63 protein-coding genes and 1 tRNA gene (2 of these 64 only partly in view) are annotated in these 57,201 nt (G+C 42.4%); 43 read left to right on the forward strand and 21 right to left on the reverse strand.

Features of this window, described 5'->3' with window-relative positions; genetic code table 11:
* The 4 genes from CLV51_RS09430 to CLV51_RS09445 all read right to left on the reverse strand — a co-directional run.
* Positions 1-212, reverse strand: partial view of a phosphoribosyltransferase family protein gene (locus CLV51_RS09430; protein ID WP_211301976.1) — the 5' end (the start) only. It extends 634 nt beyond the left edge of the window; 212 of the gene's 846 nt are visible here — the first part of the coding sequence; its start codon is at positions 210-212; its stop codon lies off the left edge, out of view.
* Positions 212-910 (reverse strand): HAD family hydrolase, encoded by a 699-nt coding sequence (locus CLV51_RS09435; RefSeq protein WP_106527801.1) that lies wholly within the window; start codon positions 908-910, stop codon positions 212-214. The genes CLV51_RS09430 and CLV51_RS09435 overlap by 1 nt, the downstream gene beginning before the upstream one ends.
* Before the next feature lie 321 nt (positions 911-1,231).
* Complete coding sequence (locus tag CLV51_RS09440; RefSeq protein ID WP_106527802.1) at positions 1,232-2,359, reverse strand: epoxide hydrolase family protein; 1,128 nt, start codon at positions 2,357-2,359, stop codon at positions 1,232-1,234.
* A gap of 94 nt (positions 2,360-2,453) precedes the next feature.
* Positions 2,454-5,558, reverse strand: a complete 3,105-nt coding sequence (locus CLV51_RS09445; protein ID WP_106527803.1) for an efflux RND transporter permease subunit — start codon at positions 5,556-5,558, stop codon at positions 2,454-2,456.
* A gap of 192 nt (positions 5,559-5,750) precedes the next feature.
* Between CLV51_RS09445 and CLV51_RS09450 the strand changes: the two genes are divergently transcribed.
* The gene (locus CLV51_RS09450; RefSeq protein WP_106527804.1) at positions 5,751-6,125 is read left to right on the forward strand and encodes a winged helix-turn-helix transcriptional regulator; all 375 of its coding nucleotides are present in this window, start codon (positions 5,751-5,753) and stop codon (positions 6,123-6,125) included.
* A 109-nt stretch (positions 6,126-6,234) separates the two neighbouring features.
* Here the strand turns inward: CLV51_RS09450 and pdxR are convergent, their stop codons facing one another.
* Positions 6,235-7,704 (reverse strand): MocR-like pyridoxine biosynthesis transcription factor PdxR, encoded by a 1,470-nt coding sequence (gene pdxR / locus CLV51_RS09455; protein ID WP_106527805.1) that lies wholly within the window; start codon positions 7,702-7,704, stop codon positions 6,235-6,237.
* Positions 7,705-7,814: 110 nt separating this feature from the next.
* Between pdxR and CLV51_RS09460 the strand changes: the two genes are divergently transcribed.
* From CLV51_RS09460 to CLV51_RS09480, 5 genes are all read left to right on the forward strand, one after another.
* Positions 7,815-8,288, forward strand: a complete 474-nt coding sequence (locus CLV51_RS09460) for a cupin domain-containing protein (RefSeq protein ID WP_211301977.1) — start codon at positions 7,815-7,817, stop codon at positions 8,286-8,288.
* A 41-nt stretch (positions 8,289-8,329) separates the two neighbouring features.
* Positions 8,330-9,211, forward strand: coding sequence for a dihydrodipicolinate synthase family protein (locus CLV51_RS09465; RefSeq protein WP_106527807.1), 882 nt, complete (start codon positions 8,330-8,332; stop codon positions 9,209-9,211).
* 55 nt (positions 9,212-9,266) lie between these two features.
* Entirely contained in the window at positions 9,267-9,500 is a 234-nt protein-coding gene (locus CLV51_RS09470) for a thioredoxin family protein (RefSeq protein WP_106527808.1), read from the forward strand.
* Between the two features lie 444 nt (positions 9,501-9,944).
* Positions 9,945-10,715 carry a hypothetical protein gene (locus tag CLV51_RS09475; RefSeq protein WP_106527809.1) on the forward strand — a complete coding sequence of 257 codons (771 nt, stop codon included), beginning with the start codon at positions 9,945-9,947 and terminating at the stop codon, positions 10,713-10,715.
* A gap of 37 nt (positions 10,716-10,752) precedes the next feature.
* Positions 10,753-11,781 (forward strand): glycosyltransferase, encoded by a 1,029-nt coding sequence (locus CLV51_RS09480; RefSeq protein WP_158266967.1) that lies wholly within the window; start codon positions 10,753-10,755, stop codon positions 11,779-11,781.
* Here CLV51_RS09480 and CLV51_RS09485 read toward each other — a convergent pair whose 3' ends face one another.
* A complete protein-coding gene (locus tag CLV51_RS09485; RefSeq protein ID WP_106527811.1) occupies positions 11,782-13,206 on the reverse strand; it encodes a lipopolysaccharide biosynthesis protein in 1,425 nt (474 codons plus the stop codon). It abuts the gene before it with no gap.
* A gap of 285 nt (positions 13,207-13,491) precedes the next feature.
* Here CLV51_RS09485 and CLV51_RS09490 point away from each other — a divergent pair, with 285 nt between their 5' ends.
* The 7 genes from CLV51_RS09490 to CLV51_RS09520 all read left to right on the forward strand — a co-directional run bounded on the left by CLV51_RS09490 (position 13,492) and on the right by CLV51_RS09520 (position 18,791).
* On the forward strand, positions 13,492-14,076 hold the full coding sequence (locus CLV51_RS09490) for a Crp/Fnr family transcriptional regulator (protein WP_106527812.1): 585 nt from the start codon (positions 13,492-13,494) through the stop codon (positions 14,074-14,076).
* Between the two features lie 38 nt (positions 14,077-14,114).
* The gene (locus tag CLV51_RS09495) at positions 14,115-14,900 is read left to right on the forward strand and encodes a hypothetical protein (protein WP_211301978.1); all 786 of its coding nucleotides are present in this window, start codon (positions 14,115-14,117) and stop codon (positions 14,898-14,900) included.
* A 106-nt stretch (positions 14,901-15,006) separates the two neighbouring features.
* Complete coding sequence (locus CLV51_RS09500; protein ID WP_106527813.1) at positions 15,007-15,567, forward strand: hypothetical protein; 561 nt, start codon at positions 15,007-15,009, stop codon at positions 15,565-15,567.
* Between the two features lie 63 nt (positions 15,568-15,630).
* Complete coding sequence (locus CLV51_RS09505) at positions 15,631-15,915, forward strand: hypothetical protein (protein WP_106527814.1); 285 nt, start codon at positions 15,631-15,633, stop codon at positions 15,913-15,915.
* 20 nt (positions 15,916-15,935) lie between these two features.
* A complete protein-coding gene (locus CLV51_RS09510; protein ID WP_106527815.1) occupies positions 15,936-16,796 on the forward strand; it encodes a hypothetical protein in 861 nt (286 codons plus the stop codon).
* Between the two features lie 4 nt (positions 16,797-16,800).
* Positions 16,801-17,475 (forward strand): response regulator transcription factor, encoded by a 675-nt coding sequence (locus CLV51_RS09515; protein WP_106528788.1) that lies wholly within the window; start codon positions 16,801-16,803, stop codon positions 17,473-17,475.
* Between the two features lie 2 nt (positions 17,476-17,477).
* Positions 17,478-18,791, forward strand: a complete 1,314-nt coding sequence (locus CLV51_RS09520) for a sensor histidine kinase (RefSeq protein ID WP_106527816.1) — start codon at positions 17,478-17,480, stop codon at positions 18,789-18,791.
* On the opposite strand, the gene CLV51_RS09525 is transcribed toward CLV51_RS09520, so the two are convergent.
* From CLV51_RS09525 to CLV51_RS09545, 4 genes are all read right to left on the reverse strand, one after another.
* Positions 18,775-19,377 carry a hypothetical protein gene (locus CLV51_RS09525; protein WP_106527817.1) on the reverse strand — a complete coding sequence of 201 codons (603 nt, stop codon included), beginning with the start codon at positions 19,375-19,377 and terminating at the stop codon, positions 18,775-18,777. The two genes, CLV51_RS09520 and CLV51_RS09525, sit on opposite strands and share 17 nt — an antisense overlap.
* Positions 19,377-19,910: an RNA polymerase sigma factor gene (locus CLV51_RS09530; RefSeq protein ID WP_106527818.1), complete on the reverse strand. Its 534-nt coding sequence runs from the start codon at positions 19,908-19,910 to the stop codon at positions 19,377-19,379. Before CLV51_RS09530 ends, CLV51_RS09525 begins: the two co-directional genes overlap by 1 nt.
* A gap of 95 nt (positions 19,911-20,005) precedes the next feature.
* Positions 20,006-20,836, reverse strand: a complete 831-nt coding sequence (locus tag CLV51_RS28890) for a hypothetical protein (protein WP_146151258.1) — start codon at positions 20,834-20,836, stop codon at positions 20,006-20,008.
* Between the two features lie 19 nt (positions 20,837-20,855).
* On the reverse strand, positions 20,856-21,257 hold the full coding sequence (locus CLV51_RS09545; RefSeq protein ID WP_106527821.1) for a hypothetical protein: 402 nt from the start codon (positions 21,255-21,257) through the stop codon (positions 20,856-20,858).
* A gap of 198 nt (positions 21,258-21,455) precedes the next feature.
* Here CLV51_RS09545 and CLV51_RS09550 point away from each other — a divergent pair, with 198 nt between their 5' ends.
* From CLV51_RS09550 to CLV51_RS09560, 3 genes are all read left to right on the forward strand, one after another.
* On the forward strand, positions 21,456-21,899 hold the full coding sequence (locus CLV51_RS09550) for a lipocalin-like domain-containing protein (protein ID WP_106527822.1): 444 nt from the start codon (positions 21,456-21,458) through the stop codon (positions 21,897-21,899).
* 195 nt (positions 21,900-22,094) lie between these two features.
* Positions 22,095-22,661: a Crp/Fnr family transcriptional regulator gene (locus tag CLV51_RS09555; RefSeq protein WP_106527823.1), complete on the forward strand. Its 567-nt coding sequence runs from the start codon at positions 22,095-22,097 to the stop codon at positions 22,659-22,661.
* Between the two features lie 69 nt (positions 22,662-22,730).
* Positions 22,731-23,525 (forward strand): alpha/beta fold hydrolase, encoded by a 795-nt coding sequence (locus tag CLV51_RS09560; RefSeq protein WP_106527824.1) that lies wholly within the window; start codon positions 22,731-22,733, stop codon positions 23,523-23,525.
* A gap of 689 nt (positions 23,526-24,214) precedes the next feature.
* Here CLV51_RS09560 and CLV51_RS09565 read toward each other — a convergent pair.
* The 3 genes from CLV51_RS09565 to CLV51_RS09575 form a co-directional block, all read right to left on the reverse strand.
* Positions 24,215-24,970 (reverse strand): hypothetical protein, encoded by a 756-nt coding sequence (locus CLV51_RS09565; protein ID WP_146151259.1) that lies wholly within the window; start codon positions 24,968-24,970, stop codon positions 24,215-24,217.
* Positions 24,971-25,062: 92 nt separating this feature from the next.
* Positions 25,063-25,136, reverse strand: a tRNA-Met gene (locus tag CLV51_RS09570).
* Between the two features lie 112 nt (positions 25,137-25,248).
* Positions 25,249-27,795 carry a mechanosensitive ion channel family protein gene (locus CLV51_RS09575; RefSeq protein ID WP_146151260.1) on the reverse strand — a complete coding sequence of 849 codons (2,547 nt, stop codon included), beginning with the start codon at positions 27,793-27,795 and terminating at the stop codon, positions 25,249-25,251.
* A gap of 201 nt (positions 27,796-27,996) precedes the next feature.
* On the opposite strand from CLV51_RS09575, the gene CLV51_RS09580 reads away from it, so the two are divergent.
* A complete protein-coding gene (locus CLV51_RS09580) occupies positions 27,997-29,565 on the forward strand; it encodes a glycerol-3-phosphate dehydrogenase/oxidase (protein ID WP_106527827.1) in 1,569 nt (522 codons plus the stop codon).
* A 50-nt stretch (positions 29,566-29,615) separates the two neighbouring features.
* Here CLV51_RS09580 and CLV51_RS09585 read toward each other — a convergent pair whose 3' ends face one another.
* The 4 genes from CLV51_RS09585 to CLV51_RS09600 form a co-directional block, all read right to left on the reverse strand.
* Positions 29,616-30,206, reverse strand: a complete 591-nt coding sequence (locus CLV51_RS09585; protein ID WP_106527828.1) for a nitroreductase family protein — start codon at positions 30,204-30,206, stop codon at positions 29,616-29,618.
* Positions 30,207-30,223: 17 nt separating this feature from the next.
* Positions 30,224-30,658, reverse strand: coding sequence for an acyl-CoA thioesterase (locus tag CLV51_RS09590; RefSeq protein ID WP_106527829.1), 435 nt, complete (start codon positions 30,656-30,658; stop codon positions 30,224-30,226).
* Positions 30,659-30,678: 20 nt separating this feature from the next.
* Positions 30,679-31,263: an RdgB/HAM1 family non-canonical purine NTP pyrophosphatase gene (gene rdgB, locus CLV51_RS09595; RefSeq protein ID WP_106528789.1), complete on the reverse strand. Its 585-nt coding sequence runs from the start codon at positions 31,261-31,263 to the stop codon at positions 30,679-30,681.
* A gap of 107 nt (positions 31,264-31,370) precedes the next feature.
* Complete coding sequence (locus CLV51_RS09600; RefSeq protein WP_106527830.1) at positions 31,371-31,874, reverse strand: hypothetical protein; 504 nt, start codon at positions 31,872-31,874, stop codon at positions 31,371-31,373.
* Positions 31,875-32,004: 130 nt separating this feature from the next.
* Here CLV51_RS09600 and CLV51_RS09605 point away from each other — a divergent pair, with 130 nt between their 5' ends.
* The 3 genes from CLV51_RS09605 to rpsG all read left to right on the forward strand — a co-directional run bounded on the left by CLV51_RS09605 (position 32,005) and on the right by rpsG (position 34,269).
* On the forward strand, positions 32,005-33,105 hold the full coding sequence (locus CLV51_RS09605) for a branched-chain amino acid aminotransferase (protein ID WP_106527831.1): 1,101 nt from the start codon (positions 32,005-32,007) through the stop codon (positions 33,103-33,105).
* A gap of 286 nt (positions 33,106-33,391) precedes the next feature.
* Positions 33,392-33,772, forward strand: coding sequence for a 30S ribosomal protein S12 (rpsL, locus tag CLV51_RS09610; protein ID WP_012789278.1), 381 nt, complete (start codon positions 33,392-33,394; stop codon positions 33,770-33,772).
* Positions 33,773-33,801: 29 nt separating this feature from the next.
* The gene (gene rpsG / locus CLV51_RS09615) at positions 33,802-34,269 is read left to right on the forward strand and encodes a 30S ribosomal protein S7 (RefSeq protein ID WP_106527832.1); all 468 of its coding nucleotides are present in this window, start codon (positions 33,802-33,804) and stop codon (positions 34,267-34,269) included.
* Between the two features lie 156 nt (positions 34,270-34,425).
* Here rpsG and CLV51_RS29775 read toward each other — a convergent pair whose 3' ends face one another.
* The 4 genes from CLV51_RS29775 to CLV51_RS09635 form a co-directional block, all read right to left on the reverse strand.
* Complete coding sequence (locus tag CLV51_RS29775) at positions 34,426-37,989, reverse strand: collagen-like domain-containing protein (protein ID WP_106527833.1); 3,564 nt, start codon at positions 37,987-37,989, stop codon at positions 34,426-34,428.
* A gap of 13 nt (positions 37,990-38,002) precedes the next feature.
* Positions 38,003-38,407 (reverse strand): hypothetical protein, encoded by a 405-nt coding sequence (locus CLV51_RS09625; protein ID WP_106527834.1) that lies wholly within the window; start codon positions 38,405-38,407, stop codon positions 38,003-38,005.
* 112 nt (positions 38,408-38,519) lie between these two features.
* Positions 38,520-39,695: a type IX secretion system outer membrane channel protein PorV gene (porV, locus tag CLV51_RS09630; RefSeq protein ID WP_106527835.1), complete on the reverse strand. Its 1,176-nt coding sequence runs from the start codon at positions 39,693-39,695 to the stop codon at positions 38,520-38,522.
* Between the two features lie 44 nt (positions 39,696-39,739).
* A complete protein-coding gene (locus CLV51_RS09635) occupies positions 39,740-40,246 on the reverse strand; it encodes a T9SS type A sorting domain-containing protein (RefSeq protein ID WP_106527836.1) in 507 nt (168 codons plus the stop codon).
* A gap of 526 nt (positions 40,247-40,772) precedes the next feature.
* On the opposite strand from CLV51_RS09635, the gene fusA reads away from it, so the two are divergent.
* The 23 genes from fusA to rpsE form a co-directional block, all read left to right on the forward strand.
* Positions 40,773-42,917: an elongation factor G gene (gene fusA, locus CLV51_RS09640; RefSeq protein WP_211301979.1), complete on the forward strand. Its 2,145-nt coding sequence runs from the start codon at positions 40,773-40,775 to the stop codon at positions 42,915-42,917.
* Between the two features lie 289 nt (positions 42,918-43,206).
* Positions 43,207-43,989, forward strand: a complete 783-nt coding sequence (locus CLV51_RS09645) for a glycosyltransferase (RefSeq protein ID WP_106527837.1) — start codon at positions 43,207-43,209, stop codon at positions 43,987-43,989.
* Positions 43,990-43,995: 6 nt separating this feature from the next.
* Positions 43,996-44,763 (forward strand): polysaccharide deacetylase family protein, encoded by a 768-nt coding sequence (locus CLV51_RS09650; protein WP_106527838.1) that lies wholly within the window; start codon positions 43,996-43,998, stop codon positions 44,761-44,763.
* Positions 44,764-45,298: 535 nt separating this feature from the next.
* Positions 45,299-45,895 carry a transporter family protein gene (locus CLV51_RS09655; protein ID WP_106527839.1) on the forward strand — a complete coding sequence of 199 codons (597 nt, stop codon included), beginning with the start codon at positions 45,299-45,301 and terminating at the stop codon, positions 45,893-45,895.
* Between the two features lie 1,516 nt (positions 45,896-47,411).
* Complete coding sequence (gene rpsJ, locus CLV51_RS09660; RefSeq protein WP_012789286.1) at positions 47,412-47,717, forward strand: 30S ribosomal protein S10; 306 nt, start codon at positions 47,412-47,414, stop codon at positions 47,715-47,717.
* Positions 47,718-47,910: 193 nt separating this feature from the next.
* Positions 47,911-48,528, forward strand: coding sequence for a 50S ribosomal protein L3 (gene rplC / locus CLV51_RS09665; protein ID WP_106527840.1), 618 nt, complete (start codon positions 47,911-47,913; stop codon positions 48,526-48,528).
* A gap of 1 nt (position 48,529) precedes the next feature.
* Positions 48,530-49,168: a 50S ribosomal protein L4 gene (gene rplD / locus CLV51_RS09670; RefSeq protein ID WP_106527841.1), complete on the forward strand. Its 639-nt coding sequence runs from the start codon at positions 48,530-48,532 to the stop codon at positions 49,166-49,168.
* Positions 49,169-49,232: 64 nt separating this feature from the next.
* Positions 49,233-49,532, forward strand: coding sequence for a 50S ribosomal protein L23 (gene rplW / locus CLV51_RS09675; protein WP_106527842.1), 300 nt, complete (start codon positions 49,233-49,235; stop codon positions 49,530-49,532).
* 85 nt (positions 49,533-49,617) lie between these two features.
* Entirely contained in the window at positions 49,618-50,451 is an 834-nt protein-coding gene (gene rplB, locus CLV51_RS09680; protein WP_106527843.1) for a 50S ribosomal protein L2, read from the forward strand.
* 68 nt (positions 50,452-50,519) lie between these two features.
* Complete coding sequence (gene rpsS / locus CLV51_RS09685; protein WP_106527844.1) at positions 50,520-50,786, forward strand: 30S ribosomal protein S19; 267 nt, start codon at positions 50,520-50,522, stop codon at positions 50,784-50,786.
* 97 nt (positions 50,787-50,883) lie between these two features.
* Positions 50,884-51,231 carry a 50S ribosomal protein L22 gene (gene rplV, locus CLV51_RS09690; RefSeq protein WP_106527845.1) on the forward strand — a complete coding sequence of 116 codons (348 nt, stop codon included), beginning with the start codon at positions 50,884-50,886 and terminating at the stop codon, positions 51,229-51,231.
* Between the two features lie 63 nt (positions 51,232-51,294).
* Positions 51,295-52,089: a 30S ribosomal protein S3 gene (gene rpsC, locus CLV51_RS09695; protein ID WP_106527846.1), complete on the forward strand. Its 795-nt coding sequence runs from the start codon at positions 51,295-51,297 to the stop codon at positions 52,087-52,089.
* Positions 52,090-52,144: 55 nt separating this feature from the next.
* On the forward strand, positions 52,145-52,564 hold the full coding sequence (gene rplP, locus CLV51_RS09700; RefSeq protein WP_106527847.1) for a 50S ribosomal protein L16: 420 nt from the start codon (positions 52,145-52,147) through the stop codon (positions 52,562-52,564).
* Between the two features lie 68 nt (positions 52,565-52,632).
* A complete protein-coding gene (gene rpmC, locus CLV51_RS09705) occupies positions 52,633-52,833 on the forward strand; it encodes a 50S ribosomal protein L29 (RefSeq protein ID WP_106527848.1) in 201 nt (66 codons plus the stop codon).
* An 89-nt stretch (positions 52,834-52,922) separates the two neighbouring features.
* Positions 52,923-53,183 (forward strand): 30S ribosomal protein S17, encoded by a 261-nt coding sequence (gene rpsQ, locus CLV51_RS09710; protein WP_106527849.1) that lies wholly within the window; start codon positions 52,923-52,925, stop codon positions 53,181-53,183.
* Positions 53,184-53,258: 75 nt separating this feature from the next.
* Positions 53,259-53,627 carry a 50S ribosomal protein L14 gene (rplN, locus tag CLV51_RS09715; protein WP_079470765.1) on the forward strand — a complete coding sequence of 123 codons (369 nt, stop codon included), beginning with the start codon at positions 53,259-53,261 and terminating at the stop codon, positions 53,625-53,627.
* 178 nt (positions 53,628-53,805) lie between these two features.
* Positions 53,806-54,144, forward strand: coding sequence for a 50S ribosomal protein L24 (rplX, locus tag CLV51_RS09720; RefSeq protein WP_106527850.1), 339 nt, complete (start codon positions 53,806-53,808; stop codon positions 54,142-54,144).
* Positions 54,144-54,719 carry a 50S ribosomal protein L5 gene (rplE, locus tag CLV51_RS09725; protein ID WP_106527851.1) on the forward strand — a complete coding sequence of 192 codons (576 nt, stop codon included), beginning with the start codon at positions 54,144-54,146 and terminating at the stop codon, positions 54,717-54,719. The genes rplX and rplE overlap by 1 nt, the downstream gene beginning before the upstream one ends.
* Before the next feature lie 20 nt (positions 54,720-54,739).
* Positions 54,740-55,009 carry a 30S ribosomal protein S14 gene (gene rpsN / locus CLV51_RS09730; RefSeq protein ID WP_106527852.1) on the forward strand — a complete coding sequence of 90 codons (270 nt, stop codon included), beginning with the start codon at positions 54,740-54,742 and terminating at the stop codon, positions 55,007-55,009.
* Between the two features lie 104 nt (positions 55,010-55,113).
* A complete protein-coding gene (gene rpsH / locus CLV51_RS09735) occupies positions 55,114-55,512 on the forward strand; it encodes a 30S ribosomal protein S8 (RefSeq protein ID WP_106527853.1) in 399 nt (132 codons plus the stop codon).
* 129 nt (positions 55,513-55,641) lie between these two features.
* Positions 55,642-56,196: a 50S ribosomal protein L6 gene (rplF, locus tag CLV51_RS09740; RefSeq protein ID WP_106527854.1), complete on the forward strand. Its 555-nt coding sequence runs from the start codon at positions 55,642-55,644 to the stop codon at positions 56,194-56,196.
* A gap of 90 nt (positions 56,197-56,286) precedes the next feature.
* Positions 56,287-56,640, forward strand: coding sequence for a 50S ribosomal protein L18 (rplR, locus tag CLV51_RS09745; RefSeq protein WP_106527855.1), 354 nt, complete (start codon positions 56,287-56,289; stop codon positions 56,638-56,640).
* A 51-nt stretch (positions 56,641-56,691) separates the two neighbouring features.
* On the forward strand, positions 56,692-57,201 hold the 5' portion of the coding sequence (gene rpsE, locus CLV51_RS09750) for a 30S ribosomal protein S5 (protein ID WP_106527856.1). Its footprint extends 9 nt past the window's final position; the window shows 510 of its 519 coding nt (coding positions 1-510); it begins with the start codon at positions 56,692-56,694; the stop codon falls past the right edge of the window.

Raw genomic sequence — 57,201 nt, forward strand, 5'->3', positions numbered from 1 at the left:
GTGGGTATAAATGAGTACGGACTTGATACCACAACAATTTGTTGCTGTATCGGGTTTTCCGTTAAATGCTGTTGAATAAAACCTTCGGCTAAACTGATACCAAATGTTTTGGCTACAACTTCATCTCCAAATTTAAAACGGCTATAATCATCCGGGGAAAATCCGAAATGAGTAGCGTTATTTATTTTATGTAATGAGTAGGTAATGGTCATCAGTTCAGTAAACTTAAAATGCTCTGGTTATTGGAATTGATCAATAAAGTATTGATGCCGATCATTTTTGCGCCTTCAATATCTGCTTTTATATTATCTCCAATATGTATAATTTCTGTTAAATTAATTTTTTCATCATTTCTGCTGGCGGTAATGTTATCTAACATGAGCCTGAACAGCCTTTCATTGGGTTTGGACATACCCGTTTCATCCGAGTACAGCTGAAAATCAAAGAAACGGTTTAATCCCAGCTTTTCCAATACTACCCTTAATGTGCGGCCTTTTATAAAGGCGGTATTGCTCAACAAACTAATCGTACTGCCGGATGATTGTTTTATTTTGCTGAGCACATCCACTGTTCCGGCATCGTATATTACGGGCAAATGCTTGAATACAAGCGCTTCCATGTCCTGATACAATTTTTCCAGGTCAATGTCCCGGAAGGAATGGTGATCATCATTAATGGCGCTGATCACCATTAAATACATTTCTTCTGCGTCAATATTATTCCCTGTTTTTTCATTAATAGCATTGCACATAACATCCACCTGACGGAATATGAGCGCTATCGCTTCTATTGATTTATGGTGTTGATTAAAATGATCGAAAAAAAATTTTGTCCTTTCCTGCTTAAAAGAAGGATTTGATTTTATGAGTGTGAGCCATAAGTCAAATGAATAGTGCTTATAAGTGTTCATGTGGTAATTCTCCGCTTGTCGATCTATAATTGCTTATTATCCTGCATAGTGTATCGATTGGTATTCCTTAAAAATGATCTGCTTTGGCCCATCACCGGGGATTTCCAAACAACGATCGCACTAAATTGAGTGGGCATAATAACAAATTTCAGGCCTGTTTAAATGTTAAATGTTATCGCTGTGTTTAAAAATAACGAGTTTTTGGGTCACATCAAAAGTTTAGGTGTAACAATCCGGACGGGCAATTTACAAAAGATAAAGGTTACCAGCGAAAGCAGGTAACCTTTATATATATTAATTAATATAATTAGTGTATTGTTGTCAGGCCTTTTCCCAGAAAAAAGTACGTATATCATTGGCCCACAGTGCTGGTTCTTCCATTGCCGCAAAACGTCCGCCCTTAGGCATTTTGGTAAACTGTTGCACATTTACTTTACGTTCTGCCCATTCTATCGGGAAATCTGCATCACCAGGGAAAACAGCTACCCCTGTAGGCACTTCTACACGTTTCTCCGGCTGTGGGCCACCATGCGAATAGGCTGCCCGCGCATCTTCCAGGTATGTTCTGATAGAAGTATTGATCGTTTGGGAAACCCAGTAGATCATGATATAGGTAAGTAATTCATCTTTTGAGAAGCTGTTTTCAATATTCCCTTTGTTATCGCTCCACGCATTGAACTTTTCAAGTAACCAGGAGGCCAGCCCTACAGGGGAATCATTTAATCCATAACCCAGTGTTTGCGGTTTGGTGGACTGGATCATGTTAAAAGCACCTTCTGTGAAAAACCAGCGTTGGATGGCTTGTCCAAATTCCTGCTCTGCCGGCGACATTTTAGACCAGTCTTCCATGCCATTAGGGTAGCCAACATCTGTAAGATGGATAGCCTTTACGGTATCAGGATATTGTAATGCCAGCGTTTTGGTGGTGAAAGACGCACCTGCAGCAAAGAACGTTTTATAACCAAGTACAACTGTCATCAGCTTTGCCCATAGCTCCGCAGTTTTAACGGATGAAACGGCCACCTGGCCGGAGAAACCAAAGCCAGGAATAGAAGGAATAATTACATCAAAAGATTGATTGGCATCTCCGCCATGACTGGCAGGATCTGTCAGCATAGGAATAACTTTATAAAAACGATAAAAGCTATCGGGCCATTCATGCGTGAGGATAAGCGGTTTGGCATTGGCGCCTTTGCCTTTAACATAAATAAAATGAATGGTGATACCGTCAATATCTGCTTTAAATTGGGGAAAACTATTCAGCATTTCTTCCTGTTTGCGCCAGTCGTATTTATTTTGCCAATAATCCACCAGCTCCCTTAAATAGGTTGGATTGGTACCATAGTTCCAACCGGCATTTTCGGGTTCATCTGTCCAGCGGGTCAGTGTCAGCCTTGTTTTCAGATCATTTAATACATCCTGGGCGATTTCAATTTTAAACGGTTTCATATGCTGTTTGGATTTAGTGGTGGATTGTTTTCTTATTTAAAACAAAGCTAGATACGGTAGGTGACAACAGTGTGTCAGTTGGGAAATGGTTTTTTTAAATTTTTTTTATCCCAAAAAGTCTTTCATGCAATGCCTGGAACACTACAAACAAAACAGGTATAATGAATACACCCAGTATCACCCCAAACAACATACCGCCAACAGCACCTGATGCAATGGCGCGGTTTCCTTGTTCAGATGCTCCTTTGGCAAACAACAAAGGCAGCAATCCTGCAATGAATGCCAGTGACGTCATCAGGATGGGCCGTAACCGGAGCGCTGCCGCTTCCAGCGCTGCATCTACCAATGATTTTCCTGCTCTCCGTCGCTGTACTGCAAACTCCACAATTAGTATCGCATTCTTTGCGAGTAAACCGATCAACATAATTAATCCAATCTGTACATAAATATTATTGGTCACATCCATCAGCCTGATAAATACAAACACCCCGAAGATGCCGGTTGGTAGTGATAATATAACTGCCAGTGGTAAAATATAGCTTTCATATTGTGCTGCCAGCAGGAAATATACAAACACCACACACAATCCGAATATAAACACTGTTTGAGATCCCGCTGCCTGCTCTTCTCTGGCCATCCCGATATATTCGTGCGAGAAATCAACCGGTAAAGCAGCAGCCACCTCATTTACAGCTTTCATCGCATCGCCGGAAGAAAACCCTTTTTTAGCCTGTACACTGATAGTGATAGCGTTTGCCTGGTTCAGGTGATTGATCACTTCTGGTCCAAATACACGTTGCAGGCGTGCAACGGATTTTATCGGTACCATTTCGCCATATGCATTTTTAACATGGATATAGTCCATACTGCTTTCATCCACACGATAAGGAATATCAGCCTGTACAACCACACGGTAATATTTGCCAAACCGGTTAAAATCGGAGGCATATACACTGCCATAATATGCCTGCATGGTATTCAATACGTCACTTACTTCCAGTCCAAATTGTTTTGCTTTAATGTCATCTATTTCCAGTTGAAATTGAGGGAAGTTGGCATTGAAGGAAGTATAGGCTGTACCAATTTCTTTCCGGTGCAGGAGGTCCGCAATAAAATGATCGGCTTGCCCTGCCAGCTTATTGATATCCCCGCTGGTGTTATCTTTCAGCACCACATCCAGTCCGTCGATTGATCCAAATCCCGGCACTGTTGGCATGTTGAAGGTGAATGAATTGCCTTCAGGAAAACTGTAGAAGATACTGTTGATAGAATCAGTGATATTATTGATATCGGAGAATTTGCCTCTTTCTTTTTTCGGTTTTAATGTGATGTATAATGATCCATAGGAAGGCGAAATACTTGCAGACATCAGATTTTCGCCTACTACAATTTCTGTGAAATCCACGGCTTCCATTTTATTGATGGCGCTTTCAACACTATCCAGCAGCTTTTTCATGCGTGTATAACCTGTTCCTGGTGGCAGGTTTACGGTAGAGATCAGGGTACGCTGGTCTTCTGTTGGGATAAAAGCCCTGGATGTTGTTTGGACAAGTAAAAGAGCACCCGTTGCAACAATGGCAAGCCCGCCAAATGCCAGCCATTTCTGGTGTATCAGGAAGCGTGCAGCCTTCAGATATTTAGTGGTAACAGCTTCAAACCCGGTGTTGAACAGCTGGAAGAATCCTCTTTTATTATTTGGATGCGCTTCTTTTAACAGGAGTGCACATAAAGCAGGGCTTAAAGTCAACGCGTTAACAGCCGAGAGCACAATGGCAATGGCCAGTGTAAAAGCAAACTGCCGGTAAAACATGCCCACTGGACCATCTGTAAGGCCAATTGGTAAAAATACTGCTGCCATCACCAGTGTAATAGAGAAGATAGCGCTGGTGATTTCACTCATAGCACTGATAGTGGCATTACGCGGCGACATGCCGTGGCCAAGTTTACTGTGCACAGCTTCCACTACCACCACCGCATCATCTACCACAATACCGATGGCCAGTACCAGCGCAAACAGTGTGAGCAAGTTAATGGTAAGGCCAAAGAGCTGCATGAAGAAGAAGGTACCAATGATGGAAACCGGTACTGCAATAGCAGGAATCAATGTAGAACGCAGATCCTGCAGAAAGAGGAACACCACCAGGAAAACCAGTATGAATGCCTCTATCAGGGTGTGACTCACTTGTGCTATAGCTTCATCGAGGAAATTTTTGGTACTATAGCTCATGTGATATTTTATCCCGGAAGGGAATGATTTTTCCGCACGTTTCATCAGTTCGAGGATGGCAGTCTGTATTTCATTGGCATTGGAGCCTGGAACCTGGTAAACAAATAATCCTGCATCCGCCCTGCCATTGGTTGTTACGGCCGAAGCATATACATGGTCTAATGATCCCAGCTCAATGCGGGCTACATCTTTTAACCGCATTATTTTTCCATTGGCATCAGCACGGATCACCATGTTTTCATAATCTGCTTCTTTATTAAGCTTGCCTTTGTATTTGATGGCATATTCATAAGCTACATCACTGCCTTCTCCCAGGCGCCCTGGCGCAGCCTCCAGGTTCTGGTTGTTGATGGCATTGATCACCTCCTGCGGTGTTATGCTGTAAGCGGCCAGCTGTGCAGGGTTTAGCCAGATACGCATCGCATAATCCTTGTTGCCGTACAGTGCTACTTTTCCCACTCCCTGTATCCTTTGTATTTGTGGGATCAGGTTGATGAGTACATAATTATTGATAAATTCTCCGTCGTACCGGTTATCTGTTGCATATACATCCATATACATGATCATCCCATTTTGCTGCTTGGCAGTAATGACGCCGGCCTGCAATACTTCCTTCGGCAATTGATTCATGGCCTGTGCAATGCGGTTTTGTACATTCACAGCTGCCTGGTCAGGATCAGTACCTTGTTTAAAAAAAATGGTAATGATGAGGGTGCCGTCGTTGGAAGAAGAGGAAGACATATACGTCATGTTTTCTACACCATTGATCACCTGCTCCAAGGGGATAGCTACAGCGCGGGCTATGGTTTCGGCATTGGCGCCGGGATAACGGGCAGATACGGCAACTGATGGGGGTGCAATGTCAGGGAAAGTCTCCATAGGCAACCCTTTTAAGGCAAGTAAACCCAGCAGCAGCAGGATAATAGATACTACAGTGGCCGCAACGGGACGGTCAATTATTTTTTTGAGCATAAAAATCTTCTGTTATAAAAAAACCGGGCGGCCGCTCTGTATGTGATTAAAGCATGGTTTCCATTTTGCTGCACAAATGTCTCTTTAATCGGATGGGCAAACAATATGGGATTAAAGATTCCTATAGTGATAAATTTATCACTATACAATTAGCGGGTGCGTTCGTATATTTGGTACTTAAAATAATGCCTTATGTATGTGAAAAAGCTCCCGGAACTTGATTATGGCGTGAGTGTTACCATGAAAGCATTAGGCGGTAAATGGAAACCTTGTTTACTGGACTGCATTCATTTAGGAATTCGCCGGCCGAGTGAAATGAAACGTAATATCCCTGGCTCCACGCTCCGGGTATTGGGTCAGCAATTAAAGGAACTGGAGGAGCTTAATATCGTATACAAAAAAATATATCCGGAGGTACCACTTAGAGTGGAATATTACCTGACAGAGTGGGGTACATGCCTGATTCCTGTGATCGCACTGATGAACAAGTGGGGGAATGATTATTCCGAACATCATTGTCTGGGCGATTGTCAGACAGATACAACGGCATGCCTCAAAGTAAGTTGAGCTGACGTGATCATTCAGCGGCTGCCATTTAATCCGCAATAGCTTTGTGATATTTTATCAGCAGCCAAGCAGTATCCATTAATTAATAGAGAAGGCCTGCGCCAGCTGTTTATAAGCAGCTGGCGATTGTTTTTATTCCTTCTTCCAAAGCGTGGTTGTCTAACGAGGCATATCCTAAACGCAATGCATTCAACGGTTTTTTGTCAAAAAAGAAGCGTTCCGTTGGTATTATCTGCACACCTTTTTTCAGCAGTTTGGTAGCAAGTAATGTAGTGTTCACTGCTTTGTTGATAAGTACCCAATAAGCTAAACCTCCTTCGGGTTTCTGGTAGGTAATTTTGTGTTGCAGGTAATGATCCAGGTAAAAGGCCATTTGTTCGCGCCGCGTTTTATATATATTAAAAGCGCGTTTGGCGTGCCGGTGTATAGCCCCTGCTTCCATTAACTCAGCTACTGCATTTTCCATTACAGTATCTCCTTGTCTGTCTACAATCATGCGCAGGGCAGCTAAGGAGTCAATAAATTTTTCAGGACCCACTACATATCCTATACGTACCGCCGGCGCTAACAATTTGCTTAAAGAGCTGATGTAGATCACATTTGCTGCTGCTTCATTACTGGCCAGTGGGAGCAGACTTCTTGCTCCGAAATGATATTCATGGTCATAATCATCTTCTACAATGGCAAATCCATACTTAGTTGAAAGCGCCAGTAATTCAAGCCGTCTGCCGATTTTCATACTAACAGTAGTAGGGAACTGGTGATGTGGTGTTACGTAAACAGCTTTAATTTTTTTTCGTTGACACAATTGCTCCAGCGCTGTTACGCAGATGCCTTCATCATCTACTTTTATTGGTTCTATTTTGGCGCCGGCCTGTTTAAAAGTTTCCCATGCAGGGGAGTAGCCGGGAGTTTCTATAGCTACCCAGTCACCCGGACACACGAGGGTTTGTACGGTAAGATACAGGGCCATTTGGCTGCCCCGGGTCACGCATATACGTTCAGGATGCACGTTTAGCCCCCGGTCGTGCGTCAGCATATCAGCCAGTGCATCACGAAGGCGCTTTTCACCTTTAGGACTTCTATAACCCATCATGCACCATCTTGATTTTTGTTGAAAGATGCGTTTATGTGCTTTCACCAATTCATCCATTGGTGCCAGTTTTACATCGGGCAATCCATCATCAAATACGATTAAAGGTGGTCTGTCATCATCTCCGGGTAGTATCCGTTCTCTTACATTAAAACTGAAGCTGGCAGGAGATGGGGGAGCTGCTTCCTGCTTGTTTTTCCGGGAATGTTTTATCTCCGGTAGTTTTTCTGATACAAATGTCCCGCTTTTATTGGCGGTGCTCAGCCAGCCAGTATCTATCAGCTCTTCATATGCCAGCACTACGGTTTTTCGGTTAACGCCAATATCATTTGCCAGTACCCTGCTACCAGGCAAAGACATACCGGGTTTTAATCTGCCCTTTTTAATCTCAAGAATGATACCGTCGGCAATTTGCAGGAATACCGCTTTGTCGCTATTCAACTCAATATGTAAAATAGTTTTCCAGGGCCTTAACATCTGGACCATATGTTTTATTTAAAACTGGATGATTTGTATCATCCAAAAGTAAACAAATTTTGCAGTATCAAATTACAATGAATGCAATCGTCATTATTTTCTCACAGTAAAAACTAAAGATGATGTCAATAACAAGTGAAACGAAAACTGCTTTTTCTTCCAAAGATTTCCACCAGACTTTTGCCCGCCCTGTTTTTGTGAGGCCGGATAAGCTTATTCATAAAAATGTAGAACAGGCAGGTGAGCATAATCAGTTTTCTACTGAGCGTAAACACCCTGTTTTTTTTGTTGATCTGCCAACGAAAAACGTCAGCATGACCATTGGTGGCTTACTCCCGGGCCAGCTTACCAACAAACACCGTCATACCTACGAAACAGTGTTGTATGTGATAGAAGGCAAAGGCTACACGGAAGTAGAAGGAGAAAGAGTAGAATGGAAAGCCGGCGATGCCGTGTATATCCCCAGTTGGGCGTGGCATTGTCACCAGAACTTAAGTAACAGTGAGAGCGCCAGGTATATTGCCTGTGAAAACGCACCACAACTGCAAAACCTGGGTGTGGCACTAAGAGAGGAAGAAGGACGGGACCTGTAATTTAAGAGGAATTTTTTGCAGCCATAACAAAATCAGCAACGATGAAAGAAGCAATATTTAAAGGTATTATCGCATACCCCATCACACCTTTTGATGTGAATGAAAAAGTGGATATTTCTCTCTTCAAAACATTAGTAGAACGGTTGGTGCAATCAGGCGCTAATGGTATTGCTCCATTGGGTAGCACGGGTGTATTGCCTTATTTAAGTGATGAAGAAAAAGAAGCCGTAACAGAGGCTGCGATGCAGCAGGTAAGCGGACGTGTTCCTGTACTGGCAGGTGTTTCCTGTCTTACTACAGAACGTACGGTGTATCATGCAAAATTCGCAGAAAAAGCGGGCGCCAATGCAGTGATGATACTCCCGATGAGTTATTGGAAATTGTCGGATGATGAGATCTTCAGACATTATAATACGGTGGCCAAAGCTATTTCCATCCCCATTATGGCCTATAATAATCCGGCTACAGGCGGATTGGATATGTCTCCTGTTTTGTTGAAACGTCTGTTGCAGATCCCCAATGTAACCATGATCAAAGAAAGTACAGGCGATGTGCAACGGATGCATTCTTTACGCAAAGAACTCGGTGAAGAAGTTGCTTTTTATAACGGGTCCAATCCCTTGGCGCTGGCGGCTTTCGCAGCAGGTGCCAAAGGATGGTGCACAGCCGCACCTAATCTCATTCCCGGGCTGAATAATAAATTGTTTGAGGCAGTAGCCAACAATAATTTAAAAGAAGCACAGGATGTTTTTTATAAACAACTTGGCCTGTTGCAGTTTATGGTTGGTAAAGGCCTGCCAAGGGTAATCAAAGCTGGCTTGAACATTCAGGGAGTAGAAAGTGGTTACCTGCGTAGCCCGCTAGCTGTCTTAGGAGATGAGGAAACCGCACAGCTGAAACAAATACTCGCAACATTAAACTAAAGTTTTAACTGAAAACACTTATTAATAATCACACCACAATTTAAATTTAAGTAAAATGGCAAAGTCAATTTTCTATCATGCAGGATGCCCTGTTTGTGTAAGCGCTGAACAAGATATCATCGCACTTATTGGTCATGATAAAGTAGAAGTAGTTAACCTGGGAGAAGCCAGAAACCGTATTGAAGAAGCAGAAAAAGCCGGTGTAAAATCAGTACCCGCGCTGCTTACGGAAAATGGTAATGTACTGCATATCAACTTTGGAGCGTCCATGGCTGATGTTAAAGGTTAATTATTACACAGATAAAAGTTAAGATGCTGATAATCCATACGTCATAGTAAGATTGTAAGGATAAGGGATTTTTCTTTTGAGATTGCATAAGGGTATGTAAATCCGAAACCAGTAATGGTAGCGGGTTGCATACCCTTTTATCTGTTTGTAGATAGCTTTGATATTTTAGATTTATTTAAAATATTAATATTTATAATATAATTACGAATGAATAAAATAAATTTTCTGCTCATCGGATGTAACCCTGTGCCCGCCTATGTTTCCCGCAAATTATTTTACTGATGCTTGAAAATTTGTGTTGTAAAAAAGAGTCTTTATTTAGATTGCGCAAGCCATTTTTGGATTAAAATTTCTACCTTAACAGCCGCGTCTGCTTTTGAGGCTGTCACACGAAAGAGAAAATTTTTAGAATTTGATCCATGAAATTAGTTAACCCACAAACCTATGGAGCAGAACTTCAACAATGTAGCACTCATCATTGCTCATCCCGGCCATGAGTTAAGGGTATTCCGGTTCATTGAACTATACAAGCCAAGAGTTTACGTATTGACGGATGGAGCCGGATCATCCGGTGATTCCCGGTTATATAATACAATTGCTATTCTTGAGAAATGCGGCGCAAGTATTTCCTCAATAATGGGGCATTACAGCGACAGGGAAATTTACCGCATAATGCTGGAAAAGGACTATTTATCGTTGACTACCTTAGTTCAGAAAATATTATTGGATTTTGAGGAGCATAATATTCAGATGGTCGTTGGTGATGCGATCGAAGGTTATAATCCTACACATGACCTTTGTCGTTATTTGATAAATCTGATTGTTTCACTTAAAGAAGTAAATGATGGGGTAGGGTTATCGAATTTCGATTTTTTATTAGATGGAGTAATGTCTGAAGAGGAGGGGGATTTAGTTATTCAATTGGATAATGCTGATTTTGAACGTAAACAGAGAGCCGCTGAAGGATATACAGAACTTTCAAAGGAGCTGGAATCCACTATTCAAAAATATGGGAATTCACCATTTATGGTGGAGTCGCTGAGAAAAGTTCAACAACCTCATACCTTTTCATCCTGGGGAGAAGGAGTTCCCTTTTATGAGCAATATGCGAGGGAAAAAGTCAGCAAAGGAGTTTATGATAAGGCGATTTCATTTCAGGAACATTTACTTCCATTAATCCATCATCTTTCCACAAATTTATCCGGGAGACAGTAAAATGAACATTCTTATAACCAACATTAGATTAAATTTTTTGAGTGGCACAGTGGCATATGTATATGAACTGGCTATTGGATTAAAAGCCCAAGGATATAATGTAGAAGTATACACATATAAAGCAGGTAAAACTGCAAAAGATCTTAGGGCAAAGGGTATTAATGTAACAACAGACCTGAAACAACTCAGAAATATCCCCAATATCATTCATGCACATCATAATTTGACTACAATAGATGTTTTACGCCGGTTTAAGAATGTGCCGGTAATTTATTTTATGCACGATCGGGTTAGCCCTTATGATATACCTATTATAAGCAACCAGATTTTAAAATACATTGCTGTAGATTATAATTGTTTGGATAGATTGTGTATAGACGCAGGCATACCTGAAGAATATACCGGTGTGATTTATAATTGGGTAAATGTCAATAGATTTAAACTTAGAGAAGATTTTGCTGCCAGACCTTCCCGTGCGCTGGTATTCAGTAACTATGCAAAGAAAGATAACTATTACAAAGTAATAGCTGAAGCCTGTAAGGAACAAGGATTACACCTGGATGTTATTGGAGTAGGAACGGGCAATTACGTTAAGGAACCAGCAGAAAGATTAATGAAGTATGACCTTGTTTTTGCAAAAGCGAAAGCGGCAATGGAAGCATTATCCACAGGAGCAGCAGTTGTCCTATGCGATTTCCATGGACTAGGCGAAATAGTAGATCCCGCGAATTTAACTCATTTGAGGAAATTTAATTTTGGAATGAAGACACTTAACCGCTCTTTTGATGTTGCATTGATAATGGCGGAAATCAATAAATATAATGCTGATAATAACCGGCAGAATGCGGCATGGATAAGGGAAAATGCTTCATTCTCAAAAGTACTGGATCAACTCATTCAATTATATGACCAAACAATAAAGGATTATGCTCACGATGTAAGGGGCCTCCCTGGAAATGCAGCGCATAGCTGGTTGTTGAAGTACCGCTTAAAGATACGTTGTTCATTACCAGTAAGAGCAGTGTATAAGCTGATAAGAACTTCAAAAGCGTTTATTACCAACTAATCAGGTATTACCGGTTTTACTTCGCAGCAAAGTGTTGCTGATGGTGCGGAATAGTTCCAACCCTAACTTGCGGTTGACAAGTAAAAATGTTGTTATAGCAATGAAGATAGATACATAATAAAATGAGCGATTGGCAAAATATAAGCACCACATTACAAAAATAAAAATTGTGAATAACAGGAGTAATGGACGCAATTGTATCTGAATAGAAATGCGCTTTTTATAATAAAAGTATCTCACCAGGAAAATAGCCAGAAACCCACTTAGCATTCCCAAACCGGGGCCATAAAGCTGCACGCTATTTATTAGTAAAACACTGATCAGTATATTTACAACACTTCCCAGCACGGAGGTAATAAATATGTGATAAGTATTTCTTTCCAGGACATATAAAGTACCAATAAAGGAAGTTAAGGCCAGTAAGGCATTTCCAGCCAATAAAACAGGAATATATTTCCATGCTTCATAATACCGGGGATCAATGGCATGTTCAATAAATATTTTTGAGAGAGAAGATAACAAAATGACAAGACTGAGTAATAAAGTGATATATAGGTTAAGCATTTTGCTGAACTGCATTTTTACACTGAAAAGGTTACTCTCTTTTAAGAGCATATCTTGCCAGGCCGGTAGAAAAAAAGAATTGATTAAAATAATAACAGCAGAGAATTTTGCAGCGATGGCATAAATACCATTTGCATCCAAACCCAGAAAGCCTGCAATGACATATCTGTCGAATCCCCCCATCAACCACCAACTGATAGCATTATACACCAGTGGAGCGGAGTATTTGATCATTGATTTTAATACAACGCTGTTTACCATATTTATCTTTAAAAAACTTAAAAGATGAATGCGGTAAGAGATATACAAGATGCATATTGAATTGGAGATCACTAGTGAAAGCATAACACCCTGCAGCCGGAGATGGAATATTCCTAAAAGGATAATATTGGAACATAACAATAATATCCCGTTAAAAATGGATACATAGGCGTACTCCTTAATTAGCTTAAGTCCTCGCAGCAATTGAAACAAATGTCCCAGTAACAACACCGTAATGATAAGCAGGCAGATCAGATTTTTGTGCATCGGTCCACTGCCCGCCGGAATGGCATAATTAATAACCAACATTAAAAGTATACTGGCCATTATTACTGCAAAACTGTTACTGATAGCAGATGTTCGGAGATCATCGTCGATGTTGTTATCCATCAACCACCGGTACAAACTATCAGAAATCTTTAAGGTACCAACTGCTACTATTAATTGGCTGCTGGTTAAAATGAGGTCATAATAGCCAAGTTCATGTTCTATTAAGATGTAAGAATAAAAGGGAATTAGAAAAAAAGCAATGATTTTATTAAAAACGGGACCGGTGGCATAAAGCAATGTATCCCGCATTAACTTTTTATTGATCGACATCTTAATAATAACTGTTTATTTGGTTTAGGGAATGCCAATGCTATACAGCTGAATATAATTTCCTATTATGTAAGATTAAATTATTTAAAAGTCCTGGCATTCCGCTCTCTAATGTAGTTTTATTTCTGGTTTACCAGCTTTATTAATTCTATAACCCGAATGAACAACCCTCAACTTTTTTTCTAAAAAGAATTTGAGACTTTGACCTGTAAGGAGTTGGGGAGGCAATTGGAACCAATGATAATAGCACTATATTTGAACTGACCTTAAATATTGGTGTCCAAAATGTACGAACAACTAAAAATTTACTGTACCCATATTGTTCCATTGACGGACCAGGAACTTGATCTGATAGAGACACACTTTGATCCTGTAACAATAAAGAAAAAGGGGTTCTTATTGGAGGAAGGTAAAGCCTGTCCCTTCATAGTTTTCATTGCAAAAGGAATTATCAGGCACTTTCATACGAAAGACGGGATAGAAAAAACCTGTGACATCTCATTTGAAAACTCCTGGGTAACTGATTTTGAAAGTTTCAATAACAGCACTGCTTCTAAAATGAATCTGCAGGCTTTAGAAGAAACCACTGCTTTTGTCATTCGGAAGGAAGCCCTTTTAAATCTGTACAAGGCGTGCAGTAAATATGAAACGCTTGGAAGATTGATGGCTGAACAGGTAGCGCAAAGAGCTACCGGGATTGCGATGTCTCTCTCTTCAGAAAAGCCGGCTGAAAGATTCAATAATTTAATTAAAAACCAACCAGATCTGTTGCAGAAGGTTCCGCAAAAATACATTGCTAATTTTTTAGGGATCAGTCCCGAAAGTTTAAGCCGGATCAGAAGCCGGATGTTGCCCAACCGAAAATCTTAACTTAAGTCATCGTTTCCAATAGGGTTGTCATTGCATCTTTGCCTCATAAAACATTTATGAGACAATTATTAATCATCTTAATAACCGGAGCAATGGTAACAATAAACAGTGCAACTGCGCAACAAATTGACGTTTCAAAAGTTAGAGCCATTGAACATCAGTTAGACGATGTAATGGAATTGACGGATACTTCTATTTTAAAGATCAGGTTAAGAGAAGTGGAAGAAGCCTGTATCCTGCATCCTACTTTAATCAATAAAGTAAGAATGGGTATTATTTACCATGAAACTGCGTTGAATTTATCTTTTTTTTCAAAAACCACATATAAAGGTTACGCAGAAAAGAGTTTTAAGACTTTAAGTGAAATATTAGCTTCAGCAGATACCGCAAAAGAATTGTTGCCCTTTATTGCCTCATACAGAGCTTCAGCGCTGTCATTGGTAGCTGCTGAAACCAAAAAACTTACACTGCTGGGTGAAGCATTCTCTTTATTTAAAGATGCAGCCGAAAAATATGCAGACTTATCTTATTTACCATACTTCTTACGGGGAAGTGTTGCGGAGAATTTACCCTGGATTTTCTTTTCAAAAAGAAAATTTGCCAAACAGGATTTTCAAACTATTGTATTGAAGTATGAAAAGGATACCACATACGCAAATTGGAAAATAATGAGTTTTACTTATTGGGCCTGGGCAAAACAACATCAGTCCATAAAATACAGACGCCAGGCATTGAAATACCTGGATATGGCAATAAGGCTTGATCCGGATTATAAAGCAGGTAGAAATAAAGCAGAAGCACTTAAATTAAAAATGATGCAATAAAGCTTCGGGGGAATATAAGCAGCGATTGATTTCTTCATTTTCGCTTCATCTTACGGTATTAGCTTTGTTTCGATAAACAAATATTGAACAACCTAAAATCAGGATCATGAAAACAAACGGATTAATTGTCATCGCACTTTTATGCTCAGGTGCTGCCTTTGCCCAGCAAACATCAGTAAAAGCCACTGGAAAAGTGAGCGCAAACAGCCAAACCCGCGCCAATACAGGGAACAACGGCGTCGGTGTAAATAACAGTACTTCCGCATCTTCCGCTGTTACTGTGGAAAAAAATGCCTCCGGCAATAATACCGCCTCCGGCAACGGCGGTATACAGGTTACTCACACGGGTAGCAGTAATACAAATAGCAACAGCAGTACGATGGCCGGCCAGGAAACCGCAGCCACTGCTGCCAGTCAGTCTGCCGGTGAACAGTTGAATACCGTTGCAGCAACATCTGCCAATAACAGTGTGGCAATAGGAAATACCGCGAACAGTACTTTAGATGCTGCCGCCTCCAGCAGTCTTAAATTAGAAAATACCACAAACAATACTGTTAAAATTGCAACCGATATTAATACTACCGTAAACCATAACCTGAACATAAAACCAGCGCCCATCCGTATTAACACCCGGATTGCAGGATCCGCTGTACTTGGCATATTGTAGATTCAACAGAAAAAACAGATTTTTGCCGATAGATAGCGGCAAAAATCTGTTACTTTTATCACAATGATCAAATTCCTTTTATTTACGCTCGTTGTATCAGCAATGTTGCTGCTAAAGCCGCATGTTGGTTACGGACATACGCCCGCAGCCGATACCCTGCAGCCTGTCAGGACTACGCCGGAAAAACCAGTTGAAAAACCAGTCGCAACATTACAGGAGCATTTACCGGAAATAAAGGAAGTACCAAAATCAAGACGTATGATCAAGCCGATTGCCGTGCCTTCTCCATTGCCCATTAAGCCAATCAGGATCATTAAGCCAACGATCGTCCCTGGAAAGATATTCTGACCGGGCTAAAGAAAACAAACATGAAATATGCACTGATATTACCTGTTTTATGGCTATGCCATAGTACTGTGCAGGCGCAGACAGATACTACGCGTACACAGACAGACAGCGCACAAATCAACAACAAAAAAGTTACACTGACACTTGGCACATTATATTCCAATAATGCCAATTATTACGGCCAAACGGCTACAAAAACGATGGCTTACGTGGCTGCCAGCGCCACATTGCAGTTTCGTTCCGGGATCTATTTTTCAGGTATGGGATACCGTTTACTGAACGATTCCGGATCAATAGTTTCTGCCACCAGCGCGGGCGCAGGCATCGCATTTAAGATGGGGAAAAAACTGACTGCTGATCTCAGCTACAGCCATACCTTTTTTCCCGTCAACTCCCCCTTTCTGCAGGCCGCCAATACAGATAATGCTGCAGGCTCCCTGAAGTACCACTACTGGATGACCTCTGGGGTAAATGTGGATTATGCCTTCGGAAAACAGCAGGATATCTTTGTAACATTGAGCACTGAAAAACTCATCCGGCTGGGCAGTTTTTCCAAAAGAAAAGACCTGATCACCTTAACGCCTTTAGTGGAAGCAGTTGGCGGCACCCAACATTTTTACCAGGCCTATGTGAAGGAAAAAAAGCTACTGGGCTTGCCATTACCGCTGCTGCCAGGGATTCCGGGTACATCAGAAACTGTTACGCAAGAAGCTACGCGCTTTGATCTGCTATCTTACAGCCTTCGGGTACCGCTGGCCTATAACAGGGCTCATTACATGATAGAACTGGCATACCAGTTGTCTGTTCTGAGCGATAAAGCACTCAGCGGCGCCGGAAATGCAAACTCTTTTTTTAATTGTAGTTTCTATTACCAGTTTTAACAGGATGAAAGTACTGATCATAGAAGATGAAAAAACCATGGCTGTCGAAATGCAGGCCTTCCTGGAAAAAGCATACTACTGCTGCGACCTTGCCCATACTGCCAGGCTGGGCCTGGAAAAAATAGAGGAAAATCAATATGATTTCATCCTGCTGGACCTGGGCCTGCCTGATAAAGACGGCCTGCACCTGTTGCAGGAGGCAAGGAAAAATTGCTCACAGGCTGCCTATATTATTCTCACCGCACGCGGACAACTGGAAGACCGTATTAAAGGACTTGACATGGGGGCAGATGACTATCTGCCTAAACCCTTTTCTTTGCTGGAGCTGCAGGCCAGGATGCAGGCGGTTTCCAGGAGAAAGTTCGGGCTAACGGATAGTGAAATCCCCCTGGGAGATTTTAACATAGACCTGCATAAAAGAAGTGTGTTTTTTGAAGGCCAGGAAATCTCTTTGTCGAGAAGGGAATTTGATCTGCTCAGCTACATGCTGCTGCATAAAAACAGACCTCTCTCCAGGATGCAACTGAGTGAACATATCTGGGGAAACTTTTCAGACGATGATTATGACTCTAATTATATTGACGTACATATTAAAAATATACGGAAAAAATTATCAGCATTTGCTTCCGTGGATTGGTTGCAAACTATCAGGCATGTGGGTTATAAAATAAAGCTCTGAGTGTGAAACTTTTTACCAAACTTACGCTTTTCATCACGCTGTCGAAAATGGTGATAGCCATCCTGTTCGTATTGCTGCTACCTTTCCTGGTAGAAGATATCGCTTTCAGGTACAACGACTACTACCTGAAAGAACAAAGGAAAAAGGTACTGAACGTGATCTGGAAAAACGGGATCGATGCTTACCTGCAGGGAGAAGAAAACTACGGCAGCTATACCATGCTGAAGGAAGAATATATTTCGATGGAACCTGCCGGCAAAAACAACCTGCCTGATACCATCGCCACCCTGCAGCGGGTAGTGGAAGGCGATACGCTCACCTACCGCGTGTTAAGCCATATCTTCGACTACCACAACAGAAGGTATATGCTGGAAGTAGGAAAAAAAACGGCAACCATCAGCCAGTATAACCGCCCTTTGCAAAAAGTGGCCCTGTATGTATTGTTTGGTCTGATAGTGTTCACCACCCTGGTGGATCTTATATTTACCAGGCTACTGCTTCGCCCCCTTGGCGTGATTATCAGCACCAAACTGGTTAACAGGAAATTCCCTTTTAAGGATCATATCCCGCCCATCCGCACCACTACTACGGACTTCAGATACCTTGATGATTCACTGATTGAACTGATGGGCAAGATCAAAGAAGCCTTTGAAAAAGAACGGGAGTTTACTTCCAACGCCTCCCACGAACTCATGACGCCTATCGCCATCCTTCAGAACAAAATGGAGAACCTGATGGTGGAAGATTCACCGGACGAAGAACTGCAGAAAAAGATAGTGGGCATGATGAAAACATTAAACCGGCTGAAAAAAATTGTGCATTCATTGTTGTTAATCTCCCGTATTGAAAATGACCAGTTTTCTAAAACAGACAGTCTCTCCCCATATACCCTGGTAACAGATGTGATGGAAGAGCTGGAGCACCGGCTGGAAGAAAAACAGCTGCGGTTTAACATGAACATCTCCCGTCAGATCATACTTCATAACCTGAACCACGACCTGATATTCCAGCTGGTGTATAACATTCTCAATAATGCCATAAAATATAATAAGCCCGGGGGGCAAATAATGGCAGGCGACAAGCTGATTCCCGGCGAAGCGTATCAGCTCATTATCAGTGATACTGGTATGGGTATCAGTGAACAGGAAATCGGCACCATCTTTAACCGCTTTAAGAAAGTAGTAAGAACAGAGCAGGAAGGATACGGACTGGGACTCTCCATTGTGAGCACTATTGCCGAATACCATGACATAAAGATCACGGTGTCTTCCACCGTTAATGCAGGCAGTACTTTTATTATCAGCTTCCCTTCTTAATCGAATCTTTATCGACAGAAATCTTATAATCATCGTTGGTAATGCCTTTCACGCCTTTAGGTTTTTTACGAGGTGGAATAATATATACAGAATCAAAAAACCGGATTTGAGGCCTGTTGTTTTGCAAAGACAATGAATCCATTTCAGTGGGGGGCAAATTTTGTGTAGATACCGAATCAAAACTGATACTGTTATTTGGAATGCCATTTAATGATAGTGTATCTTTTTTAATATTAACAGGTGCAATCGGAATATTTTTCTTTTCAATGTGGTTAATTAATGTATTGCTGTCTGTAACAGGAGGTGCCTTTTCTGTTGCCGGTAAAGTTTTCAGTGGTGTTGTATTTTTCTGTGCATGATTTTTATGATTATAATACCACCATAGTATAATAACAGCTACAATTATTCCAATAAAACCGTACCAGCCTTTACCTTTATATTTGGGGACAGGTCTTTTATCTGGTGCATCAACAACCGCATCCAACTGCATTTCGATGCTGTCCCAGATGCTGTCGGCCATATCGGGCACAGGAATCTGATCCAGCTTTGCTGCTATTAAATCCTCGTATGGTGTGGTTGTATTCACTAAGTTTTTATCGCTGTTATTTTTTGTTGTAGAATTTTTCTTGCTTCGCTCAAATGCCATTTGCTGGTACCTTCACTGATGTTTAATTGCGTTGCAATTTCTTTGTGGGTATAGCCATCAATGGCATACAATACAAACACGGCATGTGTAGCTCGTGGTAGTTGCCTTACCAGTTGCAGTATGGCGGCTGCATCTGTTTTTTCAATAATGCTGTTATTGACAAACGGTTCTTCCACCGTATCCAGCTCCAGGCTGGTAAAACGGCTGCGCTGTTTTATATGGTCCAATGATTCATTGATGATTATTCTTTTCAGCCAGCCGTGAAAATTTCCTTTCGTTGCATCATAGGAATTGATGCTCCTGAACATTTTTACAAAAGCATGGCCTATGATGTCAGCCGCCTCATGTTCGTCGGTAGCATAGCGCATGGCAATAGCCATAGCAAAGCCATAAAGCTGCCGGTACAGTTGCTCCTGTGCTTTTCTTTTGCCGTTGCGGCAATCAATGATGATATTACTTAAATCTTGTTCCAGGAATTATTTAAACATTAATATTATTCTATTTGATAGCATTAACAACTTTTAGCATTCACCGTCCGGATTGGCAACCGATAATAGGGTTAGAAAAATTACCATTTTACATCGTGTACTTTTCTTGCAAAAATAGCTGTTGCAATGGCGCCTATATTTAATTTTTCCGCTGCACCCAGTTCGTTATAGAACCAGATATTCCGGTCAATCATATCAATGATAGCAATCACACCATCGTTGGTACTTAATTCATAACCTGACAGTAATTTAAACGGCAGCTGTCCTGTTTTACCATTGGATAATGCTGTTTTTTTAATGCTTAGTGGTTTTATAAAAATGGTATCATTTCCATTTGTTGCCAGTCCATTATCTTCCTGCTTAATAAAAGTAAACGGGTTTTTATCATTTTCTGCTTTCCTGTCATAAATATTAGTCATTAGTAACTCCCAGTTTTTGCTGCCCTGTGTTGTATCGGCACTAATGATGGCTGAAAATATATATTTGTATTGCTGCAGTTGCTCGAAATTACTGAAGATACTGTTGCTATTAATGATTTCATATTCCAGCTTTTTTGTCATCTCTTTTTCATCAGCATAAACTTCCACATTATTTTTTCCGTCTGACAGTGTGTAACGGAATTTTGTTTTTTCTTTTGTTACTGTTTCATTTTTCTGAATGCCAATTTGATTCAATAAAATATTTTCCAGTAAAAAACCGCGGCCGCCCCACCCCCACGGGGGATAGCTTAAATGTATGCCTCTTCTTATTTTAGAAGTGGTAAAATTACCGAACGACATTTTATTACCTCTTGCGCCGCTCACATGTTGCATGGTGGCCTGTTGTTTAAATTTTTCGGGTATAGCCAGCTTTATTGAAGTACAACAACTCATTAAACAGGCTACGCCAATCATTAATACTGTATTTTTCATTTTATTTTTTTAAACGCCACTATTTTCTACTCCCTATATATGATGAATCGTATTGTATCACAGTTATTCTGACTGGTAACAAAGAAGTATTATTAACCGCTGTTGCAATAATATTGGCAAACTTGTATCCACCGGTATTGTTGTCTTTCGTTGCAGTAACCACCAGGGAATCGTTGCTGATCCCGGCCATTTTATTCGTTACCATCCAGTTGGGAGCAGGGTTTTCAAATGATAATTGCCAGGCAACATTTGACGCTATTGCTATTGCTCCCCTGGCACCACTTTTATTGGTAACTGCTAAAACAACGTTACTTACTTTTAAATAATCACCACTGCTTTTGAGAGCGGGATCTTTAACGCAACTCGTTATGCCCGCTGTTATTAATAGGAATAAAAGTGATATATTTTTTTTACTTGCCATTTTAATATTGTTTATAATAATTAATAATGTATGAAGCCTGAATATTTTAGTATGGCCTGACTTTTTAAGTAGTACCCGTTTTTTTTAATAAGGGTTGGGTAAAGTGGGAAAAAAATATTTTTTCCGCTTTACCCAACCCCCCATATCAATGAAGGGTATTACCATCAAACAAAAGTTATATCCATTCAAACAAAAGGTATGAAGACAATTACAATGAAATGGGCTTTAATAGCCACGGTATCAAGCAGCATGCTTTTCTCCTGCAAAAAAGAAAAAAGTAACACACCTGAATGCAGTATAAGTATAACAAACCTTTCCGGTTCTTATAAACTTACGGCATTGCAATACAAGTCAACCGTAACTGCCGCACCCGTAGATTATTTAGCTTCTATGGATGCCTGCGAAAAAGATGATATCATCACCTTAAAAAGTAATGGTACTTACGATTATAATGATGCCGGAACCGTTTGTACACCCAAAAAAACGGATCACGGTACCTGGAAACTTAACGGCAGTACTTTAACCAGTGATGGTACACTAAATGGTACTATTGCCAGCTACGATTGTAAAACATTGATCTATTATGTGGAAAATTCAATTGTGGCAGGGGATAAGCTAACATTTACAATGGTAAAACAATAGCTATAGCCTTTTGAAGAGTTACAGTGCAGGAACATTACACTTTCTAAAGGGCATTGGGACCTTGGAACCATGCTGAAAATATGTATTGGATTGAATACAAATAAAAAAGGTATCGTTTTTAACGATGCCTTTTTATACTGGTGCAATCTTATTGGCTGACAGAACTTTTCTATATTTGGGACTGGCTCTGATCTTATGGAACGCTACCAGTACTTCAAACAATTTCACAATATCAGCATGGCAGACTATCGTTTGCTGACAGAAAACCTGAAAACCCGCTCGTTTAAGAAAGGAGATTTCATTACCGTACCCGGGCAGGTCCAACGGGAGCTTTACTTTGTAAAAAGCGGTGTACAGATGGCTTACTTAGATACGAGCGACAAAACCTACGTCATTGACTTTAGCTATTTCCCCAACTTATGCGCCATCGCTGAATCCTTTTCGTTTCAAGTACCTTCTAAATACTTTTTAACTTGTTTGACAGACAGCGAATTGGAGTCCCTCAGCTATGAGGATCTACAAAGACTGGTTGACCAATCCCAGCAAATAGAACGACTCTTCAGGCGGATGACCGAAGCCATGTTAGCGGGCATGATCGACCTCCACATTGACCTGCGCGCCATGACCATAGAAGAACGGTACAAGGCATTTTGCCGGAAAAGCCCGCAGCTGCTACACCTGGTGCCACACAAGTACATTGCTTCCTATTTGGGTATAGACCCGACGAACTTTAGCAAGCTATTCAACCATGTGAAATTTTGATCTTGGTGTACACCAAGAATTGTTTGCCTGTCGCTTGCGAACTTCGCAACAAAGCAAACAATAAAAGCCATGATCAATACAGCAACCAATGGAAACTATGCAAATGTCAACGGGCTGAAAATGTACTACGAAGTGTATGGAGAAGGAAAGCCCCTCCTTCTCCTGCCCGGAGCAGTCTCCGGAATCGGTACTGCATTTGGAAACTTAATTCCCCTGCTGTCAACAGACAGACAGCTTATTGCCCTTGAATTTCAGGGCTATGGACACACAGCTGATATTCCCGAACGTCCGCTTTCTTATGAACAATTTACAGATGACGTTATTGAATTACTGCATGTTTTGAATATAAGACAAATAGATATTTTTGGATACAGCACCGGAGCCGGTGTAGCACTGCAGGTGGCCATGCGCAAACCAGCCCTTGCCAGCAAGCTTATCCTGGCTTCCGTTATCTACAAAAGCAGCGGGCGTCATCCAGCACTCATTGAATTGGAGAAACAGCTTACTGCCGAAGCCATGAAAGGTACCCTCTATGAAGCAGAATACCTCAGCACAGCCCCAAGGCCCCAGGACTGGTCTAAGCACCTTGCTAAAGTAACAACGTTCAACCAAAAAGTACAGGACTGGTCGGCAGATGATATTCGAAACATTAAGGCTCCTGCGTTGATTATCGCCGGTGATGCAGATATCGTTCAGCCCGGGCATGTTGTGGAATTGTATAAACTATTGGGTGGTGGTAGTATTGGTGAGTTATCAATGCCCGACTCACAACTGGCCATATTACCCGGAACCATGCATACAGCATTAACAAAAAAAACAAATTTATTAATGGCAATGATTCCCGATTTTCTTAGCACACAGTAAGCCTCATTAGCAGAATTCTGGTTGATGAAGAAAGAGCACCTGTCATTCAAAAGATATTCAGGGATTATCTTGCCGGAGTATCTATGTATCAAATTTATAAAGATGCTGAAAGCTGGGATTCACCTATACTGGGAATAGCGCCATTTTTAGAGTGCTTACTAATTGTGTTTATGCCGCCTGATAAAAGTCCCTGCTTCTGATAAAACTCCGGAGAAATATGTTAAGGGGGATTCACAATGCGATAATGAATGAACCTGATTACTGGTTAGTACAGGAAAGGCTGGAGCTTAAAAAATTTAAGTCATCGCCAACTATCACATAGGTGTAGAGTGGATTACAGTAAAATAGGTGCTATGGAAGAGGAGGGGTAAATGTTACATTGATCACAATAACAGAACTGGCGAAAGGGTTAGAGGTAGATACTAGTGAATTACTAAAATTTGATATTGAATAATCCTTGTTGATGATTATTTTTTTGATAGCTTAATCGAGCAAAGAAATTTATTCGACCACCAAACCGACCACCGCGTATAAACGAAAAATCCGCAAACCTTTATTAGTAAAGTGTTTTCGGATTTTTATCTGTAGCGAGATCAGGAGAATTATCTAACCGATTTCTTCAAGATTTAATACTTTTTAGCCTGTTGTCTGATCAGAAATTAGCACAATAGTTGAAACTTTCGATCAGCCTACTCTGCAGGAGTTTCCCTAAATCGGTCTAAGAATACGATTGTATTATCCAATTTCCTTTGTACACTTGGATGCAGATCATTGCCATTCAAATGCCGATGAAATGTATTTTCAATTGAACGAACCATATTGCTGTAGGCTATATCATTCAGTCCTGATTGAATGATACAGAAAGCATGTTCTTCAACTGGTGCTTGTCCTTTTATGGGAACCGGATGCAATATCAATTTACCTTCATTAATGAGTTGTTGCACCGTTTGAGGATTAACAGCATTAATTGCAGACCTATCTACATAACCACCAGCCCAATCCTGATTTTCTCCTTTTAAATATGCATCAATAATTCCTTTACCATACATTGAAGAATTGTAAAAAGTCGCGCCATTAGCTGCAGGAATAGTAAATGGAGCAAATTCGATGTCTCCTAAAATCATGCAACCTCTTATTGGGAAAGAGGCTTGCATGCATCTCCAGTAAAACTCGTAACAAACATTAACCAAATCAATAAAGCTTTCTTCGCTATTATCAATAGACCAAAATATTATACTATCGGAGATATGCATACAATTAACACGCCCTTGAGCAACGTCAGGGACAACAACACCGGGAGGACCATCTATTAACCGGCCACCGCTAAGTGCAGACTGCGATTCTCTGAAAATATGTGAAAAGTAACGATCAACATGAGGTTTATCGTTATTGTCTATAAAGCCCTTAAATCCAAGAATATCAAAATAAGCGATAAATCTATCCATAAATATTTTTTGTTTGGGTATAAATAATAGCATCAATTTATGATATTAAAAAAAAGGCTTCCAAGCATCTGCCTGAAAGCCTTTTTTCCTTGTAGCGAGATCGGGAGTTGAACCCGAGACCTTTGGGTTATGAATCCAACGCTCTAACCACCTGAGCTACCTCGCCTTTTATCTCCCCGGATCGCTGGAACTGCTGACTGCAGTGCCCTCATATCCAAAACGGGAGTGCAAAGATAACGGCTTATAAATGAAAATTCAAAATGTATACTACGTTTTTTTTAAACTTTTTTTAAATCACCAGGATCTGTAGCTGGTTTATCCCAGTTTTTCAACAACAGTTCATCTACAGACCGGATATGCAAATCCCTTTGTGGATAAGGCAATTCAATGCCGGCTTTGTTTAATTCATTATAAATATAAGTAAGCACTTCACTTTGCATAGTACCGGCAGTTCCTAAGTCTGATATCCAGAAATAAACACGGAAATTCACGGAATTGTCGCCAAACTGGAATAACTGCACCAGTGGCTCCGGTACAATCATAATGCCCTCGTGGTTCACGAATGCAGATTTTATAATATCAGTTACCTGTTTTACATCACTGCCATAGCCAACACCAATGGTGAAGTCAACACGACGGCTACGATTGTTCTTTGTCCAGTTAATCAGTTGTTGCGAGATGAGATCGCCATTAGGAACAATTACCTCAGAACCGTCATAGGCGGCTATTTTGCTGGAACGGATACCGATCTCTTTTACTACACCGGAACGGGTGCCCAGCTCTATTACATCGCCTACTTCTATAGGTTTTTCAAAAGCCAGTATGATACCGGATACCAGGTTGTTCACTACATTCTGTAAACCAAAGCCAATACCCACACCCAGCGCACCAATTACAATGGTGAGTTTGTCCATAGGTATGCCGGAGGCTGCAAATGCGAGCAATATGCCACCTGCCAGTACTACCAGCCGAAGAAGCAGGAGAGCCGAGCCGAATTTTGTTTTTTTCACAGGACCGGTACTTTGACCCGTATTCCCAAACATATAGGCAATAAATTGTGAGGCTACAAAGGCTACCCATATTACCAGCAAAAAGATAATAACACTGCTGAAAGTAAAGTCAGAATTACCAATATGATGGGAGGTGGAAAGGAAATTTTTGATAGCTTCATAAATAGCATCATACAAATAAAGATTACGCGCAATAATGATCAGCCAGCCAACGGTAGCCATAACCGTCAGAAATGTTTTTAATTTTTTTTGTACATCCTGGTAGTCCATAAATGAAATGAAGGTGCTGGAATTCTTATTGGCTTCTACCTGCAGGTATACGGCTTCCATCAATATTTTCACCAGTATATAAAGATTCAGTGCCAGCACCGTATTTACTACGGCGCTCGAGCCCATTATTTTGGCGGTGCTTACCCTCGCAAAGATGACCAGCAACAGTGAAAATGCACTGGTGGCGATAAAAAGTTTTATAACAGGCCGGGTATATTTAGGTTGTGCAAAGGTGGTCATTGCCGATTCTTTTAAAAGCCGGCTACCCACTATGATGGCTAGTATGGCGCAAATTAAAAGACCCCATTGTTCTGCATAGGTAACTTCTATCAGCAGGTTATTTAAACAGTAGACCAATAACAGCCCCATCATCAATAACCAGTTTTTGAATAATGTTTTAGGAAGATTTGAACGAAAGATAAATGTCAGCGCAATCATTGTCAGTATCCAGATAATCTCTGTATAAAGAATAGGGTAGCGGACAGATAAAACAGATGATAGGGTAGTTACAAATATCACGGTGCAAGCGGCCGGAAACCGGTACAGATACTGTGAATGCTGTAGTATCGCCTCGCCTTCCTGGTCAGGGTGGTTCTGCCGGATACGACGGATGTTATTAAATACCCATGAAGCAAATATGGCTGCCAATAGTAACCAGATGATAAACACCGGCCATTGAATAGAAAAAAATATCACGAGTACCTTGGTGCTTTTATGCAGCGAATTTTTTACTACAGGAAAAAATTCCAGTGGATTGATGCTGTCCCGGTGCGGCTTCCAGATATAGCGGTAGTCGCGCTCAAACATGTGTGTAGAAAATTGTTCCAGCCGGTAATCCATGTCCTCATACAGATTGGATACTTCAATATATCGGTTGGCGATCTTGTTTTGCAGCAATCCGATGCTAATAAGATTTACCTTATTGACACTATCTACTGCACGGAATTTGAGGACCAGGTTTGTCAGCTGCCCTACATAAAATCCATAGAGCTCATCTTCCGAAGGAATATTGCGCATGGAAGTATCCCGTCGCAGTGAATGGATGGTATCATTGATATTAACAAGTTTATCGTAATACGAAAAGAGAGCGCCCTGCCACGAATTCAGTTTTCGTTGCAGCTGATCCAGCATTACTTTATTGGTATAGATATCATTGATGTTGGGAGTGCGACCAAGAACAGCAATATTATATTTTATCAGGGCAAGGGAAGTATCTACCAGTGGAATTTCCGCGCTGATCCGCGTTGTATCAAAGCCGCGTTTGAGAGAACTCATGAGCTCATTCAGCATCAGGGTATAGCTTTCTATGCGATTAATCAGGATAGATACAGCAGTATCCGACTTTTTAACCCGGTTACTATCCTTGGCCATCGCAGTGATGTTTTTGCTGATGGTAGCGCTGTCCATCGCCACCAGGTGGCTGGTATCTGGTTGTTGCCTGGTTTTAGCTTTTTGTGCATTGACATTAAAACCACTGATAACAAGGCACAGCGGCAGCAAAAACCGCAGCAGACACCGATATTTTATTATAACCCTGATGGACATATGAAATTTGTATATGATACCCTCCACCGGATAAAGCGGAGATCCATCTTCAGGAACATTTTTTACGCCTAAATGTTCCGGGATTTAAAACTTTTGCTGCCCTTTACCGTTAAGTTTTGTGTAATAGGGCCCTAACTTTTGCACAGTACACATTTCCGCAGTATTTTGTAAGTAATTGCCCGGATCATTGAAAACTAGCTTATGAAAAGAGAAACACTCGTTGATGCATTAAGAAAGGATCTCGAACCCTGGGATATAGTGATCGTTGGCGGTGGTGCTACCGGCCTGGGTGCTGCACTGGAAGCAGTTACCAGGGGCTATCGTACACTCTTGCTGGAACAGGTGGATTTTGCAAAGTCTACTTCCAGTAAAAGCACCAAGCTGGTGCATGGAGGGGTGCGTTACCTGGCACAGGGAGATGTATCCCTGGTAAGGGAAGCCAGCGTGGAACGCGGACTGCTGGCTGCTAATGCCCCGCATCTCGTACGTAACCTGGCTTTTGTAATTCCTACTTTTAGTCTTTGGGAAAATTTTAAATATACGATCGGCCTTAAAATGTACGACTGGCTTGCCGGACGTCTAAGTCTGGGCAAGTCTGAGCATATCTCAAAAGCAGAAACCTTGCAGCGGTTATCCACACTGAAGCAGGATCATCTCGCAGGAGGTGTATTATATCACGACGGACAATTTGATGATAGCCGTCTTGCTGTTAACCTGGCGCAAACCATTGCTGATAAGGGAGGTACTGTGCTCAATTATATGCGGGTAACCAGCTTGCGCAAAGATGCAACAGGTAATATCAGCGGACTAACGGTAAAGGATACACTGAATGGGGGAGAGGAGATATTTCTCAATACACGGGCAGTGATTAATGCTACCGGTGTGTTCGCAGACGATGTACTGGAGATGGATAACCCGGCAGCACCCAAGTCCATTGCTGCCAGTCAGGGGGTACATGTGGTGCTGGATAGCCACTTTCTACCCGGACATAATGCACTCATGATCCCTGCTACCAGCGATGGCCGCGTATTGTTTGTGGTGCCGTGGCATAATAAAGTGGTAGTAGGTACTACCGATACACCTGTTAACCATATCAGCCTGGAGCCGCATGCACTGGAAGAAGAAATAGGGTTCATTCTCCGCACCGCCGGACAATACCTCTCCCACCCGCCACAACGGACAGATGTACGCAGTGTATGGGCTGGCCTGCGTCCGCTGGCAGCTCCCAAAGCAGAGGGGCATAAAACAAAAGAAATATCCCGCAGCCATAAAATTATTGTGTCCGGATCAGGACTGATCACCATCATTGGTGGTAAATGGACTACCTACCGCCGCATGGCAGAAGATGTTATTCATCAGCTGGAGGTATCACTACGCTGGAAAGAAACAACCTCGGTTACGCATCACCTGAAAGTACACGGCGCTACTAACAATGTCAACTGGGATGATCCCTGGTACTTTTACGGCAGCGATGTGTTGCATATTCATCAGATGGTAGCCACACAGCCGGATCTGCAGGAAGAGCTGAGCAGGGATTTTCATATCATTAAAGCACAGGTAGTATGGGCCGTAAGAGAAGAAATGGCCCGCAATATTGAAGATTTTCTGGCCCGCCGTACCCGCCTTCTTTTTCTGGATGCGCACGAGGCTTTACGTATAGCCCCTGCCGTAGCCAGGATTATGGCGGAAGAATTACATAAAGATGAACATTGGGTAGCCACTCAGATCAGCAGCTTTGAAGCAGCAGCAAAAGCTTATTTATTAACGTAGATTTTGTGATTTATGCAGGTATCCCTGTATAAATCACAAAATCAGTAAAATTATGCCCACTTAAATTTCTCTTCAAATTGTTTCACCCTTTTACCGGCTTGTGCAGGTTCATCTGTATAACCCAGATAAAAAAATCCCAACACCTGGTCTTCATCTCCCAAACCTAAATAATCCTGCATGGCAGGGTGGTAGGTCATTCCACCGGAACCCCAGTAAGCGGCAATATTGTGGGCAGTAGCGCCTAACCACATATTTTCTACAGCGCAGGATACCGCTGCTATTTCTTCTATCATGGGAATCTTCGGATTGTTGCCGCGTTTCACACAAATAGCAATCACGTGAGAAGCAAGATCACCCTGACTTTTCAGCTTGTTATAGTTACCTGGAATATATTTATCTGCAGGAGTATATTGTTTATATAATTCTGCATGATCAGAACAAAATTGCGTTACTTTATCACCACTGTATACCACAAAATACCAGGGTTCGGTATATCCGTGAGTAGGCGCCCAGTCGGCCATTTGCAGTAACTGCTGCACTGTTTCATCTGCTATCTTTGCGCCATTCATGCTGGTAGGTTTCACCGTACGGCGTGCTACGATCGCTTTTTCCACAGCAGTGATTGATGTTGTTGTATCCATATTATATTTTTATACTTTTATTTTTCGAGGCGGATCTTCATATCAGCCGGCAGTTTCATCACCTTGCGGTTTTTATAATCAAAGCAGATCATGCCGGTTTTTGCTTCGGCAATGATAATCGTTTGTTCGTTACGGTTAGTAGTGATACGGTAAAACAATTCAAAGCCAAAAGCGCTGTATTCGCCGGCGGCTACTTCAACCTGGAAAATATCTCCATGAAAACCTTCTCCTTTGTACGCTACTGCTACGTCTGCCATAATCAGGCTGGTACCGCCATCATGATCCAGTTCTTTACAACCAATGCTGGTCAGGTACTGAATTCTGGCCTCGTGCATAATAGAGAGGATGGCATCATTGCCCACATGCCCGCCGTAATTAACATCCTGTATCCTTACTGGTATTGCTATATTATAAGAAAATGCTGTTGGTAAATCTATCTTAATCCTCGCCATTATATTTTTTTAGGTAGATGCTAAACGTTTGTTGTTTTTTTCAGGAATGCCACAAATTTTTCGAAGGCCCTGGCCCGGTGACTGTACTTGTTTTTTTCAGTCAGATCCATTTCTGCAAAAGCGCGGGTTGCTCCTTCCGGAACAAAAATAGGATCGTAGCCAAATCCTTTACCACCCTTCGTTTCCGTGGTGATATGCCCTTTGCTCACCCCTTCAAATTGATATTCTTTTCCATCCAGGATGAGGGAGATGACTGTCCGGAACTGTGCACTGCGGTCAGTTTTGCCTTCCAGTGCTGTTAATACTTTTGCGATATTGTCTGTTGCCAGCTTCTGTTCACCTGCATAGCGGGCAGATAAAACGCCCGGTGCGCCGTTGAGGGCAGCTATTTCCAGCCCGGTATCCTCTGAAAAACAATTTAGGCCCTTCATCTCGTGAATGGTAGTAGATTTCTCTGTAGCATTGGCTTCCAGGGTATCATGTGGTTCCGGAATATCTATGTCAATGCCGGCTTCCAGCAGGGTAATGATCTCAAACTGATCTCCCAGCAGCGACCGGAATTCTTTTACTTTATTTTCGTTATTGGTAGCAAATATCAATTTCATATTGGGTTCATTCATTTTTATAAAGCATTTTTTAGCTGTTAGCACTTAGCACTTAACACTTAGCTGTTAGCACTTAGCAGTTAGTAATTAGCAAAACGCACTAAAAGCTAATTGCTAATAGCTAACAGCTGTTTTAATCCTGCCCAAAGCTTTGCTTTCAGGACTTTATCGGTACCAATGAGTTGTAGTTCGTCCGAAAACAGGAGGGTAGCACCATTTACGGTCACCAGCTGATACATGGGAAGATCGCTGAGTCCGAGTTGTGCCGGTGCAATCCCAAATACAACGCCTCGTTCTATCTTCACGGCAGTTTGCCAGTCCGGAAAGGTCAGTTGGGGGTAATGAAAGATGTTCATAAGCGACACATCCTGCATGCCCAGTTTACAGGCATTTAATATATTGGTGAGGAGGTTGAATAATTCCTCATTTAAATACGCTTCGTTTTCATTTTGTATGAAGAGCGCAATGTTTTTTTGATTTTCTCCTAAATATTTGACTTTAGGCACCGCTTTTTGCTCCGTGATTACAGGCATGCTTTTCCCGGGAATGATTGGCTGGGTATAGATTTTAGCCAGAAAGTACGGATCCAGCTGGAATTGCTCAAGCGACATGTTTATGATTGTTTAATGTAATATGAAAGCCCCGCGTGGGGAAAAATCAGTTTATTTGCACAGCCAATCCGATAGGGTTGGTAGGCACAGCGATGAAAATGTAAAAATATTGAGATAAAATTGATTAACCATGATGGAAGATAAATCAACAGTAAAGGAAGAGGCAGTAAAGAAGATCAAAGTCACAAAAACTACCCATAGCAGGTTGAGTGAAGTAGATTTTAATAACCTGGCATTTGGTAAGATGTATGCAGACCATATGCTGGTGGCTGATTTCGATGGGAAAGAGTGGAAAAATGCAGAAATCCTGCCTTTTCAGAACCTGTCAGTAAGTCCGTCAAATGCTGCCTGGCACTATGGTCAGGCCATTTTTGAAGGTATCAAAGCCTATAAAGATCCACAGGATAACCCTATGATCTTCAGGCCATATGATAATTATAAGCGTTTTAATCTTTCGGCAGAAAGAATGGGAATGCCGCAGGTACCGGAGTGGTTGTTTATAGGTGGTCTGGATATGCTCATCGACCTGGATCGTAATTGGGTACCCACTGGTCCCGGTTGTTCGCTCTACCTGCGTCCGTTTATGATTGCAGCAGATGAATTTATCGGAGTAAGACCTTCTGATACCTATAAATTCGCCATTATTAATTCTCCTTCTGGTCCGTATTTTAATAAGCCTATTAAATTACTGGTACAGGATAAATATGTACGTGCCTTCCCTGGCGGCGTTGGTTATGCCAAGGCGGCGGGTAACTATGGTGGTACCATGTATCCTACCATGCAGGCTAAGAGACAGGGCTACGACCAGATCCTCTGGGTAGATGGATATGAGCATAAATACCTGCAGGAGTGCGGTACGATGAACGTTTTTGCCATCATTGGCAATACAGCCATCACGCCAGACCTTACACAGGGCACCATCCTGGAAGGGGTTACCAGGGCCAGTGTGATCGATGTATTGTCGGATATGGGCCTTAAAATAGAAGAGCGACCTATTTCTATTGATGAAATAGTAGCAGCTTATAAAGATGGTACCCTCCGCGAAGTATTTGGTACCGGTACGGCTGCCAGCGTAGCCTATGTGGAGGAGCTGGACTACAAAGAAGAGCAACTCCGCCTGGATACAACCAAATACGAAATAGGAGCAGAGGTGATCCATCGCCTGGACGGTATACGTACCGGACGCGCCACAGATACCCGCCACTGGAATTATATAATAAATAAGAAGTAAGATCTTTATATATATTATACGATAAGAATAGGGCTGATAAAAAGGCCCTATTTTTTTATGGTAGTTTCTGTGGGAAATCATACCTTTGCAATCCGGTTTTTGGTAATCCTGAGCTGCTACCAAAAAAGTTAGACCAATCCCTGTTGAAAAGGGAGTACAACCCGGCAAAAATATTTTCGAAACAATTTTGTTATTCACACATATAGTGTTACCTTTGCCGTCCCAAAATCCCTTTGTGGGGAATTTGGATGTCATTGTAAACCGACATAAAAAAACTAGGTAAAGAATGCCTACTATACAACAATTAGTAAGAAAAGGAAGAGAAATTATCCGGGCTAAGTCTAAGTCCAGGGCATTAGATAGCTGCCCTCAGCGTCGTGGTGTTTGTACTCGTGTGTACACTACCACGCCTAAGAAACCTAACTCCGCTTTGCGTAAAGTAGCGAAGGTGCGTTTAACCAACAAAGTTGAGGTGATTGCCTATATCCCTGGTGAAGGTCACAACTTGCAGGAGCACTCCATCGTACTGATCCGTGGTGGAAGGGTAAAAGATTTACCAGGTGTTCGTTACCACATCGTTCGCGGTTCCCTGGATACTGCTGGTGTTAAGGACAGAAAGCAGAGCCGTTCCAAATATGGTACTAAAAAGGAAAAGGCTAAGAAATAACAATTATAAATAGTCGTAATTTTCAATAAATGAGAAAGCAAGCTGCAAAAAAATTGCCTCTGGCTCCGGATCCTAGGTTTAATGACAAACTGGTAACCCGCTTTGTTAATAACGTTATGGAACAAGGAAAAAAGAGCATTGCCTATAAAATTTTCTACGATGCTGTGGATAAGGTGAGCACGATGACCGGCGAAAACGGTTATGAGGTTTGGAGAAAAGCATTAACCAATGTTACTCCTGGTGTAGAAGTTAGAAGCCGTCGTATCGGTGGTGCTACCTTCCAGATTCCTGCTGAAGTTCGTCCTGATAGAAAGATCTCCCTGAGCATTAAATGGTTAGTACGCTTTGCCGGTGAAAGAAACGGTAAGAGCATGGCTGACAAGCTCGCGAATGAAATCGTAGCAGCAAGCAAAGGTGAAGGCGCAGCGTTCAAGAAGAAAGAAGATACACATCGTATGGCAGAAGCGAACAAAGCTTTCTCTCACTTCAGAATCTAGTTATAGCCCCAACAGGCAACTCAATATATTTGGCAAACAGTTCCTTCCGGAGCTGTTTGCCTTTTTGCGTTTATAACATAAGCAGCTCTCAAAAAATCTTCACAAAAAAAGCAGGCACCTGACGATGCCCGCTCCCTTTCATCTTTTTATCAACTATTATTTTACATTTACAAGTACTTTAATTTTACCGGCAGTACCATCAAACTCCTGTAATGCCTTTCCAATGACCTGTCCCGGCTTTACTTTATCCACATCAGCTTTCATTGCATATCCCGCCTTGCTGGAAGTAACCAGCAAATCACCACGATGAATAACACCGTTTTCATTGCAAACCTTGGTAGGAATAACACCTATTACACCCATCGGCACCTTGGAGGACATATCTGCTTCTATATTTTCTTCTGTTAACAATACACCCGGTTTAGTAGCATATACACCTATTACCAGCGAAGAATAGGGGGTGGCAGATTTTTCTACCATCCTGTCGCCATCTGTGGCAATAATCAGCACATCTCCCGGTTCATAAGTATGAACAGACCCTTTTACATCAAATGCTTCCGCCACGTCAGCACCACTGTTTTGGGTACCTCCATCAAAAAATCCCCTACCGGTTCTGTCAATACGCGCAAAATTCGCAAAGCCTATGCTGAAAGTAGCAAAATCAGTAGCGGTACTGGCACCTGTGATATTTACATCCATCGCTACACCCGGACCAGCAGTGATCACTTTCAGCGCAAGCCCGAAACCGGTGCTGTTACTATGCTCAAAATAACCACCATAGCCACCGGTTCCGGAGGCAACGCCGTATACACCTGCGGTACCACTATTCCCAAAAAGACTATTCACCTCTCCCCGTACGCCGGCACCCACGCCACTGGTATTATTCGCGAAAAAGTTAGCGGCGTTGCCGATGCTATGATCCGCAATATTGCCCTGTCCATTACTGACAGCCTCCAGTACATTACTGGTATTGGCGGCATTACTGGTAAAGTACCCTGATCTGCCGCTTGGGCCGGAATGAACCACCTCCATAGCGTCTCCCTGACCAGCAGTAACCACTTCCAGTGCATGGCCAAAACCGGTAGCGTTAGAGTGCTCAAAATAACCACCATATCCACCAGTTCCGGAAGCTGTGCCATATACGCCGGCTGTACCATTGTTACCAAAAATACTGTTCACTTCTCCCCGTACCCCGGCACCTACACCACCGGTATTATTCGCAAAAAAGTTGGCAGCATTACCTGTGGAATGATCTGCAATTACCCCCATCCCTGTACTGACAGCCTCCAGTACATTGCTGGTATTGGCGGGAGTACTGGTAAAAAATCCTGATCTGCCACTAGGACCGGAATGAACCACCTCCATGGCGTCTCCCTGACCAGCAGTAACCACTTCCAATGCATGGCCAAAGCCGGTAGCACTGGAATGCTCAAAGTAACCACCAAATCCACCGGTCCCGGAAGCTACTCCATATACACCAGCTGTACCATTATTACCGAATATACTATTCACTTCTCCCCGTACCCCGGCACCTACACTACCGGTATTATTCAGGAAAAAATTGCCGGCATTACCCTGTGAATGATCCGCAATAAGGCCAGGTCCGATAGTCACCACCTCCATTGCATTGTTTGTATTGGTAACATTGGTGTTTTGCACATTAACAACCTGGCTGTTACCATTGGTATTTACCTGTAAGGTAGTTACTGTATTGGCTGCATTGGTGTTATCAAACAGACCGGCTGCCCCGGTACTACCGCCAAGACCTACCTGTCCTAATATTGCAATAGCATTACCAGAAGCATTAGTGGATATGAATCCTTTTACACCACATCCTGCCCCATCATTCCGGCCTACTACAGCGCCAATGCCAGACGCTGTATTAGCACGCCCGGTAACCGCCTCTCCACCCCCTGTATTATCACCCAGTAAACCGGCAGCTGAGATTGTTTTAGTAATACCATACACACCTGTTCCTGCTGTACTGCTGGCATTGATACCCAGGCCAGATCCGGTGGTGACGGCATTGATGACATTACCGGTTCCCGTAGCAGAAGCATCGATCACTACGCCATTGCCTGCCGTATTGGTACTGAGTACCGTGCTGTTGTTGGAATTATTGGTAATAGTGATGTCGGCTGCTGAGCCATTCACACTGGTCGCATATAAGCCTAAACCAGTACTACTGTTGGCATACACGCCGGTACCTCCGCTGCTGGAATTACCATACACGCCCAATCCATTGGGCGTAGTGCCGTACACTCCCCAGCCGGTACCATTTTGTGACCCCCAAACGCCAATGCCAAGCCCGCCGGTGCCATTATTAAGCCCTCTTACCGCAGTGGAAAACCCACCGGGTGCGGCAGAAGAAATGGTTCCCCGGATAGCGTTAACATTGGAATTTGTAGAGTTACTAATGGCTTCAATAGGGGTGCCATCTCCCTGGTTAGTGAGCGAGAATAAAGTTCCCGGTAGATTTGAAGTATTGGCATAAGGTATTGTAAAACCAGCTGCAGGCGCTGTTGGTGCCCAGCTGGCCCCGTTAAAGGTTAATGTTTGCCCGGCTGCCGGTGCAGTATTTACCACCGAAACTCCTTGCAGTTTTGCTACTGTAGGATTTGGATAATTTCCGGAAAGATCTCCTCCAGCTGGTGATGCAGTGATACTACCCGGAGGTCCTACTGGTCCTACTGGTCCAATGGGTCCGGTTGCTCCTGTAGGCCCGGTTAAGCCTGTTGGTCCGGCTGGTCCTGTAGCTCCAATGGGTCCTGCAGGTCCGATTATGCCTGGAATCCCCATTGGACCCATAGGTCCCATGGGTCCTGTCGCACCTGTTAGTCCTATTGGTCCGGCCACACCAGGATCTCCTTTAGGCCCTGTAGCGCCTATCAGTCCCGCAGGTCCTGTCGCACCTGTTAGCCCTATTGGTCCGGCTACACCAGGATCTCCTTTAGGCCCTGTAGCGCCTATCAGTCCCGCAGGTCCTGTCGCACCTGTTAGTCCTATTGGTCCGGCTACACCAGGATCTCCTTTAGGCCCTGTAGCGCCTATCAGTCCCGCAGGTCCTGTCGCACCTGTTAATCCTGTTGGTCCGGCTACACCAGGATCTCCTTTAGGCCCTGTAGCGCCGATCAGTCCCGCAGGTCCTGTCGCACCTGTTGGTCCTGCTACACCAGGATCTCCTTTGAGACCTGTTGCTCCCGTTGCGCCGATAGGCCCAATGGGTCCTACTGGTCCTATAGGTCCAGCTACACCAGGATCTCCTTTTGTTCCCTGTTGTCCCGGATCACCCTTGGGGCCAGGAATACCGCCATTACCGGCATAAATAGCATAAGGTACACTCATTAATTGTGAGGTGCCAAGCTCTGAAAAATTTCCTCCCCCAATAGACACCTCCACTTTCAGATACTGATTTGCCTGCGACCACGGAATACCCGCAAAAGTACCACTCACCGGACTTCCTTTACCAATTTGTAAGGTGAAAAGCCCCAACTGATTAGTAGTTGCATCCTGGGTTTCCTGGTACTGCACATTGCCGGAGGCAGACCCGCTTAAAATGGAGAATCTTATCTGTAAGGCCTGATTGCCAAGTATAGTTCCGTTTGCATTCCTGGCTACTGCCTGGTAATTGATGCCGGATAAGCCACTCTGGGCGAGAACCTTATGCGGGATTGCGGCAAGCAAACACATAATAACGCCGAATATTAGTTTCCTTTTCATAATGAAGACAGATTTAATGTTTCACGGCTTTTGGGGTAATTGTATTTGTCCTGGTAGCCGGCGGAAATGTTGGTTCTCCCTGTTGCAAAATGACAGGCGCAGGTAATTTTTCGATTACTGTTGCCTTATATTCTCCTGTAGATGCTGTTTTTATTTCTGTACCTGCCTGGTGAGCTGCGAACTGCCGCGCTGATTGTGCGGTAGGTCGCACACTGGCTGCAGCCCCGGTCCCTGGTTTGAGAGGAACTTTTTCTGTTGTTGCAGATATAGCTGCACCCCCCGTTTTAACAGGAATTTTTTCTATGTGCGCTGGTATAGCTGCACCTTCTGATTTGATAGGCGTTTTTTTTGTTTGTCCCAGTACAGCAACAGGCATCGCTGCAACGGCCAGGAAAATTAAAACAAATGGTAATTTCATATTAGTACTATTGAAGATGATCGAATAAGTAAAAGGAAGTATTTCATAATATTTTTTTAGGATTGGAGCTGACTGTAAGGTCTGCCCGCATAGAAATTTTATTAAGGATAAATTAGGGTTGTACTTTTTTGTCTCCTCCGCCGATATTATATACCAGTGAAAACTTCAGGGTTCTTTTTTGTACCAGACTTTCTCCTGTCGGTACCTGGTAAGCTATATCCAGCGACAGGTTAGATACACGTACACCTGCACCGGCAGAAAAATGTTGCCGGTAGCCCTTAGTAGGGTGTTCATAAAAGTAGCCGGCACGCACAAAAAATACCTGCTTGTATGCGTATTCAATCCCTGAACCAATGGTAAACTCCCTCAACTCTTCATGAAACCCGCCCGGGGCATCACCGAAGGAAGAAAAAACAGCATCCACTACACCTCTGTTAGGATCTTTGCCCTTTAATATTCGGTTGGTTTCTATGCCATTGGAATCCAGTGCATACATAGGCGGAGTAGGCACCAGCAGCTTGTTGATATCCACAGAAATAGTGAATTCATGTTCCTGTGTATGCACAAACGTATAGCCGCCACCGATACGCAGGTTCATCGGAAGAAAAGTCTTGCGCGTGTTGTCATCTGTGTATTGAAGTTTGGACCCGATATTGGTAAAACTTACACCAAAACAATACCGGTTGCCAAAGTCAAGTTTATCCACACTGTTCTGATAATAGTAACCGATGTCCCCTGCTACTGCGGATGCGGGTTTTTGCTGCAAACCATTGAATGAACCTTGCCCCAGCTGGCTGCGTATATATCGTAAACTCAGCGCCAGCGACATATGCTGTCCCAGTTTTTTGGCATACGAGCCATCTATGGCAAACTCTTTAGGATTATAATTCTGTAACACAGTGCCATTATCATCACGGAAAGTAACAGTGCCATAATTGAAATATTTCATGGAAATGCCAATGCCTTCTGAGTTATTCCATGTTTTATAGGCAGATACATAGGCCATGTTGGATTGATTGTTATTCAGCTCCCACATCCAGGGCGAATAATTGGCGCTCACTCCCCAATCACCTGCAAACACTATTTTGGCAGCATTCGAAAACAGTGAGTTGGCATCCGGTGTCAGCCCCGTCGTTGCATCTCCAACACCACTGCTGCGTGCATCTGGATTAACCAGCAGGAAACTGGCACCGATATTAGGTGGTTTTTGCTGTGATTTCTGTGCTGACAGAGGCAGGGCAGCTATCAGCATACATAAAAAAAATATAATGGTATAACAGTGTTTCATGATTTTGGTGTTTAGATAATAATCAGGACACTAGCGCCTGCAGGTTACTGGACGATCAGCTTTTCAAAATATACACTCGTATTTACCCTGAGCACAACTGTATAAATACCGGCAGCAAAATGATTTACAGGCAATATAACAGTGGTTTTACCTGTTCCCATTTCCAGGAATTGATTGTAGATTGTTTGTCCTGCAGGATTGATCACTTCAATAGTTACAGTGGCATTTGTAAGCAGATCAAACTGTACTTTGGTATTAGTAACAGCAGGGTTAGGAAAGAGTATATAGCTCTTCACAGGATCGGCTCCAATCGGTAGTTTGGGTAATTCTTCCGGTTGCTGGAAACCCTGGGTAAGCAATGTTCGTCCATCTGTCACAGGCAGAATAGCCACTTCTCCAACTGTGTACTGTATCCGGATGTTGTTAACAACACCACTACCACCGCTGCTGGCTACTACATGCCTGTTTAGGAATATCTGTGCTTTTGCCGTAAAACACATACCTGCTAGCAACAATAGCGCATACACGCATTTAGGTGCAATTGATTTCATATAGAATATGATTGATTAAAATAGATAATGACGCTTTTGGGAAAATGCCTGCCGGACTATCGAAGAGGTGCCACAGCAAAGTATTTGGGATAACATATTGCAAACTGATAGCGTGTAAAGCTTTCATTCATGGTAATCTGTTTTTTAGGGTAGTCTAATTATTTGAGCGGTATGGCTACAGCTTGTGAATAAACGCCTGTTGCTGGGGTAATAGTGACACTGGACCGAAGAAATCCTTTCGTTAGGGCAATACGTGCGGTTTTTATACAACTCAACGTGAATTTGGAAGAAATAATGCTACCGAAAAACAGCAACTTAGTTGTTGGTCGGATTTGAATAAAAATTGGTAGTTATCCACCTAAAACCGGTTACAACCATTATTGTTATTTGTTATAATCATAATATGATAGAACCCGCACGTTTGTTAAAAAAGAAATAACAATTTGGCAAAGATGGTCGTTTTATTTATTGTTAAAAATTGATTACCTTTGCCCCCCAAATTGCATTATTTAGTCACTTTAATATTATGGCAGACTTAAAATTTCAAAGGAACTTTGGTATTGCGGCGCACATTGATGCGGGTAAAACCACTACCACAGAACGTATCCTGTATTATACAGGTAAATCCCACAAAATTGGAGAGGTGCACGAGGGTGCTGCTACAATGGACTGGATGGCACAGGAGCAGGAGAGAGGTATTACCATCACATCTGCGGCAACCACTTGTTTCTGGAATTTTCCAACCTTACAAGGTAAAGCACAACCTGATACCAAAAATTATAAATTCAATATCATCGATACTCCCGGTCACGTGGACTTTACCGTTGAGGTAGAGCGCTCACTGCGTGTATTGGACGGTCTGGTGGCTTTGTTCTGCGCTGTATCCGGTGTTGAACCGCAGTCTGAAACTGTTTGGCGTCAGGCTAACCGCTACCGTGTACCACGTATCGGTTTCGTAAATAAAATGGACCGTTCCGGTGCAGACTTCCTGAACGTTGTGAAGCAGGTAAAAGAAATGCTGGGTGCTAACCCCGTTCCTTTGACTTTGCCTATCGGCGCTGAAGATGACTTCCGTGGTGTAGTTGATCTGATCACTATGAAAGGTATCATCTGGGACGAAGAAGGTAAAGGTGCTACTTACCAGGAAATTCCAATTCCTGCCGATATGCAGGAAGAAGCGGAAGAATGGAGAGCTAAACTCGTAGAAGCAGTTGCTGAATACGATGATAAACTGATGGAGAAATTCTTCGAAGATCCGAATTCAATTTCTGAAGACGAAATCCACGAAGCTGTTCGTAAAGCAACTATCGACATCGCTATCATCCCGATGTTGTGTGGTTCTTCCTTCAAAAATAAAGGTGTTCAGAAAATGCTGGATGCGGTTTGTCGCTACCTGCCTTCTCCAATGGACATCGAAGCGGTAAAAGGTACCAATCCTGACAACGGTGAGGAAGTTTTCCGTAAACCAGATGCTAAAGAACCATTCGCAGCACTGGCGTTCAAAATCATGACCGATCCTTTCGTAGGTCGTCTGGCGTTCTTCCGGGCCTATTCCGGTCACCTGGATGCAGGTTCCTATGTACTGAACACCCGTACAGGCAAAAACGAACGTATCAGCCGTATTATGCAGATGCACGCTAACAAGCAGAATCCTATCGACTTCATCGAAGCTGGTGATATCGGTGCTGCTGTTGGTTTTAAAGATATCAAAACAGGTGATACCCTGTGCGAAGAAAAACATCCTATCGTACTGGAGATCATGACCTTCCCGGAACCAGTTATCCACATCGCCATCGAGCCTAAAACTCAGGCAGACGTTGATAAAATGGGTATGGCTATCGCTAAACTGGTAGAAGAAGATCCTACCCTGAAAGCTAAAACTGACGAAGAAACCGGTCAAACCATCCTCAGTGGTATGGGTGAACTTCACCTGGAAATCATCGTTGACCGTATGCGTCGCGAGTTCAAGGTAGAAGTTAACCAGGGTGCTCCAATGGTGGCTTACAAAGAAGCACTGACACAGAAAGTTGAACACCGTGAGGTATTCAAGAAACAAACTGGTGGTCGTGGTAAATTTGCTGACATCCAGATTGAAATCGGACCTGCTGACGCAGAATGGCTGAAAGAAAACGAAGGAAAATCATTCCAGTTCGTAAATGATATCTTTGGTGGTTCCATCCCTAAAGAATTCATCCCTGCGGTACAGAAAGGTTTTGAACAGTCCCTGGTTCAGGGTGTACTGGCAAACTTCCCGCTGGTGAATATGAGAGTTCGTCTGTTTGACGGTTCTTATCACCAGGTGGATTCTGATGCTATGTCATTTGAATTGTGCGCTAAATCAGCTTTCCGTGAAGCTGCCCGCAAAGCTAAGCCAGTATTGCTGGAGCCTATCATGAAAGTGGAAGTACTGACTCCGGACCAATACATGGGTGATGTTACAGGTGATCTGAACCGTCGTCGTGGTATGCTGGAAGGTATGGACTCTAAAAATGGTGTACAGGTAATTAAAGCTAAAGTTCCGTTGAGCGAAATGTTCGGTTACGTAACTCAGCTGCGTTCCCTGTCCTCTGGCCGTGCTAGTTCCATCATGGAATTCTCTCACTACGCTCCTGCACCTAACAGCGTTGCAGAAGAAGTGATTGCAAAAGTGAAAGGAAAAGTAAACGCTTAATTACAGCTTCTTTTATATGGAAAGGTTGTTCTGCTCACGCGGAACAACCTTTCCGCTTTTACAGACATGAGTGACATGAACATGCTATTGCAGAGATAAGAATATTCGATATTTTCGGGAACAATAACCTACAACTGCAATTTACTTTTTGCTAACTGCCTGGGTCCTGTTTTACAGGGCCCTTTTTATTTTTAACTCCTTAATAGGGGGGGACTTAGCTTTTGACGTTATAGTATAGAAATGCAAACAAGGGTATTCCTGTATTTTTTTACTGATAGCCACCAAGCTTATGTCAATTGAGTTATTGCAAGCACCTCCTACAACTGCGATATATACATCGGGAGAGCAGATTACGCTTACTTCCGGACTTGATTTGATTCTGCCCTGTTGGAATCCTTCGGGCCCCTGGGTAGAATCACTCATCAGGCATTACCACGAGGTTACCGACCTGATGGGGCGCGTGCCGGTGCAGTTGATCCTGGTAAACGATGGTTCAGTAAAAAATTTCACTGCACAACATACTGCCTGGCTGGAAGCCGCTATTCCGGGTATTATCATTGTAAGTTATGCCCAAAACCGCGGTAAAGGCCATGCAGTGAGAGAAGGTGTGAAGCGGTCGCAATACGCTTTCCAGGTATATACCGACCTGGATTTCCCTTTTGGTGTAAAAGCCGTAAAGGAAGCCTATGATCGCCTGATGCAGGGGTTGGATGTGGTTGCAGGAGAACGTGGAGCTGCCTACCTGAAAGAATTACCCCGCAAACGCCGGGTTATTACCCGTATAAGCCGCCTGCTGAACAAAATTGTACTGCAACTGAAAGTTAAAGATGCGCAGGCAGGACTAAAAGGATTTAACGCCCATGGCAGAAATATACTGCTCCGCACCCGGATCGATGGTTTCCTGTATGACAGCGAGTTCTTATACCATGCAGGGAAACGCCCTCACCTGAAAATAGGCGCCGTACCGGTATTCTGCCGTCCGGGTATCCAGTTCTCATCCTTCCGGATCAAACTTTTATTGAAAGAAATGCGCAATTATTGCAGGATTATCACCAGCGCAAACGCCGCTTAATATTTTATGAAACATACGAAAAGGATATTGATCAGTGTAGATGTAGAAGAATTTGATATCCCCGAAGAATTTGGCCAAAAGGTTCCCCTGCAGGATAAATTAGAAATATCCAAACGCGGACTGCAGGCTACCTTGGATCTATTTGATAAATATAACGTACGTGCTACTTTTTTCATCACAGCCTACTGGGCCCAGCACTACCCGGAACTGATCAGGCAGGTAGCTGCAAGGCATGAAATAGCTTCTCACGCATATTACCATAGCTCCTTTACGGATGCTGACCTGGAAGGCTCACGTTTGGCCCTGCAGGAGATCAGCGGGCAACAGGTACATGGTTTCCGCATGCCACGCCTGCGTAAAGTGAATATGGAAGCTTTAAAGGCGGCAGGATACCTGTACGATGCTTCTGTAAACCCAACCTGGCTGCCAGGAAGATATAATAACTGGCATCTGCCACGTACTATTTTCAAGGAAAATGATACCTGGATAATTCCATCCTCCGTATCCCCTCTCGTGAGATATCCTATATTCTGGTTAAGTGTAAAAAATATGCCGTTGTGGATAACCCGGCATTTTAGCAGAAGGGTATTGAAGAAAGATAATTATCTCTCCTTTTATTTTCATCCCTGGGAACTCATAGATATTAATGCATATACACTTCCATCCTATATCAGGCGCATTTCGGGAGATAAGATGCAGCGCAAACTGGAAGGATTCCTGAAATTCCTCCAACAGCAGGGCACCTTCTGTGCACATATTGATATGCTGCAATAGCAAGTACTATCGTTTTTATTTTACATATAGGAATTGAGTAATACCATGAAATACCGGTAGCCGCAGCTGTATGCCTGAGCAGCTTTTCCCGCTGTGGTAGCTTAATGAGGGCAATTGTCAGGATTCCGGACAATTTGCAGCTAATGCAGGCAAAAACCAGAAATTACATAATAGATATTTTTATACAACAACTTTTATAAGTTATAGCTGTTATAGTGTATAATGAATGAGGATATGCATTCATATTGGAAAATTTTCCAATGATGTAGTAAGATGTTTTTTCAGATTTTTTTAGAGAGATGAATACTTATTATATTCATTTTCAGTAGTTTTGTAATAACAATAAAATCTGTTGTGCATGTGATTGTGTTTGTTCGGAAACGTTGAGACTACCTCCCCCCATTATCCCCCTGCCTTATATTTATTCAGTTTATTATTTGCCGGCCATATGCCGCAGCAGTTGCAAATGAGGATCATTTGCCTGAGAGTTCTTATTCATTCAACATGTTAAATTGTTAAAACTAAAAATCAGACTATGAAAAGATTTCGTCTCTTAACCCTTGTGCTTTCAGCTGTATTGTTTGGCACTGCTGCAAATGCGCAAATTCAGAAAGGAAATATTATGGTAGGTGGTACCCTGGCTAATCTGGGGTTGAATTTTCAAAAACAAAGTACGCAGTTTAGTATGAACCTTACGCCCAAAGCGGCCTGGTTTATTAAAGATGGATTAGCCCTTGGAGGGTATGTTAATTTTGGTTTAAGCACTAACAATCCCGGAACTAACACAAATTATGGCGTAGGTGCACTTGCCCGTTATTTCGTAGAAGATAAAAATGTACGAAAACTGGAGTTCTCCAAAAGAACCCGTTTTTTCCTGGAAGGAACAGCCGGTTTTGCTGGTCAAAACTTAGCTAATGGCGCTTCTACAAATGGCTTAGACATAGGTATCGGACCTGGCATCTCCTACTTTATTACACCAAATATAGGTTTGGAAGGTTTATTGAAATATGACCTTACTGTAGGCTTTGGTAGTTCCACTACTTCCAACAGGATTAACCTGGGCGTTGGTTTCCAGATCTATCTGCCATCAGCAAAAGCAAAGCAGATCTATAAGGAGGAAACCGGTAAATAAATATACTTTTATCTTCATCATATTAAAAGGTTCCGTGCAACGTACTGTTGTGCCGGAACCTTTTTCATTAGGATTCCTTATCATTGCTGGTGCCTGCTTGAACAAAATGAACAAGCGAAACTGAAATGAACTAACTGAATGAACGCTTTTAGCCGGGAAGCAATTATTTTAGTACGGTGACTGTGTTGTAAATCAGTCATTGGGAATTGCTGAAAACCAATAAAAGAGTAAGCGTTACATCCTAATAACTCCGTTATGATAACTTCAATTCTCGTGGCAGTGCTCACATTCGTGACCACTGTATTTGGCGCAGCAATCTAGTTGCAAGTGTAATGAATAGGAATGCTGACTATGTCAGCATTTTTTATTCGTTACAGGATTATCATCATCCCTGCAGTTGATAATTCTTATTTAAGTAAAAAGCAGATGGGATTGCCGAAAACCATGTAACAGAGTAGGCATAAGTCAAATGTCATCCAATGATTGTTGATGTATTAAACACTTTTCTGACTGGCTTACTGGCGTGGCTGATGTCTGTCCTTGGTGGTATATGATAGCCTGAATGGTGTAGAACATTTCTTTTGATGGCTCCGGTAGTAATACCGGAGTTTTTTATATAGATGAAATGCACGACTGCAGAGGATTGAACAACTTTGTTTTATTATTTAGAACTGAACAAAATGAACGAACAGATTTTTGTGAATAGCTCTTATTTTTATTGAACACTTAGCAGGTAAGTGTTCCTGGGATTGCCGAAAACCAAAACAAGAGAGTAGGTGTCACCCAAAGTAAAAACTATCTTATGGATTTACTCAACCAACTGCTGGCAACTATTATTGCTTTGCTGAAATCTCTGCTCGGAGGTCTGTAAGATCTTCCACGGTAAGGGACTATTTCGTACTAAGGTGTGCTATCTCCCTTACAACTTAATCAGGAGGCTGTTTCACATGGTGGAACAGCCTCTTTTATCCCGATGAACTACTGGGATTGCCGAAAACCAGTAAATAGAGTAGGCGTTATTCAGAAACCTTTTAACCATGGATTTATTAAATCAACTGCTTGCATTAATCTTAGGATTAATCAAATCATTATTAGGTGGCGCAGGCGGTGGCTTACCACTGTAAAGTGTGTTTAAAACGCACATGTACAGCTAACATTACTTTAATTATTCAAAAGAAGGGTTGTTCCAGGTAAACCGGAACAACCCTTCTTTTTTTATGCCTGCGAAAAAAAGCTGCAAAGAAGTGCCGGTTTTTTTGGTTTTGAAATTTGTTTTCCTATATTTGTCAAAACGAGCATGTGAAGTAACCTTAAGGCTTAACACACACACAATGAATGTTTTCTGAAGCCTTATTGCGTGATTCCAGCATTTTTACCCCAATTCTTCCTTGCCGGAGCAGCACTTTTGCCCGGTATCTTTTATTTTTTCCTGAGATTTATTTGCCAAATAGAAAAAACGGGTTACCTTTGCCCTCCCAAATTGTATTGGGAAAAAACAAGAAGAAGTTCATTGCATATGTCTCAGAGAATAAGAATCAAGCTGAAGTCCTACGATCATAACCTGGTAGACAAGTCTGCTGAGAAGATCGTTAAAACCGTGCGTAACACGGGCGCCGTGGTAACAGGTCCAATTCCTTTACCTACAGAGAAGAAAATATTTACGGTACTGCGGTCTCCGCACGTAAATAAGAAAGCGCGCGAGCAGTTCCAGTTGTGTACACACAAGCGCTTACTGGATATTTACACGTCTTCTTCCAGAACCGTAGACGCGCTGAGTAAGCTCGATTTACCTTCCGGAGTAGAAGTTGAAATTAAAGCATAGGACAACAGCAAGGCGGGCGAAAGGCCGGCCTTTTATTGATTTATGGTTACACTACTGATTATCAGTGAGTAACAATTTTAACAAAACAAACATAGGTCGCGCCTTCTGGGCGGCCGCCCAATAAATGTATTTAAACCGCCCATCCTGGGGATAGCTAGAAATCCCCCAGGCGCTGGGTAAAATCATATAAAAAATGAAAGGTATTATTGGCAAAAAGATTGGTATGACCAGCATCTTCGAGTCTAATGGTAAGCAAACAGCTTGTACCATTATCGAAGCGGGTCCCAACGTTGTAACCCAGGTAAAAAGCCTGGAAACAGATGGTTACAATGCAATTCAGGTTTCTTTCGGTGAGAAGAAAGAAAAGCACACCACAAAAGCAGAAAGTAGTCACTTCGCGAAAGCAAGCACCTCTCCCAAACGTTTCGTAAAAGAACTCCGTAACCCGGATGTACAAAAAGCCCTCGGCGAATCCATCACATGTGAAATCTTCGCAGAAGGTGAATCAATTGACGTTGTAGGCACTTCCAAAGGTAAAGGCTTCCAGGGTGTTGTAAAACGCCACGGATTTAGCGGTGTGGGTGAAGCAACCCACGGTCAGCACGATAGAAGCAGAGCTCCTGGTTCTGTTGGCGGATCATCTTATCCTGCCCGCGTTTTCAAGGGTATGCGTATGGCCGGCCAGACAGGTAACGTAAGAATAAAAGTGAAAGGTCTGAAAATCCTGAAAATATTCCCTGAGAAGAATTATATCCTGGTAAGTGGTTCCGTTCCCGGCCACATTGGTTCAATCGTTTTAATCCAGAAGTAACATGCAAATCGACATTTTAAATATAGAAGGTAAGAAAACAGGAAGGTCTATTGAACTTCCTGAGGAAATCTTTGGTGTTGAACCTAACAACCACGTAATATACCTGGCTGTTAAACAATACCTCGCTGCTCAGCGTCAGGGTACTCACAAAGTGAAAACCAGAGCTGAAGTACAAGGTGCTTCCCGCAAACTGCACAAACAAAAAGGTACTGGTGGTGCCCGTAAAGGTAACATCCGTAACCCATTGTATAAAGGTGGTGGTACCATCTTTGGACCAAAACCGCACGGTTGGGGTTTTAAACTGAACAGAAAAGTGAAAGATCTCGCTAAGATCTCCGCCCTGTCAGTGAAAGCTAAAGAAAACAGCATCATCATCGTTGAAGATCTGCAGCTGGAAACGCCTAAAACCAAACAATTCGTTGGCTTCCTGAAGAACCTGAACATCAATGTTGACGGCAAAAAGACTATGTTCATCATGCCTGAATACAATGACAATGTTTATCTGTCTTTGAGAAACATCCCTACTGTAGACGGTACCATGCTGAGCGACGTAAATACTTACGACATCATGAACAGTAATTACCTCGTGTTTACAGAAAGCGCTGCGAGAATCTTCACTGAAGAGCCTGCAGAAGCTTAGGAGGTTGAAACCAATTAAATAACAAAGCTAAAGCTAAGAGCTAAAAGCTATAAGCTATAAGAAGATGAAACTTTCAGACGTCTTAATCAAACCGGTAGTATCCGAAAAGGTGAATAAAGCCACCGAAAAGTTCAACCGCTACTACTTCATTGTTGACAAAAAAGCCAACAAACTGGAGATCAAAAAAGCAGTGGAAGAGTTTTACGGTGTAACCGTAGCAGAAGTAAATACTGCTGTAATGCCAGGTAAAGCAAAACAACGTTTTACTAAAGCAGGTTTCGTTGCAGGTAAAAAACCGTCTTACAAAAAGGCGATTATTACTGTAACCAAAGGTGAAGCTATAGATCTGTATGCTAACATGTAGTGCCGTTCCGGCCTGAACAGCCGGGATGTGGATGTATATGCAGATCACAATTAATATTTAATAACATTTAACTTTTTAGGAAGTAATGGCACTGAAGAAGTTCAAACCAATGACGGCCGGTACCCGCTGGAAAATAGCGAACGCTTATGCGGAGCTAACATCGGATACCCCTGAGAAAAGCCTGCTGGAACCTATCAAAAGGACCGGCGGTAGAAATGCGCAAGGTAGAATGTCTATGCGCTACATAGGTGGTGGTCACAAGAAACAATACCGTGTAATAGATTTCAAGCGCGATAAGGAAAATATTCCGGCTACTGTTAAAACGATCGAGTACGATCCTAACCGTAGTGCATTTATCGCGCTGGTAAGCTATGCAGATGGTGAAAAACGTTACATCATTGCTCCACAGGGCTTACAGGTTGGCGGTACCGTTATTAGCGGCGCTGACGTAGCTCCTGAAGTAGGTAACGCTTTACCACTGAAAAACATGCCACTCGGTACTGTTGTGCACAACATCGAACTGCAACCTGGTAGAGGTGGTGCTATCGCAAGAAGCGCCGGCGCTTACGCACAGCTGTCCAACAAGGAAGAAAAATATGCCGTACTGAAAATGCCTTCCGGTGAACTGCGCAAAGTATTAAATACTTGTAAAGCAACCGTAGGTACTGTTTCTAACTCCGATCACGCCCTGCAATCCATCGGTAAAGCAGGTGCTAACCGTTGGAGAGGTATACGGCCCCGCACTCGTGGTGTGGCTATGAACCCTGTGGATCACCCAATGGGTGGTGGTGAAGGTAAATCTTCCGGCGGCCATCCAAGATCAAGAACTGGCAAATATGCGAAAGGTCTGAAAACCAGAAAACCGCATAAGAGTTCTGATAAGCTGATCATTAGCAGAAAAAACGGTAAAAAATTATAATATTTCGGAATTCGGGCTCCGGTAGCAATATCGGATCCCGGGTTTGAAAAATCATAAATCAGTAAGACATGGCTCGTTCCATAAAAAAAGGTCCTTACGTAGACCAGAAATTAGAGAATAAAGTTGAAAAAATGAATGTGGGCACCAAGCGTACTGTTATCAAGACCTGGAGCCGTCGTTCTACTATCACTCCTGATTTCGTTGGTCACACTTTCGCAGTTCACAATGGCAACAAATTTATTCCTGTTTATGTAACGGAATTTATGGTTGGTCATAAACTGGGCGAATTTGCTCCTACACGTAACTTTAGAGGACACGTAAACAAGAAAATGTAAATTTTAGTCTGAGGTTTGAGGTTTGAAGAATAGGTTTCAAACCGATAACATCAAACAACAGACATCAGACACTAAATAATAAAAGAAATTAATAACAATGGAAGCAGTAGCTAAGCTGAATAATAATCCTACATCTCCCCGCAAAATGCGTTTGCTGGCAGACTTAATACGTGGTCTGGATGTAGAAAAGGCTTTGAATATTTTGAAATTCCATCCGAAGCACCCTAGCGTACCTTTAGAAAAACTACTGGTATCCGCTATCGCAAACTGGAAAGTTAAAAACGAAGGTGCAAGGGTAGAAGATGCTAACCTGATCGTAAAAACCGTTTTTGTTGATGGTGGCCGCACGCTGAAAAGAATGCGCCCAGCTCCACAGGGAAGGGGTTACCGTATCCGCAAGAGAAGTAACCACGTAACGATTGTAGTTGACGGTAAAGCACAATAATTAGTGCACATCGGAAACGAGATAGAAACAAAACTATTAAACTAATAGACAAATAACCAGAACATGGGTCAGAAAACAAATCCTATTGGTAACAGGTTAGGTATCATCAGAGGATGGGACTCTAATTGGTATGGCAGCAAAAAAGATTTTGCTACCAAACTGATCGAAGATAACAAGATCAGAACTTATTTGAATGCCCGTATCAATAAAGGCGGCATCTCAAGAGTTGTGATCGAAAGAACTTTAGGTAAGTTAATCATCACTGTTCATACTTCTAAGCCTGGTATCATCATTGGTAAAGGTGGTAACGAAGTGGACCGCATCAAAGAAGAGCTGAAGAAACTGACAGGTAAGGAAGATGTTCAGATTAATATTCTGGAGATCCGCCGCCCTGAGATGGATGCTAACATCGTTGCTGAAACAATCGCTAAACAAATTGAAAGCCGTATCAACTACAAACGTGCTATCAAAATGGCAATTGCTACTGCGCTGAGAATGGGTGCTGAAGGTATCAAGGTTAAAATCAGTGGCCGTTTAGGTGGCGCTGAAATTGCCCGCTCCGAAGAAATGAAACAAGGTCGCGTGCCTTTACATACTTTCCGTATGGACATCGATTACGCTTCCCTGTTCGCTTTAACGGTTTATGGTAAAATCGGTATCAAAGTATGGATCTGTAAAGGTGAAGTACTTGGTAAACGCGACCTGAATCCGAACGTTTTAACCGGTAAAGAAGGCGATAACCGTGGCACTGGTGGTCATGGCGAACGCAGAGAACATCACGGCGAACGCAGAGATCACCGCGGTGGTGGTGAAAGAAGAGGCGGCGGTGGTGAACACCGTGGCGGTGGCCGTAGATAATATCTGGCGGTAAAGCAAACATTAACAATTACTATTAACATTAACAACATAGACGATGTTACAGCCAAAAAGAACGAAACACAGGAAGATGCACAAAGGCCGCATCAAAGGGAACGCTAAAAGAGGCGCTACCCTCTCCTTTGGTACTTTCGGTCTTAAAGCATTAGAACCTAAGTGGATCACTGACAGGCAGATCGAAGCTGCACGTGTTGCGCTGACAAGGCACATGAAACGTGAAGGTAACGTATGGATCCGCATATTCCCTGACAAACCTATCACTGCTAAGCCTTTGGAAGTGAGGATGGGTAAAGGTAAAGGTGCTCCTGACCATTGGGCAGCAGTAGTAAAACCCGGTAGAATTTTATTTGAAGCTGATGGCGTTTCCTTACAGGTAGCAAAAGAAGCAATGGAACTCGCAGCACAAAAACTGCCCATTAAAGTAAAATTTGTAACTAGCCGCGATTTCGTTGCTTAATTACAGGTACACAATAACTAAAAATCCGGCGAGCTGCCCCGGCAGCAAGCTGAATCAAACTCAATACAATGGCAAAAGAAAAGCTGGATCTGAAAGGCCTGAGCGAACAAGACCTTAAAGAGAAAATCTCTGCTGAGGAACTCCGCTTGAAAAAGATGACATTCGGTCATGCAATTACGCCAATCGAGAATCCGATGAGCATTCGTGGCGTAAGACGCGATATCGCACGCATGAATACTGAATTGCGTAAAAGACAACTGGGCTTCTAAATCTTCAGTCCCGGCTAAACCGGGACTGCTGAATAGCATTAGTATAACACATTTATGACCTCCTCACGGAGGGTTAAATACTTTCAACAATGACGACCGAAAGAAAATTAAGAAAAACCAGGATTGGTGTGGTTGCCAGCAACAAAATGGATAAAACCATCACCGTTAAGGTGGAGCGTAAGGTAAAGCACCCGATCTATGGTAAATTCGTGAAAAAAACTACCAAGTTCATGGCGCACGACGATAAAAACGAGTGCAGCATCGGCGATACCGTAAGAATTGCGGAAACTCGTCCTTTGAGCAAGAACAAGTGCTGGAGACTGGTAGAAGTAATCGCTAAAGTAAAATAATTATTTATTTGTTTCAAGCTGTATCCGGCAATCCCGGTTACAGCCGCTGATTAAACAATATCAAATCTCATTTCGATGATACAACAAGAATCAAGACTGAGTGTAGCTGACAATAGTGGTGCTAAGGAAGTACTTTGCATCCGCGTGTTAGGTAACTCCGGTCAGGACTACGCTGGCGTAGGCGATAAAATTGTAGTAACCGTTAAGGATGCAATGCCTGGTGGTGGTGTAAAGAAAGGTATGGTTACTAAAGCTGTAATCGTAAGAACTAAGAATAAATTACGTCGTAAAGACGGTTCTTATATCCGTTTCGATGACAACGCGGTTGTACTGCTGAATAACTCAGACGAACCTCGCGGTACCCGTATTTTCGGTCCGGTTGCACGTGAGCTGAGAGACAAGGGTTATATGAAAATTATCTCCCTCGCTCCTGAGGTATTATAAGGAAACTGAAAGGATTTTGAGGTTTTTAGACGGAGGAAATGTTAAATCATGACCGGAAATCAAAAAATCTCAAAATCCCGAATTATTTCTTATCTTTGCAGCCCGTTTGCAAAACGAGAAAAAACATTAATCAAGCGAAACAACTGTTTCGCTTGGCGTTTATAAATAAATCAAAGTAATGAAAACTAGATTTAAGCCTAAATTTAACATTAAGAAAGGCGACCTGGTTGCGGTAATTGCCGGCGATGACAAGGACAGAACTAAAGCGCGTAAAGTGCTGGAAGTAAATCCTGATAAAGCCCGCATTCTTGTAGAAGGCGTTAACATTATTACCAAACACACAAAGCCAACTGCTCAAAATACCAAAGGTGGTATTGTTAAGCAGGAAGCACCTATTGCTATCTCTAACGTGATGCTGTGGGATGCTAAAGCTGGTCAACCAACCAGAGTTAACAGGCAGAGAGAAACTGGTAAATTAATTCGTATCGCTAAAAAATCAGGGGAGGAAATTAAATAATGTCAAACGCGAAATATACTCCGAGACTGCAGACTAAATACCACGAGGAAGTTAAATCTGCACTGATGAAGAAATTCAACTACAAAAGTGTAATGCAGGTTCCTCGCCTGGTAAAGATTTGCCTGAACCAGGGTATCAACGGTGCTGTAGGTGATAAAAAACTGGTAGACATCGCTGTAGACGAAATGACCCGTATCTCCGGTCAGAAAGCTATCGCTACTATGTCTAAGAAGGATATCTCCAACTTCAAACTGAGAAAGAACATGCCTATCGGTGCACGTGTAACTTTACGCAGCACTAACATGTATGACTTCCTGGATCGTTTGATCGCGGTATCTTTGCCACGTGTACGTGACTTCAAAGGTGTGAACGAAAAAGCTTTTGACGGTCGTGGTAACTACACAATGGGTATCACCGAACAAATCATCTTCCCTGAAATCGATATCGATAAAGTAACGAAAATGTCCGGTATGGATATCACCTTCGTTACAACTGCAAACACCAACGAAGAAGCTTACGAGCTGCTGAAGGAAATGGGTATGCCGTTCAAGGGTATGAAAAAAGATAATCAGTAAATCGAAACGATAATATAATTATGGCAAAAGAATCCGTAAAAGCCAGACAAAGGAAAAGAGAAGCAATGGTAGCAAAGTTTGCTGAAAAGCGTGCTGCCCTGAAAGCTGCCGGTGACTACACAGCACTGGATCAACTGCCTAAGAATGCATCTCCTGTTCGTCTGCATAACAGATGCCAATTGAGCGGTCGTCCTAAAGGCTACATGCGTCATTTTGGTCTTTGCAGGAACATGTTCCGTGACTTGGCACTCGCAGGTAAAATCCCTGGCGTTAGAAAAGCCAGCTGGTAAGAGTAAAATAAGAGATGAAAATCTCTCAATCAAGAAAGTTATTTGAGTCCCATCTAATTTAATGATTGGATATCGCATTGTAAACATTATCAAACTATTACACAATGGTTACTGATCCAATAGCAGACTTCCTGACAAGAATCCGGAACGCGCAAATGGCCACCCACAGGATTGTGGAAATCCCGGCTTCCAAGCTGAAAAAACGTATTACAGAAATTCTGTACGATAAAGGTTATATCCTGAAGTACAAATTTGAAGAAGATACTAAACAAGGCGTAATCAAAATCGCTTTGAAGTACGATCCTTTAACAAAAGAGCCCGCTATCAAGGAAATACAACGTATCAGCCGTCCAGGTTTACGTCAGTACTCTAAACCAGAGGATTTTAAACGTGTGAAGAACGGTTTAGGCGTGGCTATCATCTCTACTTCTAAAGGTGTAATGACCGATAAAGAAGCCAAAGCTCAAAACGTAGGTGGCGAAGTAGTTTGCTTCATCTATTAATATATTGAACTATTGGTTGTTATGCAACCAATAGTTCGCATAAGTTATCTGACAATTAAGCTCACTATACGGCGCTGAACACGGATAACCGGTAAACAATATCACAATAATCAACTTTAAATTAAAGTTATGTCACGTATAGGTAAAAGTCCTATCAAATTGGCTAGCGGTGTTACAGTTACTGTATCCGCTTCCAATGAAATAACCGTAAAAGGTCCAAAAGGTGAACTGAAAAAGAACATCGATAGGGACATGAAGGTAGAAGTGAAGGAAGGAGTATTAACAGTGATTCGCCCAACTGAACAGATTCGTCACAAAGCACTCCACGGTTTATACCGCGCTTTACTGGCTAATATGGTAGAAGGTGTAACTGTTGGTTTCAAAAAACAACTGGAACTGGTGGGTGTTGGTTATAAAGCAACAAACAACGGTCAGTTACTGGATCTCGCATTAGGTTATTCTCACAATATCGTTTTCGAAATTCCTAAAGAACTGAAGGTAGCTACCCTGACTGAAAAAGGTCAGAACCCTAAGATCATGCTGGAAGGTATCGATAACCAATTACTGGGTCAGGTTGCTGCGAAAATCCGCGGTCTCCGTAAACCAGAGCCTTACAAAGGTAAAGGTGTTCGCTACAGTGATGAAGTGGTACGTAAGAAAGCTGGTAAATCGGCTGGTAAATAAAATTTTTAATTAGCTAATCAGCTTCAATAGCTGGTTAGCTAATTTTAACAGATATCCCGGCAGCATCGGGGTAATAAAATAAAACTCAAAATGAGCACAAAAGTTAACAGGAGACAGAAAATCCGCTACCGCATCCGTAAGAAAATCTCCGGTACTGCACAAGCACCAAGATTATCTGTATTTCGCAGTAATGGCGATATCTATGTGCAATTGATCGACGATACCAATGGCACTACCCTGGCTTCAGCTTCTTCCCGTGATAAGGATATCAAAGCACAGCAAGGCACTAAATCTGAAAAAGCTACATTGGTAGGTAAAGCGCTGGGTATTAAAGCTATCGCGCTGGGTCTCACCACTTGCATTTTCGATAGAAGTGGTTATTTATATCATGGCCGCGTGAAATGCGTAGCTGACGGAGCAAGAGAAGGCGGTCTTCAGTTTTAATCACGAAGTCCGAATCTTATAATTCTGAACAAGTAATTCTTATAAAATAAAATGGCAAAGAATTCATTCAATAAAGTAAAGGCTGGTGATCTGGAGCTGAAAGAGAAAGTTGTGGCGATCAACCGTGTTACTAAAACCACTAAAGGCGGTCGTACATTCAGTTTTTCCGCACTGGTAGTAGTAGGTAACGAAAACGGTGTAGTAGGTCACGGTCTTGGTAAAGCTAAAGAAGTGCAGCAAGCTATCACGAAAGGTATAGACGATGCAAAAAAGAACCTGATTAAGGTTCCTGTTATGCACGGTACTATCCCTCACGATCAGTTTGCGAAAGAAGGCGCTGCCAAAGTATTGATTAAACCAGCTGCTCATGGTACTGGTGTAATCGCTGGAGGTTCTATGCGTGCAGTGCTGGAAAGTGCTGGTGTTACGGACGTTCTGGCTAAATCTTTGGGTTCTGCTAATCCGCATAACGTGGTTAAAGCTACTTTCAAAGCATTGGGCATGTTACGTGAGCCAATCAGCATAGCTAAAACCAGAGGAATCTCCCTGAAAAAAGTTTTC

The organism is Chitinophaga niastensis, assembly GCF_003014755.1.
GTDB classification, from domain to species: Bacteria; Bacteroidota; Bacteroidia; order Chitinophagales; family Chitinophagaceae; genus Chitinophaga; species Chitinophaga niastensis.

Coding starts and splice junctions, on each gene's coding strand:
- CLV51_RS09435 (WP_106527801.1), bottom strand. CDS start 910: ATGAACACTTATAAGCACTATTCATTTGACTTATGGCTCACACTCATA.
- CLV51_RS09440 (WP_106527802.1), bottom strand. CDS start 2,359: ATGAAACCGTTTAAAATTGAAATCGCCCAGGATGTATTAAATGATCTG.
- CLV51_RS09445 (WP_106527803.1), bottom strand. CDS start 5,558: ATGCTCAAAAAAATAATTGACCGTCCCGTTGCGGCCACTGTAGTATCT.
- CLV51_RS09450 (WP_106527804.1), top strand. CDS start 5,751: ATGTATGTGAAAAAGCTCCCGGAACTTGATTATGGCGTGAGTGTTACC.
- pdxR (WP_106527805.1), bottom strand. CDS start 7,704: ATGGTCCAGATGTTAAGGCCCTGGAAAACTATTTTACATATTGAGTTG.
- CLV51_RS09460 (WP_211301977.1), top strand. CDS start 7,815: ATGATGTCAATAACAAGTGAAACGAAAACTGCTTTTTCTTCCAAAGAT.
- CLV51_RS09465 (WP_106527807.1), top strand. CDS start 8,330: ATGAAAGAAGCAATATTTAAAGGTATTATCGCATACCCCATCACACCT.
- CLV51_RS09470 (WP_106527808.1), top strand. CDS start 9,267: ATGGCAAAGTCAATTTTCTATCATGCAGGATGCCCTGTTTGTGTAAGC.
- CLV51_RS09475 (WP_106527809.1), top strand. CDS start 9,945: ATGGAGCAGAACTTCAACAATGTAGCACTCATCATTGCTCATCCCGGC.
- CLV51_RS09485 (WP_106527811.1), bottom strand. CDS start 13,206: ATGTCGATCAATAAAAAGTTAATGCGGGATACATTGCTTTATGCCACC.
- CLV51_RS09490 (WP_106527812.1), top strand. CDS start 13,492: ATGTACGAACAACTAAAAATTTACTGTACCCATATTGTTCCATTGACG.
- CLV51_RS09500 (WP_106527813.1), top strand. CDS start 15,007: ATGAAAACAAACGGATTAATTGTCATCGCACTTTTATGCTCAGGTGCT.
- CLV51_RS09505 (WP_106527814.1), top strand. CDS start 15,631: ATGATCAAATTCCTTTTATTTACGCTCGTTGTATCAGCAATGTTGCTG.
- CLV51_RS09510 (WP_106527815.1), top strand. CDS start 15,936: ATGAAATATGCACTGATATTACCTGTTTTATGGCTATGCCATAGTACT.
- CLV51_RS09515 (WP_106528788.1), top strand. CDS start 16,801: ATGAAAGTACTGATCATAGAAGATGAAAAAACCATGGCTGTCGAAATG.
- CLV51_RS28890 (WP_146151258.1), bottom strand. CDS start 20,836: ATGAAAAATACAGTATTAATGATTGGCGTAGCCTGTTTAATGAGTTGT.
- CLV51_RS09545 (WP_106527821.1), bottom strand. CDS start 21,257: ATGGCAAGTAAAAAAAATATATCACTTTTATTCCTATTAATAACAGCG.
- CLV51_RS09550 (WP_106527822.1), top strand. CDS start 21,456: ATGAAGACAATTACAATGAAATGGGCTTTAATAGCCACGGTATCAAGC.
- CLV51_RS09555 (WP_106527823.1), top strand. CDS start 22,095: ATGGAACGCTACCAGTACTTCAAACAATTTCACAATATCAGCATGGCA.
- CLV51_RS09560 (WP_106527824.1), top strand. CDS start 22,731: ATGATCAATACAGCAACCAATGGAAACTATGCAAATGTCAACGGGCTG.
- CLV51_RS09565 (WP_146151259.1), bottom strand. CDS start 24,970: ATGGATAGATTTATCGCTTATTTTGATATTCTTGGATTTAAGGGCTTT.
- CLV51_RS09575 (WP_146151260.1), bottom strand. CDS start 27,795: ATGTCCATCAGGGTTATAATAAAATATCGGTGTCTGCTGCGGTTTTTG.
- CLV51_RS09580 (WP_106527827.1), top strand. CDS start 27,997: ATGAAAAGAGAAACACTCGTTGATGCATTAAGAAAGGATCTCGAACCC.
- CLV51_RS09585 (WP_106527828.1), bottom strand. CDS start 30,206: ATGGATACAACAACATCAATCACTGCTGTGGAAAAAGCGATCGTAGCA.
- CLV51_RS09590 (WP_106527829.1), bottom strand. CDS start 30,658: ATGGCGAGGATTAAGATAGATTTACCAACAGCATTTTCTTATAATATA.
- rdgB (WP_106528789.1), bottom strand. CDS start 31,263: ATGAAATTGATATTTGCTACCAATAACGAAAATAAAGTAAAAGAATTC.
- CLV51_RS09600 (WP_106527830.1), bottom strand. CDS start 31,874: ATGTCGCTTGAGCAATTCCAGCTGGATCCGTACTTTCTGGCTAAAATC.
- CLV51_RS09605 (WP_106527831.1), top strand. CDS start 32,005: ATGATGGAAGATAAATCAACAGTAAAGGAAGAGGCAGTAAAGAAGATC.
- rpsL (WP_012789278.1), top strand. CDS start 33,392: ATGCCTACTATACAACAATTAGTAAGAAAAGGAAGAGAAATTATCCGG.
- rpsG (WP_106527832.1), top strand. CDS start 33,802: ATGAGAAAGCAAGCTGCAAAAAAATTGCCTCTGGCTCCGGATCCTAGG.
- CLV51_RS29775 (WP_106527833.1), bottom strand. CDS start 37,989: ATGAAAAGGAAACTAATATTCGGCGTTATTATGTGTTTGCTTGCCGCA.
- CLV51_RS09625 (WP_106527834.1), bottom strand. CDS start 38,407: ATGAAATTACCATTTGTTTTAATTTTCCTGGCCGTTGCAGCGATGCCT.
- porV (WP_106527835.1), bottom strand. CDS start 39,695: ATGAAACACTGTTATACCATTATATTTTTTTTATGTATGCTGATAGCT.
- CLV51_RS09635 (WP_106527836.1), bottom strand. CDS start 40,246: ATGAAATCAATTGCACCTAAATGCGTGTATGCGCTATTGTTGCTAGCA.
- fusA (WP_211301979.1), top strand. CDS start 40,773: ATGGCAGACTTAAAATTTCAAAGGAACTTTGGTATTGCGGCGCACATT.
- CLV51_RS09645 (WP_106527837.1), top strand. CDS start 43,207: ATGTCAATTGAGTTATTGCAAGCACCTCCTACAACTGCGATATATACA.
- CLV51_RS09650 (WP_106527838.1), top strand. CDS start 43,996: ATGAAACATACGAAAAGGATATTGATCAGTGTAGATGTAGAAGAATTT.
- CLV51_RS09655 (WP_106527839.1), top strand. CDS start 45,299: ATGAAAAGATTTCGTCTCTTAACCCTTGTGCTTTCAGCTGTATTGTTT.
- rpsJ (WP_012789286.1), top strand. CDS start 47,412: ATGTCTCAGAGAATAAGAATCAAGCTGAAGTCCTACGATCATAACCTG.
- rplC (WP_106527840.1), top strand. CDS start 47,911: ATGAAAGGTATTATTGGCAAAAAGATTGGTATGACCAGCATCTTCGAG.
- rplD (WP_106527841.1), top strand. CDS start 48,530: ATGCAAATCGACATTTTAAATATAGAAGGTAAGAAAACAGGAAGGTCT.
- rplW (WP_106527842.1), top strand. CDS start 49,233: ATGAAACTTTCAGACGTCTTAATCAAACCGGTAGTATCCGAAAAGGTG.
- rplB (WP_106527843.1), top strand. CDS start 49,618: ATGGCACTGAAGAAGTTCAAACCAATGACGGCCGGTACCCGCTGGAAA.
- rpsS (WP_106527844.1), top strand. CDS start 50,520: ATGGCTCGTTCCATAAAAAAAGGTCCTTACGTAGACCAGAAATTAGAG.
- rplV (WP_106527845.1), top strand. CDS start 50,884: ATGGAAGCAGTAGCTAAGCTGAATAATAATCCTACATCTCCCCGCAAA.
- rpsC (WP_106527846.1), top strand. CDS start 51,295: ATGGGTCAGAAAACAAATCCTATTGGTAACAGGTTAGGTATCATCAGA.
- rplP (WP_106527847.1), top strand. CDS start 52,145: ATGTTACAGCCAAAAAGAACGAAACACAGGAAGATGCACAAAGGCCGC.
- rpmC (WP_106527848.1), top strand. CDS start 52,633: ATGGCAAAAGAAAAGCTGGATCTGAAAGGCCTGAGCGAACAAGACCTT.
- rpsQ (WP_106527849.1), top strand. CDS start 52,923: ATGACGACCGAAAGAAAATTAAGAAAAACCAGGATTGGTGTGGTTGCC.
- rplN (WP_079470765.1), top strand. CDS start 53,259: ATGATACAACAAGAATCAAGACTGAGTGTAGCTGACAATAGTGGTGCT.
- rplX (WP_106527850.1), top strand. CDS start 53,806: ATGAAAACTAGATTTAAGCCTAAATTTAACATTAAGAAAGGCGACCTG.
- rplE (WP_106527851.1), top strand. CDS start 54,144: ATGTCAAACGCGAAATATACTCCGAGACTGCAGACTAAATACCACGAG.
- rpsN (WP_106527852.1), top strand. CDS start 54,740: ATGGCAAAAGAATCCGTAAAAGCCAGACAAAGGAAAAGAGAAGCAATG.
- rpsH (WP_106527853.1), top strand. CDS start 55,114: ATGGTTACTGATCCAATAGCAGACTTCCTGACAAGAATCCGGAACGCG.
- rplF (WP_106527854.1), top strand. CDS start 55,642: ATGTCACGTATAGGTAAAAGTCCTATCAAATTGGCTAGCGGTGTTACA.
- rplR (WP_106527855.1), top strand. CDS start 56,287: ATGAGCACAAAAGTTAACAGGAGACAGAAAATCCGCTACCGCATCCGT.